Below are 46,644 nucleotides of genomic sequence, written 5' to 3'. Positions count from 1 at the left end.
GGCATGGGTGTGACGAAGGTCGTGAATTCGGGGCGACTTCTTCAAGCCGAGAGCTTGGGCCGCCTGGACTGCCGGCATCCAGTAATGGTGCCAATAGAGCTTGTGAATGATGCGTTCACCCTTGGGCGTTGTAAACAGGAGTTCCGATCCTGGCCGACTGGCCACCAAAGGAATCAGAACCTCAACCAAATGCGGGTTGAGCGAAACCGTCCTTTTCCCGGCCCCCGTTTTGGTCGCGCCGATGTAGAACTCGGAGTCGGCCCCTCGCTTCCACGCCTTATTGATCCGCATTGTTGCTGGCTTGGACATGAGATCCACATCGGCGACAGTCACGGCAGTCGCTTCACCAAAACGAGTACCGGTCATGACCAAGAATTCAGTGAACGCTTTGTATCGCTCCCCCATGCATTCCAGGATCAGTCCAAATTCGGCGTGCGTCAGGAATCGAGCCTCATCCTCAGCCTTTTCGCCGGATGGGAGCTGGACACCGCGGCAAGGATTGTCCTTGCGATAGCGCAGCATCACAGCCGTCTCCATGGCCGCAAAGATCAAGCCATGATTGTTCTTGATGGTCTTGGGCGACCTGCCCTTTTCCTGCATCGTCTTGATCCAGTAGGTCAGGTGCCGATAGTCCAATTTGTCGACCGGAATGTGGCCAATGACATCAGCTATGTGCAGCGTCAGCATCGTTTGGTAAGTGTGCACCGTTCCGGAAGAAGGACGAACCAGAAGGTCGATGTGCTCTTGGATTACGGCTGCCACAGTCGGCGCTTTGCTCTGGTTCTGCACCATCGCATGCTGAGCGATTTCGAACGACTGGTTGTTGGCGTCCAGGAGACGTTTCAGTGTCTGCGCTTCAGCCGACGTCGAGAAGGTGATCCCCTCTTGTTTTCGCGTCTCGGGGTTACGCCAGCGGACCGTAAAAGATGACGATCCGTCCGATTTTTTGCGCTCCCAAATGCTGGCCATAGCCAAAATTCTAGGCTTCGTGTGCACAGAAAACGAGTTTCTGTGCACACTCAGAAGCCTAAAACCGCCCTGACCTGCGTAAACACTGTGCCCGAGGTGGGACTCGAACCCACACACCTTTCGATACCGCATTTTGAGTGCGGCGCGTCTGCCAATTCCGCCACTCGGGCGCGGAAACACCGAAACAAGACTAACCGACGTCGGGCTCTTCACAGAACTCAACGCTCCCTGTTGCAGTGCGCGAAACTACTCTACATGCAGATAGGCTAAATTCCAGAACCGGCTCGGCCGAGCAATAAATCATACGCAGGGACCGGGTGCAACTAAGATGGTTGAGAACCCGCCGTACGTCTTGAAGGAGATCCCGTGTCAGAACAGACGGAGTCCAAGCCCGCATCCCAGCCGGCACGCCGAGTAGTTGTCGCAGAAGATGAAACCCTCATCCGCCTGGACATCATCGAGATCTTGAAGGGCGAAGGCTACGACGTTGTCGGTGAAGCCGACAACGGTGAGAAGGCCGTCCAGCTGGCCGAAGAACTGAAGCCGGATCTGGTCCTCATGGACGTCAAGATGCCTGTCATGGACGGCATTTCTGCCGCGGAGAAGATCGTCAAGGCGAGGATTGCCCCCGTCGTCCTGCTGACAGCGTTCAGCCAGAAGGAACTCGTGGAGCGCGCCCGCGACGCGGGGGCCATGGCCTACGTCGTGAAGCCTTTCACTCCGGCCGATCTGATCCCGGCCATCGAAATCGCGCTGTCCCGCCATGAGGAGATCAGGGCCCTCGAAAGCGAGGTAACCGACCTTCAGGAGCAATTCGCCACGCGCAAGCTTGTGGAGCGCGCCAAGAGCCTCCTGACCACGAAGATGGGCCTCACGGAGCCGGAAGCATTCCGGTGGATCCAGAAGACCTCCATGGACCGTCGCCTCAGCATGCGCGAGGTCGCCGAGACCATCATCAACCAGGTCAACTAGCACTCCCCGCGAAGGGCGCCGCTTCCACGGGAAGCGGCGCCCTTCGTCGTCTCCAGACGCGAACCACCCCGCCCCAAAACAAGACAAAGGAGGCCCCGCCACACGGCGGAGCCTCCTCAACAGCGCTAAAAGATCAGGCCTTGGACTTGGACTTCTTCTTTTCAGGCCACGGTCCGACCTTTTCCTTGCGGGCTGCGGCCTCTTCCACACGGGACGTGTCTGCGAGGTCGCCCACTTTGTGGACCTTGAGCGAGTTCGTGGAACCGGCCTGTCCGGGAGGGGAACCGGCCGCGATGACCACGAGGTCGCCGTTCTCCACGATCTTCATCTCGAGGAGGCTGCGGTCCACCTGGGCCGTCATGGCGTCAGTGTGGCCCACCATGGGGACGAGGACGGGCTGGATGCCCCAGGTCAGTGCCAGCTGGTTCCAGACGTGCTCCACGGGGGTGAAAGCGAACACCGGCTTGACGGGACGCAGGCGGGACAGACGGCGCGCCGAGTCGCCGGACTGGGTGAACGTACAGATGTACTTTGCGTCCAGCTGGTCGGCGATTTCGACGGCGGCACGCGTGATGGCGCCACCGCGGGTCTTGGGCTTGGTCCCCAGCGGAGGAACGCGCTCAAGGCCGTGCTCTTCGGTGGACTCAATGATGCGAGCCATCGTCTTGACCGTCTCGATCGGGTACTTGCCCACGCTGGTCTCGCCGGAAAGCATGACTGCGTCGGCGCCGTCGAGCACTGCGTTGGCGCAGTCCGAAGCCTCGGCACGGGTCGGGCGCGGGTTGTCGATCATGGATTCGAGGACCTGGGTGGCCACGATGACCGGCTTGGCCCAGCGGCGGGCCAGTTCGATGGCGCGCTTCTGGACGATCGGCACTTCCTCGAGCGGGAGTTCCACGCCGAGGTCGCCACGGGCAACCATGATGGCGTCGAACGCGTCAATGATCTCGTGGAGCTGCTCCACTGCCTGCGGCTTCTCGATCTTGGCGATCACCGGCACGCGGCGGCCTTCTTCGTCCATGATTTCGTGCACGCGCTTGATGTCGGACGCATCGCGGACGAAGGACAGTGCCACCATGTCGACACCGCGCTTCATGGCCCAGCGGAGATCGTCTTCGTCCTTTTCGCTCAGTGCGGGGACATTGACGGCAACGCCGGGCAGGTTGATGCCCTTGTTGTTGGAGACCCAGCCACCGACGGTCACCGTGGCGACCACCTTGACGTCGTCAACCTCGATGGCGCGCAGGGCAACCTTGCCGTCATCGATCAGGAGTGCATCGCCGACGTTGACGTCTTCGGTCAGGCTCTTGAGCGTGGTGGAGCAGATTTCCTTGGTACCCGGGACGTCCTCGGTGGTGATGGTGAAAGTGTCACCGACGGCGAGTTCGTGGGGGCCGTCGACAAATCGACCCAGGCGGATTTTCGGGCCCTGCAAGTCGGCCATGATGGCAACGGGCTTGTGGAGCTGGGCGGAAGCCTTGCGGACGTTCTCGTACGTGTTGTCGTGTACCGAGTAGTCTCCGTGGCTCATGTTCATGCGGGCGACGTCGACGCCGGCTTCCAGCACCGCGAGGGTGTTGTCAAAGCTGGAAATTGCCGGTCCGAACGTTGCCACGATTTTTGCGCGTCTCATATACCTACCCTAGTAGTGTGCTGCGGTTGGAGTTGGGAAAGCGTCGTGCGCCGGTCCTTAGAGGACCGCTATGGCCCGGTCGGTGGGAGCCACCGGCGCGGGGAGAATGGTGCTGCCCATGAGGTACTTGTCGACGGCGGCAGCGCAGGCGCGGCCTTCGGCGATCGCCCAGACAATCAAGGACTGCCCGCGGCCGGCATCGCCTGCCACGAAAACACCCTCGGTGTTGGTCATGTAGTACCCATCTCGGGCCACGTTGCCGCGGCCGTCGAATTCTGCGCTGACCTGTTCGGTGATACCGGCAGGTTCCGCCCCCGTGAAGCCGAGCGACAGGAAGACCAGGTCGGCCGGAATGACGCGCTCCGTGCCGGCCTTCGGGAGGCGCTTGCCGTCCACGAACTCGGTCTCGGCGACCTTGACCCCGGTGAGCTTGCCGTTTTCGCCGACGAACTCAACGGTGGAAGCGAGGTAGGTGCGTTCGCCGCCTTCTTCGTGTGCGCTGGCAACCTCGAAGAGCGTGGGGAACGTCGGCCATGGCTGGTGCGTGGCGCGCTCGAGTGGCGGCTGCTTGCCGATCGCGAGGGTCGTGACAGACGCGGCGCCGTGGCGGTGTGCCGTGCCGAGGCAGTCGGCGCCGGTGTCGCCGCCGCCGAGGATGATCACGTGCTTGCCCTTGGCGTCGATCTGGCCCTCGACGGTTTCACCGGCAACCACGCGGTTGGCGGGCACCAGGTAGTCCATGGCGAAGTGGATGCCTTCGAGTTCGCGGCCGGGGATGGGAAGGTCGCGCGGAACGGTGGCACCGGTGGCGATCACCACGGAGTCGTAACGGCGGCGCAACTGCTCCCACGTCACGTCGCTTCCGACTGCCACACCCGTTCGGAAGCGGGTGCCCTCGGCCTTCATCTGCTCGACGCGGCGGTCGACCTGTTCCTTCTCCATCTTGAAGTCGGGGATGCCATAGCGCAGCAGTCCCCCGATCTTGTCGTCGCGTTCGTAGACGGCCACGGTATGGCCGACCCGAGTCAGCTGCTGTGCGACGGCAAGCCCCGCGGGGCCGGAGCCGACGACGGCGACCGTCTTGCCGGAGAGGCGTGCCGGCGGAAGCGGCTGGACCCAGCCGTTTTCGAAGGCGTCGTCGATGATCGAAACTTCCACCTGCTTGATGGTCACGGCGGGCTGGTTGATGCCCAGGACACAGGATGCTTCGCACGGCGCGGGACACAAGCGGCCGGTGAACTCCGGGAAGTTGTTCGTCGCGTGCAGGCGCTCGATCGCTTCCTCGCCTTTGCCGCGCCAGGTCAGGTCGTTCCACTCCGGAATGAGGTTCCCGAGCGGGCAGCCCTGGTGGCAGAACGGAACGCCGCAGTCCATGCAGCGCCCTGCCTGGCTCTTGAGCACGCCCTTGTCCTGGGCTTCGTAGACTTCCTTCCAGTCCATGATGCGGACGGGAACAGGACGGCGAGGCTGCGTCTCGCGCTGCCGGACTTTCAGAAATCCGCGTGGATCAGCCACCGGTTACCTCCAGGATTCGAGACCATACTTCTTCGCCATCGGGATCAAGGCCCTCTTCAATGGCGTCGAGACGGGTTTGCAGGACTGCGGCGTAGTCGCGCGGCAGAACTTTGGTGATGCGGGCGGCTGTGTCATCGAAGTTTTCGAGCAAGCGGCCCGCGAGGACGGATTCGGTTTCTTCCAGGTGCTTGACCAGGAGGCTATGGACGATGGTGCGGTCCTCGTCGTCAAGCTCGAGCAACTGCAGCTCGCCGGAATCCAAGGCCTGCTTGTTGACCCGGGCAGGCTGGAGGTCCAGCACGTAGGCTGTACCGCCGGACATGCCGGCACCGAAGTTGCGTCCGGTGCGGCCGATGATCAGCGTCTGGCCGCCGGTCATGTACTCGCAGCCGTGGTCACCGATGCCTTCGACGACGGCGGTCGCGCCCGAGTTGCGTACCAGGAACCGTTCGCCCACCTGGCCGCGCAGGAACATCTCGCCGCTCGTGGCACCGTAGCCGATCACGTTGCCGGCGATGACGTTGCGCTCCGCCTGGAAAACGTTGGTGCGGTCCGGGCGGACAATAATGCGTCCACCCGAGAGACCCTTGCCGACGTAGTCGTTGGAGTCGCCGAACATGCGCAGGGTGATGCCCGCCGGGAGGAAGGCGCCCAGCGACTGCCCTGCCGTTCCCTTCAGCGTGATGTCGATGGTGTCCGTCGCGAGCACATCGACGCCGAACGTCTTGGTTACGACGTGGCCCAGCATGGTGCCGACCGACCGGTCCGTGTTGATGACGTCGACCGCGATCTTCACCGGGGTGCGGTCGCTCAAAGCCTCGGCGGCCATGCCGATGAGGCGCTGGTCGAAGTGCTTGTCGAGCTCGTGGTTCTGGCCGGTGAGGTTCCGCAGGGGAACGTCGTCGTCGAACTCGAGGCCGTGCAGGATCGGGTCGAGGTCCAGCCCATCGGCCTTCCAGTGGTCCACCGCCTCCCGGGTGTCGAGGACCTCGGCGTGGCCGATGGCCTCTTCGAGGCTGCGGAAACCGAGTTCGGCAAGCAGCTCCCGGACTTCCTCGGCAAGGAATTCGAAGAAGTTGACCACGAACTCGGGCTTGCCGTTGAAGCGGGCGCGGAGCTCGGGATTCTGGGTTGCCACGCCGACCGGGCAGGTGTCGAGGTGGCAGACGCGCATCATGATGCAGCCGGACACCACCAGGGGCGCGGTCGCGAAACCGTACTCCTCGGCACCCAGCAGGGCGGCGATGACGACGTCGCGTCCCGTCTTGAGCTGGCCGTCCACCTGGACCACCACGCGGTCGCGGAGCCCGTTGAGCATGAGCGTCTGCTGGGTCTCGGCCAGGCCGAGTTCCCACGGGACACCCGCGTGCTTGAGCGAGTTGAGCGGCGAGGCGCCGGTTCCGCCGTCGTGCCCTGAGACGAGCACGACGTCGGCCTTCGCCTTGGTGACGCCGGACGCCACCGTGCCGATCCCGACTTCGGACACCAGCTTCACGTGCACGCGCGCCGAGGGGTTGGCCCGCTTGGCGTCGTAGATGAGCTGTGCGAGGTCCTCGATCGAGTAGATGTCGTGGTGCGGGGGCGGGGAGATGAGCCCGACGCCGGGGGTCGAGTGGCGAGTCCGGGCTACCCAGGGGTACACCTTCTGCGCCATCAGCTGGCCGCCTTCACCGGGCTTGGCGCCCTGGGCCATCTTGATCTGGATGTCCTCGGCGTTGGTCAGGTACAGGCTGGTCACGCCGAAACGGCCGGAGGCGATCTGCTTGATCGCGGAGCGGCGCTCCGGGTCCAGCAGGCGGTCCACGTCTTCGCCGCCTTCACCGGTGTTGGACTTGGCGCCCAGCCGGTTCATGGCGATTGCGAGGGTTTCGTGGGCTTCCTTGGAGATGGAGCCGTAGCTCATCGCCCCGGTGGAGAAGCGCTTCACGATGCTGGAAACCGGCTCGACTTCCTCAAGCGGCACGGCGGGGCGCAGGGTGTCCTTGAACTTCAAGAGCCCACGCAGGGTCATGAGGTTCTCGGACTGGTCGTCGATTCCCTTGGTGTAGGACTTGAAGATGTCGTAGCGGCGTTCGCGCGTGGCGTGCTGGAGGCGGAAGACAGTCTCCGGGTTGAACAGGTGCGGTTCACCGTCGCGGCGCCACTGGTATTCACCGCCGCCGAGCAACGGACGGTGCGGCAGCTCGATGCCGCCTTCCGGGTAGGCCATCTGGTGGCGTGCCGAAACCTCGGCGGCGATGACGTCCAGGCCGACGCCACCCAACTGGGAGTGGGTGCCGGAGAAGAACTCGTCCACGAGGTCCTGGGACAGGCCCAAGGCTTCGAATGTTTGGGCACCGGTGTAGGAAGCCACCGTGGAAATGCCCATCTTGGACATGATCTTCAGGACACCCTTGCCGAGGCCCTTGATGAGGTTGTAGACGCCGTCTTCGGGAGTCACGCCAACCACTTCGCCGGTGCTGATGAGCTGCTCCACGGATTCCATGGCCAGGTAAGGGTTCACGGCGGAAGCGCCGAAGCCTACGAGCACCGCCACGTGGTGCGTTTCGCGGACGTCGCCGGCCTCGACCACCAGGGCGGTCTTGGTGCGGTTGGCGCTGCGCAGCAAGTGGTGGTGTACCGCGCTGACGAGCAGCAGGGACGGGATCGGGGCCCACTGCGCGTTGGAGTCGCGGTCGGACAGCACGATGTACTGCACGCCGCGGTTGATCGCGCCGGAAACCTGCTCGCAGATTTCCGTGAGGCGGCTCCGCAGTGCTGCTTCGCCGCCCTCCGGACGGTAGAGTCCGCGGACCTTCATGGCGACCTTGTCGCCGTCGGCGTTCTCGATGTTGGCGATCTTGGCGAGCTGGTCGTTGTTGATCACCGGGAACGGCAGGGAGATCTGCGGCTGGCGGACCTGCCCGACGTCGAGAAGGTTGCCGTTGGGACCGATGGCGCACTTCAGCGAGGTCACGAGCTCTTCGCGGATCGCGTCCAGGGGCGGGTTGGTGACCTGGGCGAAAGACTGCACGAAGTAGTCGAACAGCAAGCGCGGGCGCTTGGACAGCACGGCAACCGGAGTGTCGGAGCCCATGGCGCCGAGCGGTTCGGCACCTGTCCGGGCCATCGGCCCGAGGAGGATCTTCAACTCCTCGGTGGTGTAGCCGAACGTCCGCTGGCGGATGTTCACGGACGCAGCCGTGTGCAGCACGTGCTCGCGCTCGGGAAGCTCGTTGAGGTCGATCAGGTTGTCCTTGACCCATTCAGCCCAAGGGTTGGCCGCGGCCACCTCGGCCTTGACCTCGGCGTCGTCGATGATGCGACCGGCTTCGGTGTCCACCAGGAACATCTTCCCCGGCGAAACACGGCCCTTCTTGACCACCTTGGCCGGTTCGACCTCGATCACGCCCACTTCGGAGGCGAAGACGATCAGGCCGTCTTCGGTGATCCAGTAACGGCCGGGGCGCAGGCCATTGCGGTCAAGGGTCGCACCAACGAGGTTGCCGTCGGTGAAGGACACCGCCGCCGGACCGTCCCACGGCTCCATGAGCAGGGAGTGGTACTCGTAGAAGGCGCGGCGTGCCGGATCCATCGTGGCGTGGTTTTCCCACGCCTCCGGGATCATCATCATGATCGAATGCGTGATGGGCCGCCCGGAAAGCCAGAGCAGCTCGGCAACCTCATCGAAGGACGCGGAGTCCGAGGCACCCGGCGTGCAGATGGGGTACAACTCCTCCGGGGAGTCGCCCAGCAGCGGGTTCGCGAGTTGGGACTGGCGCGCCCGCATCCAGTTCCGGTTGCCCTTGACGGTGTTGATTTCGCCGTTGTGGGCGATGGTGCGGAAGGGCTGGGCGAGCGGCCACGACGGGAACGTGTTCGTGGAGAAGCGCGAGTGCACGATCGCAAGCTTGGTCTTGAAGCGCTTGTCCGAGAGATCCGGGTAGAACGGCTCCAGCTGGGCAGTGGTCAACATGCCCTTGTACACGATGGTGCGCGAGGACAGCGACGGGAAGTAGACGCCGAACTTGTTCTGGGCACGCTTGCGGATACGCCAGGCCCGGGAGTCGAGTTCATTCCGGTCCAGCACTTCGCCCGTCGCGGAAGCAAGGAACGGCTGCGCGAAGTAAGGCATGCAGGCACGGGCCATGGCGCCGACCAGGTCCCCGACCACCGGCACTTCACGCCAGCCAAGGACCGTCAGTCCCTCATCGACTGCAAGCGCCTCGATGCCGGCCTTTGCGGTCTCTGCTTCGCGCGTTTCGGCGGGCAGGAAGGCGGTGCCCACCACGTACTGGCCGGGTGCGGGGAGCTCGAACTCAGTGACGGCCCGGAAGAATTCGTCCGGAACCTGCATGAGGAGCCCGGCGCCGTCGCCCGTGCCTTCGTCGGCGCCCACGGCGCCGCGGTGTTCGAGGTTGCGCAGGGCAGTCAGTGCCGCTTCCACGATGTCATAGCCGGGTTCACCACGCAGGGTGGCGATAATGGCCAGGCCGCAAGCGTCCTTCTCCTGCTCAGGGTTGTAGAGTCCCTGGGCTTCCGGGAGCGCAGCGAAACGCTTGAAGGGCGAGATGGCCCCCTGCGGTTCGACTGTTTCGGACCAGCTTGGGTTATGAAGATGGGTCATTGAAGACGTCCTTCCTCGAGATCGTGCGAATGGAAGGGACAACGTTGGCCCCACCTTGCCTGCCGTGTGACGGGCATAACAAAGCGCTAGTTACTTGAAATTGTAGGTCAGCGGGCAAGTCGCAACGAACAGTTACGCATGCCCCTGACCCAAGCTTGACCGCGGAGCCTCTGTGTGCTGCCGGGCGACTGCCAAGTGTGCCACGACGCTGTGGCCGGGGGCCTCTGGGCGGTAGCCCGGTTCCCCTGTGCCGTAGCGCTGGCTACTTGGTGCTGCCAGCTTCCGGCCCGGATCCGGGGGCGCTGCTGGCGGTGGTTTCGGTGGACGCGGAGCCGGAATCCGACGTGACGCCGGCGTGTGACTCCTCGGCCGTTTCCGTAGGCTCAGCAGTATGGCCCAGATCGCTTTGGTTATTCCGGAGATTACCATGCGCACCGGTATCTGAGACAGATCCGTCCGTATCATGGGCCTTCGCATCGGTCACAATTGTGCTGTCCGTCTCAGTGGCAGCAGTCGGCTCATCGGCATTTGGGTTGGCGGCGGGCTCATCTTCGTCGCTTGTCACCGCGGAGGGCTCCCTGCCGGGAAGGTACGCTGTGTCCGGTTCCGGCCTGCCGCGCAGGCTCAGGGCGATGAAGATGATGAGCGCCGCGACGAAGACGAAGATGCTCGTCCATACGTTGAGCCGGGTGGTGATGCCGAAGAGGTTGATCTGTTCGGCATCGTCGATCCGCAACGCTTCGATCCAGACGCGGCCAAGCGTGTAGTAGATGGCGTACAGCCAGAAGAGCCTGCCGCGGCGGAAATGGAAGCGGCGGTCCAGGACGAGGAGGACCACGACGCCGACGATGTTCCAGAGGGATTCGTAAAGGAACGTCGGGTGGAAGAGCGTGTCGCTGGGCATTCCGGCCGGGAAATTGGGGCTGTTGGGATCTATTTGGAGGCCCCACGGCAAGGTGGTGGGTCCGCCGAAGAGTTCCTGGTTGAACCAGTTTCCCCAACGTCCGATCGCTTGCGCCAGCAGCAGCCCGGGGGCTGCGGCATCCAGGAAGGCCGTGAGCTTGACGCCGGACCGGCGGCAACCAAGCCACGCACCGACAACGCCGAGAACCACGGCACCCCAGATACCCAGGCCGCCTCGCCAGATCTGCGGGATCAGGGAGAGGTCGCCCGTGCCGTTGAAGCCGGGGCCGAAGTAGGCGTCCGGTGAGGAGATGACGTGGTAGAGCCGGCCGCCCACGATGCCGAAGGGGATGGCCCAGATGGCGATGTCCCACAGGCTGCCTTCCGGGGTGCCGCGGCGCTTCCAGCGCACGGCGGTGAGCCACAGGCCCAGGATGATGCCCAGAAGAATGCACAGGGCGTACGCATGGATGCGCAGAGTCCCCCACGGCAGCGGAATATCAAATCCGGACCATGAGGGGCTCGGAATGCTCATGGGAGCCATTGCCGCGACGTGGAGGAGACTCTGCATTGTCTACGCTTTTCCTTTTCTAGGCCTGCGCTGTTGCGCGGCCGAGGCCGGCGCTGAGGTTCTTGGTGAGTTGCGGGACGGCGTCAACGCCGCCGTCGCGGATTGCCGCGACCAGCGCGGTACCGACGATCACGCCGTCGGCGTAAGCGGCGATCTCGCGGACATGGTCCGCGGTGGAGACACCGAGTCCGACGCAAACCCGTTCGGCGCCGGCAGCATGCGTATCGGCCACAACCTTCTCCGCGGCGCTGCTGACTGACTGCCGGGCTCCGGTGACACCCATGATGGAGACGGCGTAGACGAAGCCACGGCTTGCCTCCACCGTCATGGCCAGGCGTTCCGGCGTGGACGACGGGGCCACGAGGAAGACCCGGTCGAGTCCGTACTTGTCCGAAGCTTCAAACCATTCGGCTGCCTCGTCCGGAATAAGGTCCGGCGTGATGAGCCCGGCTCCCCCGGCCTCGGCCAGCCTGCGCGAGAACTCGTCGACGCCCATGCGCATGACCGGGTTCCAGTAGGTCATGACCAACACGGCGGCGTCGGTGGCCGCAGTGATGCCCGCTACGACGTCGAAGACACTGGCGACGCGGAAACCATTGGCGATTGCCTCTGTGGTCGCAGCCTGGATGACGGCGCCGTCCATGACGGGGTCCGAGTACGGGATACCGATTTCAATGAGGTCCGCGCCGTTGCGGGCCATAGCAATTCCGGCGTCGATGCTTGACTGAACGTCCGGGTAGCCTGCCGGCAGGTATCCGATCAACGCCGCCCGGCCTTGAGCCTTGGCGCGGTCGATCGCGGCCGCGGACTTGCTGCTCATCTGCTCAGTCATCAGTTCTGGCCCCCGTTTGCTTCGTCAATGCTGATCTCAAGGTTGCTGCGTTCGGACGGGCCCTTGGGCTTGCGCGTGGACAGGGTGGTGCCCTTGACGTTGCCGTTTTCATCCAACATGTGGAACCATTCGGCGGCCGTTTCCACGTCCTTGTCACCGCGTCCGGACAGGTTCACGATGATGATCGTATCTGCCGGGTTGTCCTTGCCTTCGGTGAGCTGCTTGCCCACCTTGATGGCACCGGCCAGGGCGTGCGAGGACTCGATGGCGGGGATGATGCCTTCAGTCCGGCAGAGCAAGCGGAACGCGTCCATGGCCTCGGTGTCCGTGATGGGCTCGTACGTCACGCGGCCGATGTCCGCGAGGTACGAGTGCTCAGGACCCACGCTCGGGTAGTCCAGGCCTGCGGAAATCGAGTGGGACTCGATGGTCTGGCCGTCTTCGTCCTGCATGAGGTAGGACCGGGCACCGTGCAGCACGCCCGGGCGTCCGAGGGTGATGGCGGCAGCGTGGCGGCCGGTTTCGACGCCGTCGCCGCCGGCTTCAAAGCCATAGATCTTCACCGAGGCGTCATCCAGGAAGCTGTGGAAGATGCCGATGGCATTGGAACCGCCACCGATGCAGGCACAGACGGCGTCCGGAAGTTTGCCGGTCTGCTCCAGGATCTGGGCACGGGCTTCCTCGCCGATGACCTCGTGGAAGAAACGCACCATCGCAGGGAAGGGGTGCGCACCGGCAGCGGTGCCCAGCAAGTAGTGGGTGTTGTCCACGTTGGAAACCCAGTCGCGGAGCGCGTCGTTGATGGCGTCCTTGAGCGTCTGTGATCCGTTCGTCACGGGAACCACGGTAGCGCCGAGGAGCTGCATGCGGGCCACGTTGAGTGCCTGGCGGCGGCAGTCCTCCGCGCCCATGTAGACGACGCATTCCAGGCCGAGGAGGGCCGCGGCGGTGGCGCTGGCAACTCCGTGCTGGCCGGCGCCGGTCTCAGCGATGACGCGGGTCTTGCCCATGCGCTTCGCGAGCAAAGCCTGGCCGAGGACGTTGTTGATCTTGTGGGATCCGGTGTGGTTCAGGTCTTCGCGCTTGAGGAAGATGCGGGCCCCGCCGGCGTGCTGGGAGAAACGCTTGGCTTCCGTGAGCAGCGACGGACGGCCCGAGTAGTTCTTGTTGAGGTCCTTCAGCTGGGCAAGGAACTCCGGATCGGCTTTGGCCTTCTCGAACGTGTCCTCGACCTCGTCCAGGGCGGCGATGAGGGACTCGGGCATCCAGCGTCCACCGTACGAGCCGAAGTACGGCCCGGCGGCGTTGCGGAGCGAGGCTCCACCTTGTAGGAATGCGTCTGCCACGTTCTCTTGCGAGTTGGCTGTTGATGCGTCCACCATCAGTCTCACCGTCCTGTTCAGTTGGTAGTTGGGTATTTCCAGGAGCCACAGGACAGCTACCAGCCGCGTCTGCTGCTGTCCGGGTCCACGCCGTGAATCAGCCCTGTCTCAGGTCCTGACGGCGATGGCGGCAGCTCCGGCCGCCTTGAATTCGCTGATCCGCTGGCGCGGGGTGGAGTCGCTGACAAGGGCTTCGCCCACAAGGATTGCGTCGGCACCGTTCCCCGCATAATGCGCGACGTCGTCGGCGTTTCGCACGCCGGACTCGGCCACGACCACCGCTCCCGCCGGAATGCTTCCGGCGAGCGAGGCAAACAGGGAGCGGTCGACGTCGAGCGTCTTGAGGTTGCGGACGTTCACGCCGATGATCCGGGCCTGGGCCGCGGCCGCACGCTCGATTTCCTCGGGCGTGTGGGTTTCCACCAGGACGTTCATGCCGAGCTCGTGGCTCAACGCGCTGAATTCCCGCAGCTGTGCGTCCGATAGCGCCGCGACGATCAGCAGGATGAGGTCCGCGCCATGGGCGCGGGCTTCCCAGATCTGGTACTCGTCAACCGTGAAGTCCTTGCGCAGCAACGGAATGTCGACGGCGGCACGCACCGCGTCGAGGTCCGCCAGGGACCCGTTGAAGCGCCTCTGCTCGGTGAGGACGCTGATCACGGAGGCACCGCCGTCGGCGTACTGCACCGCAAGGGCCGCGGGGTCGACGATGCTCGCCAGATCGCCCTTGGAGGGGCTGCGGCGCTTGATTTCCGCGATGACCTTCAGTTCGTCGCGGCTGGCCGCCGGACCGCCCAAGGCAGCCCACGCGTCCAGCGCAGGCGCGGTGGCCGCGGCGCGCTCTTTCAGCTCGTCGAGGGAAACAAGACGGCGGCGGGCCTCCATGTCCTCCCTGACACCGACGATGATGTCATCAAGAACGGTCACAGTCAGTGGCCGGCGTTCTTCAGCTTGCTGCCGTCGACGCCGTAGCCGGCCTTGCGCATGGCCCAGCCGGCAATCAGGCCGGCCACCATCACGACGATGCCGGCGATGAAGATGGGGGTGCTGGCGATGACAAAGGCGATGGAGGACACCAAGGCCCCTACCAGCATGACAATCACGCAGGTCCACGCGGCCGGGCTGTTGCCGTGGCCGATGGCGTCGCTGTGGCTCGCAGCGGTCACAGGGGCCTTGCTCGCGGACACTGTGGTTTTGCTCATGTGAAAATCTCCTCAGGATGAATACTGCTTACATTCTGCCATTTATTGACCGCACCCGGGACATCGTCCGACGTCCGGACAGTCGGGTCTTACGTAGGGTCTTCTCCGCGCGAGAGGCTGTCCCAGCTATCGATCTCGTCGACCGGCCCGGAACCCGCGAGGGCCGCCCTGCTGGCGACGTCGTACTTGGTGCGCGCCTTCCAGTGCCGGCCCGCGAGCGGCAGCAGGCCGCCGCACAAAGCGAGCAGGCCCGCAGCCACGACCGCGAGCACGGGGAACACAGTGGACGACGCAGCTGCCTGCCCACCCGAAATCCCGGTGGTCGCCGCAATGGTTCCCTGCGCCGCGCCGAGGGGATCCGCCAGGACGGTCACCGCGGCAATGAGGATCCCTGCCGAGGCAAGCACGATGATCGTTGCAATGATCCAGCGTGAAACCTTGCCCGCGATGGACGATGCCAGTCCCCCGGCAAGTGCCACGAGCGCGAGTGCGGTCACCGCAGTTGCCGCTTTGCTCCCCTGGACGTGGAGATCGGCATTCGCCGCGGCAGCGGGATCGAGCCGGACGTTGATCCAGGTCTGTGTGGTGGTCCCGAAAACGGCAAGGGCAAGAATTGCCATGCCGAGCACGACATTGCCTTTCCGTGCCCACACGGGAGGCTTGGTGGTTGCCGGCTGAGGGCGGGCAGCGCTCACAGGCCGGGGTTCCCGTCGACGACCGTCTCCGCGGAAACTGCGTCCGGGGAAATGTTGTGGAGCGATCCCGCGGTGTGCACGGCACGCAAGGGGGCCGCCGCCTTGTTGACAGTCTCGAGCGCTTCGGAAGGCTTGTGGGAATCGGCCACGATCCCGCCGCCCGCCTGGACGTAGGCCCGGCCCTCACGCAACAATGCCGAACGGATGGCGATCGCCATGTCCATATCGCCTGCGAAGTCCAGGTAACCCACCACGCCGCCGTAGATGCCGCGCCGGTGAGGTTCGAGTTCGTCCAGGAGACGCAAGGCGCGCGGCTTGGGGGCACCGGAGAGCGTACCGGCCGGGAAGGTAGCCTTCAGCACGTCGTATGCCTTCGCCCCGGGCGCCAACTCTCCGACCACCGTGGACACGAGGTGCATGATGTGGCTGAAGCGTTCCACCTCCATGAACTGCGTAACGTCCACGGTTCCTGCAACGCAGACCTTGGACAGGTCGTTCCGGGACAAGTCCACGAGCATGAGGTGTTCGGCGCGCTCCTTCTGGTCCGCGAGCAACTCGGTGGCCAGCGCCTTGTCGGCCTCGACGGTCTTGCCTCGGGGCCGCGAACCGGCAATGGGGTGGGTGATGACCTCATTGCCCGTGACGGTCACCAAGGCCTCGGGAGAGGAACCGACAATCGTGTACTCGCGGCCGTCCGGATCTTCGAGGCTGAAGAGGTACATGTACGGGCTCGGGTTGGTGTTGCGCAGCACGCGGTAGACATCCAGCGGATCCGCGGCACACTCCATTTCAAAGCGTCGCGAAATGACCACTTGGAAGACCTCGCCGTCTACGATGGCTTCCTTGCCGCGGTCGATCGCGTTGAGGTATTCCTGCTCGTTCCAACGTTCCTGGACGCTCGACGCGAAGTCGAGGGCTTCGGACTGCAACACCGATACGGGCTGCTTCACGGGGGTGCTGATCTGGTCCAGCAGTCGCTTCACCCGGGCGACGGCGTCGTGCCAGGCTTCGTCGACGCGTTCGGAACTGTTGTCGAAATTGATCGCGTTGGCAATCAGCAGGACGGTGCCGTCCATGTTGTCGTGGACAGCCATGTCGGTGACAAGGTTCAGGGCCAGTTCCGGCAGGTGGAGGTCATCTTCCGGGGGGCTGGTCAGCTTTTCCCAATGCCGGACGGTTTCCCACCCGAGGAAGCCGACCAGGCCGGAGGTGAAGGGCGGAAGGTCCGGGAAACGGTCCGTCTGCAGGGCTGCAATGGTGTCACGGACGGCGTCGACCGGGCTGCCGTCGACCGGCACGCCGACGGGAGGCTCGCCGATCCAGTGGGCCTGGCCGTCCTTGCTGGTCAGCGTTGCACGCGAACGGGAGCCAATGAAGGAATAGCGTGACCATGCTCCACCGACGGCTGCCGACTCCAGGAGGAAGGTGCCGGGCTGGCCCTGGGCCAGCTTGCGGTAGAGCCCGATGGGAGTCTCGGCGTCGGCCAATACCCTGAGCCGGACCGGGATGACCCGGCTGTGTGCGGCGAGTTCGCGGAACTCCTCCAGGCCCGGGCTGATGATTCCAAGGTCCTGCATGGTTTGTGTTCTCCGCCTTCTTGTGTGCTTGCCTCAGTGGATGGTGTGTGGTGGGCTAGTCCCGCTCGCCTGTCACGGCTGCGAGGCTGCGGTCATCGAAGCAGGTGCGTGTACCGGTGTGGCAGGCCGCACCCACTTGGTCGACGCGGACCAGGAGGGCATCGCCGTCGCAGTCCAGGGCCACCGATTTCACGAACTGGACGTGCCCGGAGGTGTCTCCCTTGCGCCAGTATTCCTGGCGGGAGCGGGAGTAGAACGTCACGCGTCCCGTGGTCAGCGTCCGGTGCAAAGCTTCGTCGTCCATCCAGCCCAGCATGAGCACTTCGTCGGTGTCGAACTGCTGGATGATCGCTGCCACAAGACCGGCGGAATCGCGCTTCAGCGCGGTGGCCAGCTCGTGCGGGAGCGGGCTGACGGGCGCGACGGCGGGCTCCGCGGCGAAAGCGGCGGCGGGCGTGGCTGGGGGTGTTGACTGCTCAGACATCAGATCAAGTCTAGTGCCTCAAGTGGAGCCGAAATTCAGCGGCGGTTCCACTGCGCAACAGAGCGCGTCTCGTGCTAGTTTCACAAGTGATGCATTTCGTCGATCCCTCCCGCGAAGTACTGGCCGAAACACTCCTGGCGGCCGGACCTGACTCCCCCACGCTCTGCGAAGGGTGGCTGACGAAGGACCTCGCGGCGCACTTGTACTTGCGGGAGCGCAAAGCGGCCGTCGGTATCGGCTTGCTCATCAAGAGCCTCGCCAGGGCCTCCGATAAAGCCACTGCCAAACTGGCCTCGAAGCTCAAAACGCCGGAAGATTACGCCGAGCTGGTGAATACCTTCCGCTCGGGGCCACCCGCGTTGTCTCCCCTGAAGATCAAGGCCCTCGACGAGTCCTCGAACCTGATTGAGTATTTCGTGCACACGGAAGACATCCGCCGGGCCGGAGACCGCTGGGCTCCGCGGGCCTTGGACGAGGAATACTCGGACGCCCTGTGGGATGAACTGATCAAGCGTGCCGCCATTCTCTACCGCGGCGTGGACCTCGGAATCGTGTTGGTCCGCCCTACCGGTCCGCGCCATGTTGCCAAGCGGGCACCCGTATCCGTCGCCATCGTGGGCGAGCCCGGTGAGCTCCTGATGCACGCCCACGGCCGCACGCATCACGCGCTGGTCACCTTCGAAGGCCAGCCCGACGCCGTTGCCCTCCTCCAGTCAGCCGAAGTCGGCCTCTAACCCGCTCGTTAAACCCAACTAGCTCGCAGTTGTTGTCGTTATGAGGGCTCAAAACGACAACAACTGCGAGCTAGTTGGGCGGGACCCGCTAGCGGACCAGGAAGCCTGCTTCGCGGATCGCTGCCTTGACCTGGGCGATCATGTCGTCCGGACCAAAGTGGAACACCGAAGCCGCCAACACGGCATCGGCACCTGCCTCCACCGCGGGCGGGAAATGCGCCGGCTTTCCAGCGCCGCCGGAAGCGATGATCGGGATGTGGACAGCCGCACGGACCAGGCGGATGAGTTCGAGGTCGAAACCGTCCTTGGTGCCGTCGGCGTCGATGGAATTCAGGAGGATCTCCCCCACACCGCGGTCCGCGGCTTCCTTGGCCCACGCAATGGCGTCGATTCCGGTGCCCTGGCGTCCGCCGTGGGTGGTCACCTCAAAGCCGGAGGCCGTGGGCTCGGAGCCGGGCCTCGTGCGCCGCGCGTCCACTGACAGGACCAGCACCTGTGAGCCGAAGTGGCGTGTGATCTCGTCGATGACATCAGGGCGTGCGACGGCGGCCGTGTTGATGGAGGCCTTGTCCGCGCCGAAACGCAGGAGCCTGTCCACTTCGGCCACGCCACGGACACCACCGCCGACCGTCAGCGGGATGAAGACTTCCTCGGCAGTGCGGCGAACGACGTCGAACGTGGTTTCCCGGTTGCCGGAAGACGCCGTGACATCAAGGAAAGTGAGCTCGTCCGCCCCGGCGTTGTCATAGCGGTGCGCCAGCTCGACGGGATCTCCGGCGTCGCGAAGACCCTCGAAGTTGATGCCCTTCACCACCCGGCCGGCGTCGACATCTAGGCACGGGATGACCCGTACTGCTACAGCCATTGCTACTCCTGGATTGTCTCGTGTCAGATGCGGCAGGCGTGGATGCTGCTGACCAGGATCGCGCGGGCGCCAAGGTCGTACAGCTCGTCCATGATCCGGTTGGTTTCCTTCTTGGGAACCATGGAGCGGACGGCAACCCAGTCCGAGTCGCGCAGCGGCGACACCGTGGGCGATTCGAGGCCCGGGGTGAGGGTTGCGGCTTCTTCCACGAGGTCCTTGCGGATGTCGTAGTCCATGAGGACGTACTGGCGGGCCACGAGCACGCCCTGCAGGCGCCGGATCAGGACCTCGATTTCCTTCACGGTGCCGTTTGCGGCACCACCTTCGCCGGTGCGACGGATCAGGACGGCTTCGGACTTGAGGATGGGCTCGCCGAAGATCTCCATTCCGGCTGCTTTGAGCGTGTTTCCGGTCTCGACGACGTCGGCGATCGCGTCTGCGACGCCGAGGCGCACGGAAGACTCCACGGCGCCGTCGAGGCGGACCACCTTGGCTTTGACGCCCCGCTCGGCGAGGTAATCGCGCAGGAGGCCGTCGTAGCTCGTGGCGAGGCGCTTGCCTTCAAGCTGCTCGACGGCGGAGAAGTCGCCGACGGGGCCGGCGAAGCGGAAGGTGGACGCGGCAAAGCCAAGGGGAAGCAGCTCTTCCGCTTCGACCTGCGCGTCCAGCAGGAGGTCTCGACCGGTGATGCCCACGTCGAGCGTTCCTTGGCCGACATACACGGCGATGTCGCGGGGGCGGAGGAAGAAGAACTCAATGTCGTTGTCGGGATCGACCATGACCAGTTCGCGGGTATCGCGGCGCTGGCGGTATCCCGCCTCGGACAGCATCGCGGAGGCGGCTTCGGACAGGGATCCCTTGTTGGGGACGGCTACTCGCAGCATGTTGGGACTTTCTTGGGGGTGGAAGGTAAGTGTTTCAGGCATGGTGCCCACAGCACTGTTCTCAGATGAGACTTTTCTCAGAGGGAACATGCAGTGAGCGCGGGGGCCACGCTGGGGCTCCGGTGGGACCTTGCCAGGTCCTGACGAAGCGGACGTGGCTAGAGATGCTTGTAAACGTCTTCCAGGCTCAGTCCCTTGGCGAGCATCAGGACCTGCAGGTGGTAGAGCAACTGGGAGATTTCCTCGGCCGTGGCTTCATCGGACTCATACTCCGCAGCCATCCAGACTTCGGCGGCTTCCTCCACGACCTTCTTGCCGATGCCGTGGATTCCGGAGTCCAATTCGGCGACGGTGCGGGAGCCTGCCGGACGGGTCGCTGCCTTTTCGCTCAGTTCTGCGAACAGCGTCTCGAAATTCTTCACGCCCTACAGCCTACTTGCTCGGGGGCGGTGCCCGCCTGTCGGGTCATTGCATGACGGAAGGGATGTGAGCGAACGCACAACGTGCGCGGTTGTGCCCACATCCCTTTCGTCGATTTGCTAGGTGTACTGCTTGAGGGTCAGTGCCGTGGAGAGCGCAGCGGTCACGGCCTCGTGCCCCTTGTCCTCGGACGAGCCTTCCAGTCCGGCCCGGTCCAGGCCCTGCTGTTCGGTGTCGCACGTGAGCACGCCGAAGCCGACCGGCACCCCGGTGCGGACGCTGACTTCAGTGAGTCCCGCCGTCGCCGCCTGGCACACGTACTCAAAGTGCGGCGTCCCGCCGCGGATGACGACGCCGAGGGCGACGACCGCGTCGAAATGCGGCGCGAGCCGTGCAGCCGCGACGGGAAGCTCAAAGGATCCCGGGACGCGCAGCACAGTGGGCTCGGCAATGCCGGCTTCCTTTGCGGCCCTGAGCGCCCCGTCGAGGAGCCCGTCCATGATCTGGGTATGCCAACTGGCCGCCACGATGGCGAGCTTCAGCTGGTGGGTTTCCGCCGGGTTGAGGGTGGTGAGGTCGATGGTGGGGGCGCCGTGTCCGCTCATGGGTGTGTGTTAGTCCGTTCAGTCAGGCTTGTAGGTGAAGTTCAGTCTTGTTCGAGGTCAAATGTGCCGGCGGAAGCGTGGGTGCCGGCTGGTTCGGTGTCACCGAGGGTCAGGCGGTGGTCCATCCGGTCCTTCTTGGTCTGAAGGTACCGAAGGTTTTCTTCACGGGACGGAACCTCGGTGGGCACCATCTCGACAACCTTCACGCCGGCCGCAGCAAGCCGGTTCTGCTTGTCCGGGTTGTTGCTCAGGAGGCGGATTTCGTGGAGGCCCATTTCGGCAAGGATCTGGGCAGCTGCTTTGTAGCAGCGTGCATCCACCGGCAGCCCGAGCTGCTCGTTGGCCTCGACCGTGTCGAATCCGGCTTCTTGCAGTGCGTAGGCCTTGATCTTGTTTGCGAGACCGATGCCGCGGCCTTCCTGTCCTCGCAGGTAGAGCAAGGTGCCGCCCTCTTCCCGGATCAGCTCGAGGGCATAGGCCAACTGTTCGCCGCAATCGCAGCGGTACGAACCGAAAACGTCGCCCGTGAGGCACTCCGAGTGCAGGCGCACCAGCGGGGCCTTGCCTTCGAGCGGCGCCTTCGGGGAACTCACGGCCAGGTGCTCCGCACCGGTAGCAAGGTCGGTCCACGCCTGTGCCACGAACTCACCGAAGGCGGTGGGTAGCTGGACAATCGGGCCGCCGCTCACCGGATGCGTTGCGCGCGCCGGAGTGCCGCCGTCGTGCGTTGTCGCTGTAGTCATCGCTGCTCCTCGTTTCCTGCCGGAATTGCAACCTGGTTCCCAGCCTCCGACGCTACAACATAAGCCACGAGATCCTCGATCGAAATCAGAGGACATCCATGCTCCGCAGCGAACTCCCGGAGGCTGTCCAGGCGCATCATTTCACCATCGTCATGTACCAACTCGGCGATCACGCCCACCGGGGCGAGCCCCGCAAGCCGGCAGAGATCAACCGCCGCTTCCGTGTGCCCCGGACGTTCACGCACTCCCCCATTAACGGCCCGGAGCGGAAAAATATGCCCGGGCCGTGTGATCGAGGACGGCGTGCTGCTGGAATCAGCCAGAATCCGGGCTGTCAGGGCCCGGTCCGTGGCGGAAATCCCGGTGCTTACGCCCACAGCGGCATCACAGGACACCGTGTAGGCCGTGCCCTTGGCATCTTCATTGACCAGGACCATGGGCGGCAGCGCCAGGGCATCGGCCCGTGCCCCTTCGAGGGGGACGCAAATGACGCCCGAGCTGTAGCGGATGGTCCAGCCCATGAGGGCAGGCGTCGCGTGTTCGGCAGCGAAGATGATGTCGCCTTCGTTTTCGCGGTCTTCATTGTCCACGACAATGACGGGACGGCCGGCCGCCATCGCCTGCACGGCCTTTTCAACGGGGTCGAGCCCCTGGCGTACCACCGTGGTGCTGCCGTTGTGTGCGGCGCTCACTGGGCAGCACCGCCTGCAGTTGCCGGCGCACGGAAGGACAGCAGCCGCTCGGTGTATTTCGCGAGAACGTCCACCTCAAGGTTGACGCGTCCGCCCGTGGCCTTGGCCCCGAGTCCGGTTTCGTCCAGCGTGGTGGGAATGAGCCCCACTTCAAACCAGGGGTTCCCTGCTTCGGCCGGGCTGACGGCAGTGACGGTGAGTGAAACGCCGTCGACGGCGATGGACCCCTTTTCGGCGATGTACCGTGCCAGCGGGGCCGGCACGCCGAAGCGGAGCCGGTCCCAATTGCCGAGCGACTCGCGCTCCAGAAGCTGCCCGACGCCGTCGACGTGGCCCTGCACGACGTGGCCGTCCAGGCGGCCGCCCGCCTGGACACACCGTTCGAGGTTCACGGTGTCACCCGCGGCCAGTTCGCCGATGGTGGTGCGGACGAGGGTTTCGCCCATGACGTCAACGCTGAACTCCCGGCCGTCGATGTCCGTGGCGGTAAGGCACACGCCGTTGACCGCGATGGAGCCGCCCAAGCCAAGCCCTTCGGTGGTGCTGGGGGCCATGAGGCGCAGCGTAGCGCTGGCCTCGCCGTCGTGCTCGACGGACAGGACCGTGCCTTGTTCAGCAACGATTCCGGTAAACATCAGTGTCCTCCTGTGGTGGTGTCCGAGGCGTCCTTGCCCGGAAATGGTTCATGGTGTTCGGTGTGCGACTTCGTCCACGCCGGTTTGTTTCCATCCGACGGGCCGGACCTCAGATGCAGCCGGAGGTCGCGGCCCAGTGCATGGACCGCACCGCCACCGGCGTCGTCCCAGTTCCAGTGCTGGGCGTCTGCGAGGGTGGAGATGCCCAGATCCGTCAGGGCCGGCGTACCGGAGCCCAACAAGGTCGGCGCAAGATAGACGATCAATTCATCCACAAGGCCAGCGGCAAGGAAGGCGCTCAGGATGCGGGAGCCGCCTTCCACCATGACGTGCCGGACGCCTTCGGCGAAGAGCAACTCCAAAGCTTCGGAAGGGTCGCGTGTCGGTAAATGGACGAACTTCCCGTCAGTCCCCCGCACGGCGGCGTCCGCCGGGACCTCCCGTAGACCCATGACGGCCCGGAGCGGCTGGCTTGGCGATTCATCGCCGTTCTCTTCCCGTGCCGTCAGCCGCGGGTTGTCCACCAGGACGGTTTCGGTACCCACCAGAATGGCGTCGATCAAGCGGCGCAGTCCGTGGTTGTCGGCCAACGATTCCGGACTGGAGATCCATTGGCTGGTCCCGTCCGCGGCCGCGATCCTGCTGTCCAGGGTCTGGGCAATGTGAAGAGTGACGAACGGGCGCCTCGCCTCCACCGCATTGAACCACTCCCGGTTCAGCTTCAAGGCCTCGGCGGCGGCCAGCCCGGACCGCACGTCCACACCGGCAGCGCGCAGCCTCGCGGCCCCTCCCGCTGCCGGATCATGGGGGTCGTCCACGGCGTAAACCACTCGCGATACGCCGGCGTCGATGATCGCCTGGGTGCACGGTCCCGTGCGGCCCACGTGGTTGCAGGGCTCCAAGGTGACCACCATGGTGGTTCCGGCGAGGTCGAGGCCTCTTGCCTGCGCTTTGGCGATCGCGTCCGCCTCGGCGTGGGGGGTGCCGGCGCCCCGGTGGTAGCCCGTGATGAGTTGCTCTCCCTTGGGCCCGAGCACTACTGCTCCCACCAAGGGATTGGCGCCACGGTGTCCCCGGAGGGCCACGTGGAGTGCGGTCTCCATGGCCGCCGACTCAGCTTCCGAAAATTTCGGGTTAATGGCTTCGCTCATGAGAGGGCTCCTGCGGTTTCCGGCTCGGCTGTTGTCTTGAGCGGCTGCCTTTCCCGTCGGTCCGCACGCCACCAGACGAAGAATCCGGCGAGTGTGAAGAACCCGTAAAAGAGATACATAAACGCACTGGCAAAGTAGCCCGCGCTGAAAAGCAGCGGAACTCCGACAATGTCCACGGCAACCCAGATCAACCAGAATTCGGTCCAGCCGCGCGCCATCCCATACGTTGCCAAGAGTGAACCCATAAAGGTCCAGGCATCAGCCCACACGGGCGGGTAGGAGCCCATGGAATCAAAGACGGGGGTGAGTGCGGCTGTTCCGGCAATCATGGCGGCCAGCATTCCGATCCGCACTTTGGGGCTTGCCCAGCCGGGCACAATGGCGTGGCCGTGGGTGCCTGCTTGGAGGCCTTGGCGCCAGCGGTACCAGCCGTAGGCGGCGACGCTGATGAACATGATCTGGCGTCCGGCCTGGCCCCAGAGGGTTGCCGGTGAGGCGGCACCGAAGACGTTGCCAAGAAAGACGGTCAGCAGGAGCACGTTGCCTGCGATCCCGATGGGCCATGCCCAGACTTTGCGGCGCATGCCGCCCAAGGCGCTGGCGAGCCCGAAAATATTGCCTAGCACTTCGCGAAGAACAAGCACAGATCCGCCTACGGGAATCTGTGCTTCGAAGAGCCATCGCAGAAAGTCCATGTCGTTCCTTCCCTCGAATGCCGCGATGGCTCCGGGGGTGTACGACAGCGCGATGCCGGGCGCACGGAGCGCCCAAAGCATGACTGTACGTGCTTCTCCCATCCAGACTTTAACTGTCGGTACCGGAATTCCACCAGTTCAACCGTCCGCCGCCGTGATTCCCGTGAAGGAAACGCGATGGCTCGCGGGTCGCGGACTATAACCGCCGGTTCGGAATTACACCGACCCCGGAGCACGTATGTGTATTGCTATTCTGACACAACTGGAGGAATGGCTGATGTATTCCCCGACCAATATGCAGGCAATTGCGTCATTGTTGTCACATTGCCGCGGTGCCGGTCACATTGCCGCGAGGCCGGCGGCGCGCAGCCGCTCAATCGCGGCAGCCGGATCCTCGTGGCCATAGACGGCGGATCCGGCAACGAACACATTCGCGCCGGCTTCGGCCGCCCGGACGATGGTCTCCTCCGTGACGCCGCCGTCCACCTGGATTGCCACGCCGATACCCGAGCCGTCGATCGCGGCACGCGCCCGACGGATCTTGGGCAGCGTCACGTCAAGGAAGGACTGCCCGCCGAAGCCCGGTTCCACGGTCATGATGAGGAGCATGTCCAGTTCGCTGAGCATGTCCAGGTACGGTTCCACCGGCGTGGCCGGACGAAGGGCCATGCCCGCCTTCGAACCGCGGGCACGGAGCTCACGGGCGAGCTTGATGGGGGCCATCGCCGCTTCCGCATGGAAGGTCACGGAAGCCACGCCTGCGTCGGCGTAGGCCGGTGCCCAGCGGTCGGCGTCGGCGATCATCAGGTGGGCGTCGAGCGGGACCGGGCTGACGGCCTGGATCCGCTCCACGACCGGCAGGCCGAGCGTCAGGTTCGGGACAAAGTGGTTGTCCATCACATCGACGTGGACGGCGTCGGCGTTGCTGATTCTCTTCAGCTCGGCTTCCAGGTTCACGAAATCCGCGGACAGGATGCTCGGGTTGATACAGCACTCAGTCAAGGCAGTTCCCTCAGTGTTGGTGGCGGTCTGGGTCGTTTGGCAATTCTCCAGCTTAGGCACGCGGGACTTTCAGCCGGGGAAAGACGCCGAAGGTTACGGCTTCTTCCGGATAAGGGCCAGGAACATCGCATCGGTTTGGTGCACGTGCGGCCACAGTTGGGCGGTCAACCCGTGCCCGGCGCCCAGGTTGCCGCTCAGGCTGACGGCATCCAGGGCCGCGCCGGAGTCCATCTGCTCCAGGTCGTCCCGCTTGCGCAGGACATCGCTGACGACGGCGGTGGTTTCGGCCGGGTGCGGGGAGCACGTCACGTACGCCACTACTCCGCCCGGCTTGACGGCGTCGATGGCCGAGTTAAGCAGTTCACGCTGCAACGGACCGAGATCGGCAAGGTCCTTGGGCGTCCGGCGCCACCGTGATTCGGGGCGGCGGCGCAGCGCGCCAAGGCCGCTGCAGGGAACGTCGACCAGCACGCGGTCGAAAGTCTCCGGTTGTTCCTTGCCGACGTCGCGCCCGTCGCCTACCCGTACGGTCCAGGCGTCCGCCGGGACCGCCGAGAGGGCTTGGCTGACCAGCTTTGCCCGGTGTTCCGCGGGCTCGTTCGCGAGGAGGGTCGCACCTTCCTGGTGGGCGAGGGCCGCCAGCAGCGCTGCCTTGCCACCGGGACCGGCGCACAGGTCCAGCCACTTCTCGCCGTCCTTGGCGGACTGTCCGAGGTCCACACCAGCGACGGCGCGGGCTACCAGTTGGGATCCGACGTCCTGGACGCGCGTGGTGCCTTCGCGGATGGAGGACATGCGCCCGAGGTCGCCGCCGCTGGACAGCGCCGAATCGATGACGAGTTCGCCGGGGGTGGCCCCGCTCTCCACGGCTTCATCAAGATTGCCGATGCCGGGCAGCGCCACGAGGTTCACCACCGGCGCCGCATTGTCGGCTTCGAGAAGTTCGGTGATTTCGCTCGCGGGACGTCCATGCATGACGAGGGACTGGCGCAGCGCCCTGACAATCCATTCCGGGTGCGCATGGCGTACGGAGGCGATCCTGGTTTCGTCGGTCTCGTTCTCCAGCAGGTGGTCGAGCCACTCTGGCAGCGTCTTGGCGGTGACTTTCCGAAGCACGGCGTTGATGAGCGACGACGGGCCGGCCCCGATGACCGCGCGGGCCAACCCGACCGTCTGGTCGAGTGCGGCGTGGGCAGGAACGCGCATGGCGAGCAATTGGTGGGCGCCAAGCCGCAACGCGTCAAGGACTGCCGGATCGAGTTGGGCGAGCGGCCGGTCGACACACTCGGCCAGGACGGCGTCGTACATCCCCTGGCCGCGCAGTGCCCCGTAGCTCAGCTCGGTGGCGAATCCGGCGTCGCGCTTGTCGAGGTGGTGGTGGCGGATCCGTGAGGGCAGCACGAGGTTCGCATACGCGTCTTCCGAAGCGACTGCGCGCAAGACTTCGAACGCCACCAATCGTGCCGGATCCGCGCGCCGGGTCCGCTGCGACGGTGCGTTGGTCGAGAAACCGCGCTGCGGGCCCCTATTGCGTTCGCGGCCTTGGGCGTTGCGGATGCTCTCGCCCCGGGGACCGCGGTTGCCGTGGCCCCCGCCGTCCCGATTCCCGCTGTTGTTAGGGCCGCGCCGGCCGGACTCATTCATTCGAATTCCACGCTTTCTGGTGTTGCCAAACCACGGGCCCAATCGGCCGACGGCATCATCTTCTTGCCCGCAGGCTGGATCCGCCCGAGCTGCACTGCATGGGATCCGGTCCCGACCAGGACGTTCTTACCGTCAACCCGGACCTGGCCGGGCGCAAGGTCGCGGATGTCCGGGCGCAATCCGACGGGCTCCAGCTTGACGCGCTGTCCGTCGAGCGTGGTCCAGGCTCCAGGTTCGGGCGTGACGCCGCGGGACCGGCGGTTGATGGCGAGGGCCGGTTGCGTCCAGTCGAGGCGGCCGTCGTCGAGCGTCAGTTTTGGCGCCAGAGAGACATCGCCTTGCTGGGGCTGGGGCGCCGCTTTGCCGGACTCGACGGCGGACAGCGTCTGGCTGAGCAGGACCGCCCCGCTGCGCGAGAGCCGCTCCAGCAAGTCGCCGGCCGTGTCTTCGGGGCGCAAGGTTTCAGTCAACGTCCCGAAGACCGGTCCGGTGTCGAGTCCTTCTTCCAGGAGGAACGTGGCGGCTCCGGTGATGTCGTCACCGGCGATGACTGAGCGTTGGACCGGCGCCGCGCCGCGCCAGGCAGGGAGGAGGGAGAAGTGGAGGTTGATCCAGCCGTGGCGTGGTACTCCGAGCGCGGCTTGGGGGACGAGGCCCCCGTAGGCGACGATCGCGGCGACGTCCGGCTCATACGAAGCGATCCGCTCGGTGGTCCCGGCGTCCACTTTCGAGGCGTGGATGATGTCGATGCCGAGTTCAGCCGCACGTGCCGCCACGGGAGACGGCGTCAGGATCCGCTTGCGGCCGGTCGGGGCATCCGGCCTAGTCAGCACGGCGACGATCTCGAATCCGGCCTCGATCAGCGCGTCAAGGGAAGGGACGGCGACAGCCGGGGTGCCGGCGAAGAGCACCCTCATTCGGCGGCCCCGAAGCTGCCGAAGCTCGAGCCCACGGTGTTGGCCCTCTTGGCCGTGGTCCGTTCAGTCACAGAGTGGTAGTTCGCCGCGCGGATGGCGCGGAGAGCGGTTTTCCGGTCCTCACCCTCCAGGCGGTCCGTGAACAGGATCCCGTCCAGGTGGTCGGTCTCGTGCTGGAAGCAGCGCGCGAGCATGCCCTCCGCCTCCACGGACACGGTGTTGCCGTTGATGTCCACACCGGTTGCACGGGTGGTCCTGCGGCGACGAACCGGGAACGCGAGTCCGGGAATGGAGAGGCAGCCCTCTACCTCGTCGGGCTGGAAGTCATCGCTGTTCTCAAGCACGGGGTTGATGATGTGGCCTTCCACCCCGCCGATCCGGTAGGTGAAGACCCTCTGGCTGACACCGATCTGCGGTGCGGCGAGCCCTGCACCGTCCACGTCCTCCATAGTCTCGGTCATGTCCGCCACCAGTTTGGCGAGCTCAGGCCCGAATTCCGTGACTGGATCAGCAACCGTGCGGAGCACGGGGTCGCCGATGATACGGATACTCAAAATGGCCATGTGCTGTCTTTCCTCACGATCGGCGAAGCTTCGGTCCCGGCAAAAGGGGCCTAGGCCAGTTTAGTTGAGCCTGCGGGCGCCGCAGCGGCAGGGTACGACGGCGGAGCTACCGGGAGCAGCGCCGTTCCCGCTGCGGCCACATCGGCAGACATCTCCCACACCCGCTTCAAGGCGCAGAACTTCCACCAGTGGTGCTTGAGTACGTCCGGATTGGCCCGCTGGGGACGCACTTCGGTCTCGCCGATAGCCACCGCAAGCAGGACCGGGTTCTCACCGTATTTCCACGGCTCCCACTCCCCTGCCACTGGATCCACGAGGCTTTCTTCGGCCTTCATGCCCGCAACCAGTTGCATCACTACCTTGTCGTCGAGCGGTTTCACTGTTCCGTCACGGGTTGTGCCTTTGGTCTTGTAGTCGATCAGGCAGACCCTGCCGTTGATTTTGGCGACGAGGTCCAAGGTTCCGGCGTAACCAACGCTTGAGTTCCAGACAGTAATCTCGGGAGCGATGGGCTCCACCCGGTACAGCTCCCACCATTCATCGAAGCGGGCCGCGAAGGCATCCTCGCCGTTCGAAGCGAGCTCTTCACGCGTTTCCTTGACGCGGTGCGCGCGTCCGAGGGTGCGGAGGGCCACTTGCTCGCAGTAGTTGTGCACGCGGTCGCCGCGGCGCGCGGCGTCGTCCCGGTACACCTCCGCGGCCTTGGCTGCCTTGTTGACGGCCTGCCGCATCTTGGCAGGACTGGAAAGATGTTGCGGGAGTTCCGGGTCCTTCGCCAAGCTGCTGGCGCCCATGTAGCCGAACCAGCCGTCCAGGGAATGGGCCTGCTGGCCGATCACCGTGGTGATGGAAGGGACCGAGAAGGTCTCGGACGTGGACCGGGCATACATCCGGCCGTATTCGGTGGCATGGGCAAGCAGTGGATCTGTCATAAGAAAACTCTTTCATACACCGCCGACAAGAAAACGCGGAGCCTTGGTGGCCGTCGACGGGACTTCCCTTATCCCGTAATTCACAAGGCCCCACGCATGGCGCGCAAGGTTCCTTGACTCACGGTGCCATAATTGGTCACGTCCTCGGCTACTGGAGCGCATCTTGGTCCTCGATATAACAACACTGCGAGTCGCCCTAGGCGTGGTCGCCCTGACCCTGCTCCTCTTGTTCTACGCATCCTTCAGGCGCACGCGGTCGTCCTACAACGGGTGGTGGTGCATCGCACTCCTCTTCTTCCTCGCAGGCAACCTTGCGTTCCTTCTCAACGGGACGCCGTATCAAGTCTGGGCGAATCCCTCGGGAAACGTCCTCCTGGTGGGCGGAGCGTTCAGTGTGTGGACCGGCGCCCGGTCCCTCAGGATGTTAGCGCCGCCTCGGTGGCAATTTGCCGCGGCCTGTGGCGTCACGGCCATCGCCTCCGTTTTGGAAAGCCCCGGTCACAACACGTGGTCCGGGGGCCTGGTCTATCTGGGATTCATGACTGTGGGAATCGCGTTGGCGTCCCGCGATCTGTGGCTACTTGATTCCAGCTACTCCCATGTGCACAAGTCGATGGCCTTGGCCGCGGGATTCCTGGCGGCCTACTATTTCTGCCGCCTGTCCGTGTATCTCGTCGAAGGTCCAAGCGGACCGAACTTCCGCCTGTATTTTGGCCCCTCCATGGCCAGCCTGGTCACGCTGATACTCCTGGTTGCCGTCTCGTTCAGCATGACCGCCCTCAGCAACGATCAGTTGATCAACCGGCTCAGCGAACGCGCTGCCCGCGACAACCTGACCGGGCTCCTCAACCGTGGCACGTTCATGGAGTTGGCCACCAAGGAGCTCGAGCGCCTGCACACCACAAACTCGGTCGCCTCATTGATCCTGGCCGATCTGGACCACTTCAAGGCGATCAATGACGAGTACGGTCATGCCGCCGGGGACACCGCACTGCAGGCGTTCGCGGCTGCGTGCACCGAGTCGGTACGATCCACGGACCTGGTCGGACGCTACGGGGGCGAAGAGTTCATCCTGCTTTTGCCGGGAGCCAGCCAGGAAAGGGCTGAAAGCATCGCGGCCGACATCAATCGCTCTTTGGCGGCAGCCAAGAGCCTCGACGACATCCACGTCCCAACGGTGAGTTATGGGGTCACGTCAACTGAGTTCGACGCCGTCGACCTCACCGCGATGATTGCGGCCGCCGATGCGGCCCTCTACGAAGCAAAGTCACTCGGAAGGAACCGGGTGGTCCGGGCGTCACCCCTTGCGTGATTGGGCGATGGATCCACGAGCAACGACAAGGGGTCCTGTGCGAAACATGAACAATGTTTCGCACAGGACCTCTTCTTGGTGGGCGATACTGGGTTCGAACCAGTGACCTCTTCGGTGTGAACGAAGCGCGCTACCACTGCGCCAATCGCCCGTGCACAAGAAGACTAACCGACCCCGGCCGGAATTCAAAAATCCGGAAAGTATCGGGCCGGCCGGCTAGGCAACAACCAGGAAAATGCCCACGAATCACAAGCGTGTAACTCGCAAATTCCGCGCCAATTCAAGGAACTTACGCCCATTGCTCACGATTCCGGCAGATCGATTTGGAGTTTCCCGGAACCTCCTATAGAGTTTTTACTCGTCGGAAAGCGACGGAATGCCCCCTGCGGGCAGGCCGCCGAAGAAGACTATGCGGACGTAGCTCAGCTGGTAGAGCACCACCTTGCCAAGGTGGATGTCGCGAGTTCGAATCTCGTCGTCCGCTCGCAGGACACTGTCACGGCATTGACTTCTTGGAGCCCCAGGAATCGTGCTTACACGGTGGGTTGGCCGAGAGGCGAGGCAGCGGCCTGCAAAGCCGTATACACGGGTTCGAATCCCGTACCCACCTCGGTGAAAACCTTGGTTTCCGGTCCAGGCCGGATTGCATTTGGGCGATTGGCGCAGCGGTAGCGCGCTTCCCTGACACGGAAGAGGTCACTGGTTCGATCCCAGTATCGCCCACCAAGGCAAGGCAACTTGCTTGTTGATGAACGTCCGGCCCCGGCCGGATGACCATCATGTGCGGACGTAGCTCAGCTGGTAGAGCACCACCTTGCCAAGGTGGATGTCGCGAGTTCGAATCTCGTCGTCCGCTCCATTTCCTCCATCGCAATTGCACTTGGTCAAATGCAGTGACACCGTTCAAGCAGCTCCGCCGGAGCTGCTTTTTTTGTGCCCGCAGCCACCCACTACGCCCCGCCTACCTGTGTCGCCCACCCGAAAGATCAGCAGAACTGATCAATACCACTCAGCAAAAATCACTTTATCCAATGTGATTCAGCTCGCATACTTTTCTTCAGGCCTAATTCGTCCACGCCCACACGCAGGAGCACATGGTGAATCAACAAACTCTCGTCCGCTCGATCATGAGGAAGAAACCCATTGACGACATCGAGGAGGAAAGCAAGCACAGCGGGCTCTTCAAAAGCCTGGGCCTCTGGCAACTGACGGCCATCGGCGTCGGCGGCATCATCGGCGTCGGGATCTTCTCCTTGGCCGGGCTCGTGGCGCACGGAAGCGCGGATACCCCGGGTGTCGGCCCGGCCGTGCTGATCTCGTTCCTGGTTGCGGGCCTTGCCTCTGCGGCCGCGGCACTCTCCTACGCCGAATTCGCGGGCATGATCCCCCGCGCCGGATCCGCCTACACCTATGGCTACGTCGCCCTTGGCGAGGTCATCGGATGGTTCATCGGCTGGGACCTGCTGCTGGAGTACATCGCAATCGTTGCCGTCGTCGCGATCGGCATCTCGGGCTACTTTGACGCATTCCTCGCCGGAATAGGCATCCACATGCCCACCTGGATGACCTCCACCGTGGACGAGGGGAAGGGCGGGGTCATCAATCTTCCGGCCATCCTGGTCTGCCTGCTGGTCACCTGGATCCTGAGCCGCGGAACCAAGGCGTTTGGCCGCTTCGAACTCGTGGCGGTGGCCATCAAAGTGGTGCTCATTCTGTTCATCATCGGTCTGGGCATCTTCTACATCAACACCAACAACTACAACCCGTTCATGCCCAGCGGCTTCGGGCCGGTCCTGGCCGGCTCCGCAACGGTCTTCTTCGCAGTGTTCGGCTATGACGCCATGAGTACAGCCGCGGAGGAAGCCAAGGACGGCAAGAAGCACATGCCCAAGGCAATCGTCCTCTCGCTTGTCATCGCCATGCTCCTCTACGTAGCGGCCACCCTGGTACTTACCGGCATGCAGAACTACAAGGACATCAACCCCACCGCCGGTTTCGCCTCCGCCTTCACCGGAGTCGGATTGCCCGTCATCGCCACCATCATCTCCGTATTCGCGGTCCTGTCCATCCTGACCGTGATGCTGACCTTCCTGCTCGGCGTCACCCGTGTCTGGTTCTCCATGAGCCGTGACGGCCTGCTCCCGGGCTGGTTTGCGGGGACCGACAAGCACGGCACCCCGCAGCGCGTCACGTGGATCGCAGGCATCGCCTCGGCGCTGCTCGCCGGCGTCTTCCCCATCAAGGCCGTCGCCGACCTGACCAATATCGGCATCCTCGCGGCGTTTGTGGTGGTGTGCTTGTCAGTCATCATCTTCCGCTACAAGAAGCCCAATGCGCCCCGTACCTTCCGGCTGCCGTTCATGCCGGTGGTTCCGGCCTTCGGAATGCTCGCATCCGGCTTCCTCATGCTCCAGCTCCATTGGGAAACCTGGCTGCGTTTTGTGGTGTGGCTGGTCATCGGACTGGTCATCTACTTCAGCTACGGTCGCAAGCACTCCTTGATGAATCCGGACAGCCCCCGCCACCAGGAGCTTTCTCCCGAGAAGCAGCTGTGACCTTTTCCAAGGATCGTTTGACATTCCAGTCAAATTTTCCCTTGGCACCTCCAAGGTCTCGGGTTAGGATCGAGAACGGAGGAGCGAACTGGCTCCGTGATTGAAGGGAGGTGCCCGTGGGATTACTTGACGATCTGAAGGGCAAAGTTCAGGACCTCGTTGGTGGCAGTGAAGAAGCCATCAAGGACGGGATCGAATAGACCGCCGATTTTATCGACGACTAGATGCGGTTCAGAGAGCCGCTTCCGAGTTCGTGGACAACCTCGACGGTGACGCTGAAAGGGCTACGGCCTGGACAGCTCCCTCCGCCAATGAGGCTCCGTAGCCGGTTCTGCCGGCCAGAGCTCCCGATTACAGTTACGTCAACGGGGCACCGGTCCCGCCGCGAGGCGCCGCCGGTGCCCTTGGCGTTTAACTGTTGCCGCCTCGGCACGCGCACCAAGGCTCCGGTAACGTGATGGTCTATGCCAGCGTCATCACTCCACACCGGACAGCCACGTCCAGCTTCCGCCTCCCGGCAGCTCTCCCGCCCGCTTGTTGCTGGAATCGTGACCGCGCTGGTCGGTTTTACTTCTTCCTTCGCAGTAGTGCTCGCAGGCCTCCGGGCGATGGGGGCCACCCAGGAACAAGCCGCCAGCGGGCTCCTGGCCCTCACCCTCGCCTTCGGGCTCGGCGTGCTCTGGCTTTCCTTGCGCTCCCGCTTGCCTGTCACCCTTGCGTGGTCGACGCCAGGGGCCGCTTTGCTGGCGGGAACCGGAGTGCCCGACGGCGGGTGGCCGGCCGCCGTCGGCGCCTTCCTCATCGCTGGTGTACTGATCGCCTTGACCGGGCTCATTCCGGCGCTTGGCAAGCTAATGGCGAAGATTCCCACGGCCCTCGCCCAGGCGATGCTGGCCGGAGTGCTTTTGTCCCTCTGCCTTGCCCCGTTCAAAGCCTTGGGCACCGCTCCCCTCTTGGTGGCTCCGGTGATCCTCTGCTGGCTGGTCATGATGAAGCTGGCACCCCGCTGGTCGGTCCCTGCCGCATTGCTGGTGGCACTCGCAGTCATCGGAATCTACATCGTGGTCAACGGCGTGGATATTCCTGTGAACCGACTGTTGCCTGAGTTGCAGTGGACCACCCCTGCTTTCACTCCCACCACAGTGGCCGGCATCGCCCTGCCGTTGTTCATTGTCACCATGGCTTCCCAAAACATTCCGGGGGTGGCCGTGCTGAAGTCCTTCGGGTACACCGTCCCGTGGCGCCAGTCGATGCTGGTGACCGGCGCAGGGACCGCGCTGGGGGCTCCCTTTGGCGGGCATGCGATCAACTTGGCGGCGTTGAGCGCTGCGCTGGCGGCAGGGGAAGAGGCAGGTGAGGACCGAGGCCGGCGCTGGATCGCGGCCTTCACGTCAGGCCTGGCCTACCTCATGCTGGCAGCCTTCTCCGCCGCGTTGGTGACCGTTGTGGCGGCGGCACCGCCAGGGCTCCTGGAAGCCGTCGCGGGCTTGGCCCTGCTGGGCACCCTGGCATCCGCCATCGCCTCTGCCCTGGCTATTGCCGAAGAACGCATGGGGGCCTCCGTGACGTTCCTGATCGCGGCCTCGGGCCTCAGCTTCGCCGGGATTGGCGCCGCGTTCTGGGCGCTTGCCGCCGGAATCCTGGTGCGTTGGGTCCTGAAAAACAGGGAACCCCAAAAGTAGAGTGGGGCAGCCTGCCCCAATCTCTACGACGGCTCGTGGTTTTGGCCCTCGCGCGCCAGGGCGGTCAGACGGGACACGGCGCGGAAGTACTTCTTCATGTACCCGCCAGTCATCATTTCCTCAGTGAAGAGCTTGTCGAAGGGCACACCGCTGGCAAGGATCGGGACGTCCTTGTCGTACAGGCGGTCGGCCAGTACCACGAAGCGTAGGGCGACGGCCTGCTCGGTAATGGTTTCGACGTCGCGCCAGACAACAGCATCGATGCCTGCGATCAGCTTGCGATAGCGGCTGGGGTGGACACCGGCGAGGTGGTCGATCAGGCCGCGGAAGTCGTCCACGGCCACGGTCTGGCCGTCGAACTCGGCGTGCATCTGCCGTTTGAGGTCTTCGGTCTTCAAGGGTGCCGGAGCCGCGGGCAAGCCGCGGTGCCTGAAGTCTTCCCCGTCGATCCTGACAACATCGAACTGGTCCGCAAGGACCTGGATCTCCCGCTGGAAGTCGACGGCGGCAAAGCGGCCGTCTCCCAGTGAACCAGGCAGAGTGTTGGATGTGGCAGCGAGCTTCACACCGGCGTCGGACAATTCACGCATGAGGCGGGACATCAGCACCGTGTCGCCCGGATCATCGAGCTCGAATTCGTCAATGCAGACAAGCTTGTAGCTGCTCAGAGCCTCCACGGTTTTCCGGAAGGAGAGGGCGCCCACGAGGTTGGTGTACTCCACGAATGTCCCGAAGGCTTTCGGACCCGGAGCCGAGTGCCACAGGGAGGCCAGCAAGTGGGTCTTTCCGACGCCGAATCCGCCGTCGAGGTAGATGCCGGCCCTGGTGCTGGCCTTCTTGCTGAAAAGCCGCTTGAACAGGCCGTCTCCGTCGCCGGCTCCGACCGTCGCCCCAAACGCTTCCAGGGACTTGACCGCTGCCGCCTGGCTGGGCTGGTTCGGATCAGGCCGGTAGCTCTTGAAGGACACCTCGCCGAACCGTGGAGAAGGGTAGAAACCCTTGAGAATCTCATCCGCTGAGACCGCCGGCGTGCGCGCGGCGAGCTGTTCGATCTGTACCAATGCGGTCCGTTCTTCGTGTCGTAAGTCCCCAGCAAGAATACCGGCAATGCCATGCCCCGGGCGGACACGTGATGAAGGCCATATTTCACCATATGAACGGGGAGGAGCTTTAGTCCCCGGCCCTCGATACTGTGGGACTAAAGCCCGGGCATGTCCTAACGCCCGGTGCCGCCCGGTGTCAGTGAAAGTGTCAGTGAAAGGCCATACCAATGTCCTACCCCGTTGAACAGAACGAAAAGTTCGCCGCGTACGCCCACCCCGAACGTCTGGTGTCCACCGAGTGGCTTGCCGCAGCCCTTGAAGGCGGCGCGCTTGGCGACGGCAAGCTGGTTGTTGTCGAATCCGACGAAGACGTCCTCCTGTACGAGACCGGCCACATTCCGGGCGCGGTCAAGATCGACTGGCATACGGACCTGAACGATGAAGTCACCCGGGATTACGTCGATGGTGAAGCCTTCGCGGCCCTGGCGGCCGCCAAGGGCATCTCCCGGGACACCACTGTGGTGATCTACGGCGACAAGTCCAACTGGTGGGCCGCTTACGCCCTCTGGGTTTTCACACTTTTCGGCCACGAGGACGTCCGGCTCCTGGACGGCGGCCGCGACAAGTGGATCGCCGAGGGCCGCGACATCACCACCGACATCCCCCAGCCCGCCCCGGGCGAGTACCCCGTGATCGACCGGAACGACGCCCCGATCCGTGCCTTCAAGGATGACGTGCTGGCCCACTTCGGCAAGCCGCTGATCGACGTCCGCTCCCCTGAGGAATACACCGGCCAGCGCACCCACATGCCTGCCTACCCCGAAGAGGGCGCCCTGCGCGGGGGGCACATCCCCACCGCGGCGTCCATCCCGTGGGCACGCGCCGCTGCCGAAGACGGCACGTACCGTAACCGGACCGAACTTGAGGACCTCTATCTCGGGGAAGCGGGCCTCACGGAAGGCGACGACGTCGTGGCCTACTGCCGTATCGGCGAGCGTTCCAGCCACACCTGGTTCGCCCTGAAGTACCTGCTTGGTTTCGAAACGGTCCGCAACTACGACGGTTCCTGGACGGAGTGGGGCAACGCGGTGCGCGTCCCGATCGCCAAGGGCGCTGACCGGGGCTCCGTCCCCGCACTCGCCGGAAAGTAGTCCGGAATCTCCGGGCCCTGCCCGATGGGCCTGCCACATTGGCTAAGCCATATTCAAGCAACAGGAGCCAGACCGGCCCGGACTTGCGTAAGCTGGAAGTGATGAGTACTTATACTTTGCCCGCCGCATTGGCGGAAATTGTCGATGACTTCCAGGCACTGACCGAGCCCGATCGCCTTCAGCTGTTGCTTGAGTTCTCGCGTGGGCTCCCGGCTTTGCCGGAACGGCTGCTGGACCACCCTGAGCTGCTGGAACAAGTGGTGGAGTGCCAGTCGCCGCTGTTCCTGACCATTGAACAGGAAAAGAACCCCGACGGCGTCGCTTACCGTTTGTTCTTCAAGGCACCGCCGGAGGCACCTACCACGCGCGGCTTCGCGGGGGTTCTGCACGAAGGACTGGATGGGCTGACTGCCGCGGAGATCCTGGCTGTACCGGATGACATGCCGGAACTGCTGGGCCTCACCCGGGCAATCACTCCCCTGCGCATGCGTGGCATGACGGCCATGCTGGGGCGGATCAAGCGCAAGGTCGCCGCGGCGGACCGCTTGTTGTCCTGATCCGGGATACCGGGAATGGCCAAGAAACAGGCTTCACAGGGAACGCCGGCCACAGCCGTACTGGCTGCGGCCGGCGTTCCTTTCACGCTGCACCCCTATGCGCACGATCCTTCGGCGCCCAGCTACGGGCTTGAAGCGGCCGAGGTCCTCGGTATCGATCCCGAGCGGGTCTTCAAGACTTTGATGGTGGACATTGACGGCAAGCTGGCGGTAGGCATAGTTCCGGTCAGCGGCACGCTGGATCTCAAGGCAATCGCGGCAGCTCTCGGATCGAAGAAGGCCACCATGGCCGACCCCAAGATGGCCGAGCGGCGCACCGGCTATGTCCTGGGCGGGATTTCCCCGCTGGGCCAGCGCCAGCCGTCGCCAACTGTACTCGACGAATCGGCGTTGGCCTTCGGCACGGTCCTCGTGTCCGGTGGACGCCGGGGCCTGGACATCGAGCTGGATCCCGCAGACCTTATCCGGCTGACCGGCGCTCGGACTGCCTCTATCGGCAGCCCCTAGCAAACGCCGGCAGTAGCACCGGCATGCTCACGCCGACACAGGCCCGCCGCGGGGCGTGAGGTGCGGGGCGAGCCATGAGCGGACCAGGCGCTCCCACTTCTGCGGATCCACATTCCACTCCTTCGTGTGGCGCGCGCCTTCGAAAGGTTCGAAGGTGACCATGTCGGGATTCTTTTCAGCGAGGCTGGCCGAGGGTTCGTAGGGAACATACTCATCGTCCACGCTGTGGATGACCAGGGTTGGAGTCCGCAATTCGACGGCGCGGGCATCCCAGTCCATCGCCTTCAAGTCGACGGGCGCGGCCAGGCCGGTCAGGCGCCTGCCCAACGGGTGCCCCAACATCAGCTGCCCGTAACGGCCCACGGCGTAGGGGATCCTGTTGATCTGCGCGTGGTGCGCCAGGACGTTGACCCAGTTGATCACGGGTGCGTCCAGGACCATGGCCCTGATCACATGGCGGTGATGCGAGAGATCGGCCGTCTGCAGGCAGATCGCCCCGCCCATCGACCACCCGAACAGGACCACTTCGTGGGCGCCGTGCGCGAGTGCGTACTCAATGGCGGCGTCGACGTCGTGCCATTCCGTCGACCCCAGGCCGTACCGCCCGTCCGGGGCAGACGGCGCCAGGCCGTCGTTCCGGTAGGAAATGAGCAGGCTGTTGAGCCCAAGGTCGTGCGCTACGCGCGCGGCTCGCAAGCCTTCGAGCCGCGTGGCCCCACGGCCATGGACCATGATCGCCCAGGTTTTCGCCGGTTTCCCGGCGCTTGACGGAACCAGCCACGCAGGCGCCTGCCCACCCTCGACGTCGATCTGTATGTCTTCGGAGTCCAGGCCAAGCGCCGCCGGGGAGTCGTACACAGCACCGCTCCACCACCCGCGCCGGGCCGTCGACAGATCCCCGCTATAGACTTCCTCGACTTCGCGCTGCACCGTCCGTTCGGCGGGCGAATAGGATATGATCCGCCCGATCCGCGCGAACCCTGTCCCGCCCGCGAAGAAGAGGCTGAACACGCCGTCGACGGTGGTGTCCGGGGTGGCCGCGAGAATGACCTGGAGCCCCTTATCACCGCGTACCACCGCCAACACCTCCTGGTCGGCCTCGCGCGTTGAGGGGGTAATGACACGCCGGGCAAAATAGGCTGCGAGCGCAGAAGACCCTGCGCCCAGCAAGCCGGCGATGCTGCTTCCAGCAACGATCCCCGCAACGGCCCATTTGGCGCGGACGGACATTTTCGCACCGGTCTCAACGTTTGGCGCAGCTCGGGTCATGGATGCCATGTGACCATTCTCCCGGTTGCGGGGCAGTGTTCCGAACAGCGCCCTCTGTGGCGTTTCCTCGCGGGAGGCAACACCGCGGCGAGAACAGAATTGCCGCGCGAAACCATGCCTCCCGGCACGGCTCAGGTCTACGCTGTAGCCATGAGTGAACCAATCGTCATCCTTACCGAAGAGCCTCTCGGCCCGGACGACCGCGTCAATATTGCCAAACTGATCGACGGCGGAGACTCGCCCCTGGTGGTGCTGGTGCCCGCAAACACCGAACGGCATTTGTTGGTGGACTTCCTCGAGAACCTCTCGTTGCTTGAAGTAGCCAAAGCATTCCGGGATCTGCTCGCGGAGGCGCCGGATCCGCAGTCGGAGCGGGCCCAGGCTGCCGAGGCCTTGTCGGCGTCGCTCGCGGCCCTGGATGGGCTGGGTGGCGGGGTGACTGGTGAAATCGTCGACGGCGGCGCGGTGGCCGGCTTGGTGTCCAAGGTCAAGGCTCTCAATGCCGCGCAGGCCGTCGTCGTGACCCGCCCGCACGCGATCGCCGATACCTTCCATACAGATTGGGCGAACAAAGCCCAGGATCAGTTGGGGCTGCCCGTCCTGCATCTCTATGCCGGCTCGGGATTTATCGGCGACTCGTGAGCGTTGAGTGAGCATGAGCACTGCAGATAACAGGAAGTACTTCCAAGCCGCGGACCCCTTGGCCAGGGTTCCCCTCCAGGATGTCCCGAAGGACGGGCAATGCGTGGAGAAAACGGACGCCGAGTGGCGCGAGGAACTTACCCCGGAGGAGTTCAGGGTTCTTCGCCAAGCCGGAACGGAACGCCCGTACACGGGTGAGTACTGGGACACCCATACGGCAGGCGTCTACCAGTGCCGCGCGTGCGGCGCAGAGCTTTTCACCAGCAACGAGAAATTCGATTCCCATTGCGGCTGGCCGTCCTTCTGGGCACCACTCGCGGAAGGCACAGTCCGTTACATCCACGACCGTACTTTGGGAATGGAACGGGTGGAGGTCCGCTGCGCCAATTGCGATTCCCACTTGGGGCACGTTTTCGAGGGTGAGGGCTACGGCACACCTACTGACCAGCGGTATTGCATAAATTCCGTTTCGCTCAGGCTTGTCGAGTCCCGGGCCGGGCAGTAGCGCCAAGCTACCGGCAGTCCCCAAGGCCAGCCCTCCCCGGGCTGGATCTTCCGGGGCTGCCGGAGCCACTTGCGAAAGAGTTTCTTATGCTCGAGCCACTTTTGAATTAGCGACTCTGGCCGCTTGCTACGCTCGCCTCAGAACAATGATTCTTGAGGAAAGGCACCGTTGACGATGACCATCACCGTTACCACCACCCGTCCGCGCATCACCTCTGACAACCGGGACTGGATTTCCCTGAAGGCCGCGGCCACTGCCCTCCAGGCGTTCCAAAGCCAGGACGGTTCCATCCAGGACTCCCTCCACCACGAGGCTGCCCGGGCATACACCGCCACCATCACGGAAGCCATCAAGAGCATGGCCCCTGCGTTCCCGCATGACGCCGCCTATCTCGAACTCCTGGTCGCGGACTTCGGCCGCTGGGCCGACGCCGGCTTCGGAGTTCCGGACTTCCTCGACTCACTGCTGGCCTTCCAGCCGCAGGAACACCGCGAAGACGGGCTCCAGCACCTCGTAGTGTTCCCCATGTACACCCAGAACGGCAGCACGAGCCGTCTCGTGGAAGCGGTCCTGATCGAGGTGATCTGGCCCGAGTTCATCGGCGCCTTGGAGGCCGGCGACTACTCCAACAAGCTGTTCGTACCCATCCGTTTCGTGGATTTCACTCCCGGGTACGACACGAATTCGGCCGTCCTCTTCCCCGAGACCGTTGCAGTGCGGGAAACGCCTGCCTTCACGTGGGGCGCCATCTTCGCAGACCGCGAGGCCGCCCGCTTCCGCCGCGTGCTCAAAGCAGCCGCCGCAACGACGTCCCTGCAGCTTCCCCCAGATGCCGCCGAGCTGCTGGATGACCAGGAACTCACGCAGCGCACGTTCGTCATGTGGGACCTGATCCACGACCGCACCCACATGCGCGGCGACCTTCCCTTCGATCCGTTCATGATCAAGCAACGGATGCCGTTCTTCCTCTACTCGCTCGAGGAGCTCCGCTGCGACCTGACGGCTTTCCGCGAATCCGTCCGGATCGAAAAGGACGAGGATGCCTCCCCGGACGCCCGGCGCCACGCGAAGCTCGTGCAGTACGCCGTCATCTTCGACCGCATCTTCCGCTTCGCGATCACCGGCAACCGGGTCCGCAACTACGACGGACTGGGCGGCCAGCTCCTCTTCGCCTGGATGCACCAGCACCACGTCCTGCACTGGACCGACAGCAAGCTCAGCATCGACTGGGACGAGGCAGCCGACGTCGTGATCGAGCTCGGTGCCCGGATCGAAGAACTGTACTGGCGCTCGATCGACCGCCCCAAGGCCGCCCACTGGCTTGCAGCGTATAAGCTCATTTCCGGTACGGTCACTCCGCACCCCGCTTCGGTCTGGGCGAAGGGCCCGGAGGCACTGCCGCTCGACGGGCCGCCCCGCGGCCTCACAGACCAGGTCCTCGACGACGAATTCCCCCTGTCCATGTTCTACGAAGCACTGGAGAAGAAAATGCGTCCGATCATCGAATCAACCACCGGTATCACCGGGCAGACCGCAGCCTCATGACCGGCGGACCGCTGACTGTCGTCGTCACAGGTGGCAGCAACTCTTCCGGCATCGCCGTGGCCCGCGCCTTCGCGCTGGCCGGGCACCGGGTCTTCACCATCGGCTCAAACGAGGCCCGAATCGAGGCTGCAGCGGCCGAAGCGGGCGACGACGTCACTCCCCTCGTATGCGATCTTTCCCGGCTTGAGTCCGTGCGCGAACTCGCCTCGGAGATCCACGGGAGCACGGAAAGGGTCGACGGCGTCATCCATCTGGTGGGAGGGTGGCGCGGAGCCAAGGGAATCGAAGACCAGCCGGACGAAGACTGGGCCGCCCTTGAGCAAAGCGCCATCACCACCCTGAGGAACGTCTCCAGGGTCTTCTACAAGGATCTCGCCTCTTCCCCCACGGGCCGTTTCGCCATGGTGAGTTCGACGGCGGTCGCCGCACCTACCGCCGGGGCCGCCACCTACGCGGCGGCCAAGGCTGCCGCGGAGACCTGGACCCTGGCCGTGGCTGACGGTTTCCGCCGCGATCAATCAGGAAACAAGAACGAACCAACGGAGCAGCACAGCGCCGCCGTCGTCTTCGTGGTGAAGTCGCTCCTGGACGCGGCGATGCGGCGGGAGCACCCGGAGCGGAAATTCCCCGGGTACACGGACGTCGAGGACTTGGCGGCGGCCGCCGTCGGGCTCTTCGACAAGCCTGCAGCGGAACTGAACGGACAGCGCCTCCTCCTGGCCAAATAGACTGAAAGCGTGAATGAACAAGTGACGAGCACTACAGAAGAATTCCCGGCTGCCCTCGACACGGAAGCCGTTGGGCGCCTCCACGATCCCTCCGTCCGCGGTTTCGCCTCGGACAACTACTCAGGCGTCCACCCTGAAATCCTGGCGGCCCTGGCCGCAGCCAATGGCGGCCACCAGGTCTCTTACGGGGAGGACCAGTACACGGAGCGGCTCCAGGAAGTCATGGAGGAGCACTTCGGCGCAGGCATCGAATGCTTCCCCGTCTTCAACGGGACTGGCGCGAACGTGTTGTCCCTGCAGTCGCTGCTGCCGCGCTGGGGTGCGGTCATCTGCGCATCGACCGCCCACATCAACATGGACGAGAACGGCGCACCGGAGCGGATCGGCGGCATCAAGCTTCTCCAGGTCCCGACGTCGGACGGCAAGCTGACCCCGGAATTGATCGACCGCGAAGCGTGGGGCTGGGGCGACGAACACCGCGCGCAGCCCCTGGCCGTCTCCATCACGCAGACCACGGAGCTCGGCACGTGCTACACGCCGGAAGAAATCCGGGCGATCGCCGACCACATCCATGCCAAGGGCATGAAACTGCACATGGACGGCGCCCGGCTCGCCAATGCTGCCGCCCACCTTGGCGTGCCCTTGCGGACGTTCACCCGCGACGCCGGCGTCGACATCTTGTCCTTCGGCGGCACCAAGAACGGGCTGCTGTTCGGCGAAGTAGTGGTCGCCCTGAATCCCGAGGCCGCCCACGGGCTGAAGTTCCTGCGCAAGATGAACATGCAACTGGCCTCCAAGATGCGCTTCATCTCGGTCCAGTTCGTCGCGCTTCTGGAGTCCGGGCTGTGGCTTCGCTCAGCGGAACACGCGAATGCCATGGCCTCACGGCTGCGTGCGGCGGTCGACTCCATCGAGGGCGTGGAGCCTACGCAGGCCACGGAGTCCAACGGCGTCTTCGCGGTACTGCCCGCCGGCGTCGCGGATCGCCTTCGCTCCTCCTTCAAGTTCTACGACTGGAACGAAGCGAACCGGGAGGTGCGCTGGATGTGTTCCTTCGACACCACCGAAGAAGACATCGATTCCTTCGTTGCCGCAATCAAGCGCGAACTGGCCGCGGCATAGGCCGCAGGACGGGGCGGCGTGGCTTCAAGGTTTCGCCGCCCCGGACACATAATCTGCGAAGGTGAACGCACTCGCACAGGTTCCCGCGGATTTCTTGCATGCGTTGGGAACGCTACGAAAAGCAAAGTGCCGGAGCGAGCTGCGGCTCGCGGAAATCCCGGCGCCCTCCCGCTTGGCCCCCTACGCCGTTGCCCTGGGGGCAGAGGTATTCAGCCGGTCGACGCGTCCCGGCCGGACCCCGGTCCATGGCCCCGCCGCCATGGCATTTTCCAGCGAAAACACACCGGGTTCCCCCGGCGCGGCCGACGACGAAGACGACGAGCTTGCAACAGGCCGGTTCATCTTGCTCCATGATCCCGACGGCTCGGCTGTATGGGACGGCGAATTCCGGATCGTCACCTATATCCGCGCCCAGCTGGAAGCCGACATGGGCAATGACGCCATGCTCGGTTCCGTTGCGTGGACATGGCTCGTGGACTCCCTGGAGAACCATTCAGCCCAGTACCGGGCGGCTGGCGGAACGGCCACGCGCATCCTGTCCGAGAGCTTCGGCACGTTGGCCGAAAGACCTGAAACCATCGACATCGAACTCCGCGCCTCATGGACACCAGCGTCTTCCGATGTCCAGGCCCATCTGGAGGCATGGTGCGATATGGTCTGCACGTTCGCGGGGCTCCCTCCCCTGCCTCCCGGTGTCACGCCCCTGCCAAATCGGCGGCTCACATGAAGCCTGTGAAGGTGTGCTGGAGCCCTTGGCCGGACCGGCCGGGCACAGAGTCGGTAAACTGAAGGCACCATGACCCCTGAAAATCTGGAACCCACCACAGCCGGCGCTCCGGCTGCTGATCCCACACCACACATCACGGTAGACGGCTTCGAAGGCCGAATACCCGAGATCATCGATCTGGATGCCCCGCGCGAGGGGGTGCCGCTTGTCATCGACACCCTGTCCGGCCTGGAGCGGTGCGCCGCTGCCATCGCCGCGGGATCCGGCCCCGCCGGGGTCGACGCCGAAAGAGCCTCCGGCTTCCGCTACGGGCAGCGCGCCTTCCTCGTGCAGATCAGGCGCGACGGCGCAGGCACCTGGCTGATCGATCCCGAACCCTTCGATGACCTGAAAATCGTCAACGAGGCGCTGCGCGGCGTCGAGTGGATCCTGCACGCCGCGACGCAGGATCTTCCGTGCCTGGCCGAGCTTGGCATGTGGCCCGACAAGCTCTTCGACACGGAGCTCGCCGCACGCCTTGCCGGGCTGCCCCGCGTAGGCCTGGCGGCCGTCATAGAGCAGCTCCTGGGCTTCGGCCTCGCCAAGGAACACTCGGCCGCCGACTGGTCCACCCGCCCCCTCCCGGAACCCTGGCTGCGGTACGCGGCCCTCGACGTCGAGGTGCTCGCCGAACTGCGCGAAGAACTGATCGAACTCCTGGAAGCGGATGGCAAGCTGGATTTCGCCGAACAGGAATTCGCCGGAATCCTCGGAGCAGGCCTTCCCGCCCCGCGGGTGGACCCGTGGCGCAAGACCTCCGGACTGCACCAGATCCGTGACCGCCGCCAATTGGCTGCCGTGCGCGAACTTTGGTACGAACGGGATCAGCTCGCTCGGAAACGGGATGTTGCTCCCAGCCGCCTCATTCCCGACTCCGCCTTGGTCGCCGCCGCCAAGGCCATGCCCACAACCGTTCCGCAGCTCCTGGCCACCAAAGGTTTCCACGGACGGGCGGCACAGCGCGAAGCACCACGCTGGCTGCGCTGCATTGCCGGCGCGAGGACCACCGACGACCTTCCGCCGCTCCATCTTCCAACCAATGCTCCCCCGCCGCCTCGTGTCTGGACAGACCGCGATCCCGAAGCCGCGGCCCGGCTCGGGACTGCCCGGCCCCGGCTACAAGAGGCCGCCGATGGGCTCAAGCTTCCCGTGGAGAACCTGCTCACCCCGGATTACATGAGGCGCGTGCTGTGGCGGCCGCCGTCGGACATCACCGTGGAGTCCGTGTCGGAAGAATTGCGCGCCCTTGGCGCCCGCGAGTGGCAAATCGCCATCACGGCGCCGATCCTCACCGAGGCGTCACTGAATCCGCAGCCGTTGCCCCCCAAGGAGCCCAAAGAGCCGCGGACCCCGGCGTCCAAGGAACGGACCCCGGCGCCCTGAACCGAGGTTTCCGCCTCCCCTGGGACCCTGGCTCACAAACAAGCCCTCCCGGCC

At 64.5% G+C, this 46,644-nt stretch carries 43 protein-coding genes, 6 tRNA genes and 1 riboswitch; of the genes, 19 read left to right on the top strand and 30 right to left on the bottom strand.

The features are described 5' to 3' along the window. Both AC3WJU_RS16485 and AC3WJU_RS16480 read right to left on the bottom strand, forming a co-directional pair. A partial coding sequence (locus AC3WJU_RS16485) for a tyrosine-type recombinase/integrase (protein ID WP_492260364.1) occupies positions 1 to 969 on the bottom strand: 969 nt, incomplete at its 3' end. Between the two features lie 88 nt (positions 970 to 1,057). Beyond that, positions 1,058 to 1,139, bottom strand: a tRNA-Leu gene (locus AC3WJU_RS16480). A gap of 196 nt (positions 1,140 to 1,335) precedes the next feature. Here AC3WJU_RS16480 and AC3WJU_RS16475 point away from each other — a divergent pair. Continuing rightward, positions 1,336 to 1,941, top strand: a complete 606-nt coding sequence (locus AC3WJU_RS16475) for an ANTAR domain-containing response regulator (RefSeq protein ID WP_059389079.1) — start codon at positions 1,336 to 1,338, stop codon at positions 1,939 to 1,941. A 133-nt stretch (positions 1,942 to 2,074) separates the two neighbouring features. Here the strand turns inward: AC3WJU_RS16475 and pyk are convergent, their stop codons facing one another. The 11 genes from pyk to hisI form a co-directional block, all read right to left on the bottom strand. Continuing rightward, complete coding sequence (gene pyk / locus AC3WJU_RS16470; protein WP_284990671.1) at positions 2,075 to 3,574, bottom strand: pyruvate kinase; 1,500 nt, start codon at positions 3,572 to 3,574, stop codon at positions 2,075 to 2,077. A 57-nt stretch (positions 3,575 to 3,631) separates the two neighbouring features. Further along, the gene (locus AC3WJU_RS16465) at positions 3,632 to 5,089 is read right to left on the bottom strand and encodes a glutamate synthase subunit beta (RefSeq protein ID WP_284990672.1); all 1,458 of its coding nucleotides are present in this window, start codon (positions 5,087 to 5,089) and stop codon (positions 3,632 to 3,634) included. Further along, positions 5,082 to 9,695 carry a glutamate synthase large subunit gene (gene gltB, locus AC3WJU_RS16460; RefSeq protein ID WP_307054268.1) on the bottom strand — a complete coding sequence of 1,538 codons (4,614 nt, stop codon included), beginning with the start codon at positions 9,693 to 9,695 and terminating at the stop codon, positions 5,082 to 5,084. Before gltB ends, AC3WJU_RS16465 begins: the two co-directional genes overlap by 8 nt. Positions 9,696 to 9,957: 262 nt before the next feature. After that, positions 9,958 to 11,169 (bottom strand): prolipoprotein diacylglyceryl transferase, encoded by a 1,212-nt coding sequence (gene lgt, locus AC3WJU_RS16455; protein WP_492260363.1) that lies wholly within the window; start codon positions 11,167 to 11,169, stop codon positions 9,958 to 9,960. Positions 11,170 to 11,188: 19 nt separating this feature from the next. Further along, the gene (gene trpA, locus AC3WJU_RS16450) at positions 11,189 to 12,001 is read right to left on the bottom strand and encodes a tryptophan synthase subunit alpha (RefSeq protein WP_492260362.1); all 813 of its coding nucleotides are present in this window, start codon (positions 11,999 to 12,001) and stop codon (positions 11,189 to 11,191) included. After that, the gene (gene trpB, locus AC3WJU_RS16445) at positions 12,001 to 13,383 is read right to left on the bottom strand and encodes a tryptophan synthase subunit beta (protein ID WP_284990676.1); all 1,383 of its coding nucleotides are present in this window, start codon (positions 13,381 to 13,383) and stop codon (positions 12,001 to 12,003) included. Before trpB ends, trpA begins: the two co-directional genes overlap by 1 nt. Positions 13,384 to 13,491: 108 nt before the next feature. Then, the gene (gene trpC, locus AC3WJU_RS16440; RefSeq protein ID WP_441437376.1) at positions 13,492 to 14,310 is read right to left on the bottom strand and encodes an indole-3-glycerol phosphate synthase TrpC; all 819 of its coding nucleotides are present in this window, start codon (positions 14,308 to 14,310) and stop codon (positions 13,492 to 13,494) included. A 2-nt stretch (positions 14,311 to 14,312) separates the two neighbouring features. After that, the gene (locus AC3WJU_RS16435) at positions 14,313 to 14,585 is read right to left on the bottom strand and encodes an HGxxPAAW family protein (RefSeq protein WP_236817197.1); all 273 of its coding nucleotides are present in this window, start codon (positions 14,583 to 14,585) and stop codon (positions 14,313 to 14,315) included. Between the two features lie 89 nt (positions 14,586 to 14,674). Next, on the bottom strand, positions 14,675 to 15,280 hold the full coding sequence (locus AC3WJU_RS16430) for a Trp biosynthesis-associated membrane protein (RefSeq protein WP_284990679.1): 606 nt from the start codon (positions 15,278 to 15,280) through the stop codon (positions 14,675 to 14,677). Further along, positions 15,277 to 16,857, bottom strand: a complete 1,581-nt coding sequence (locus AC3WJU_RS16425; protein WP_284990681.1) for an anthranilate synthase component I — start codon at positions 16,855 to 16,857, stop codon at positions 15,277 to 15,279. The genes AC3WJU_RS16430 and AC3WJU_RS16425 overlap by 4 nt, the downstream gene beginning before the upstream one ends. Before the next feature lie 55 nt (positions 16,858 to 16,912). Continuing rightward, on the bottom strand, positions 16,913 to 17,341 hold the full coding sequence (gene hisI / locus AC3WJU_RS16420; RefSeq protein ID WP_284990682.1) for a phosphoribosyl-AMP cyclohydrolase: 429 nt from the start codon (positions 17,339 to 17,341) through the stop codon (positions 16,913 to 16,915). Positions 17,342 to 17,430: 89 nt separating this feature from the next. Between hisI and AC3WJU_RS16415 the strand changes: the two genes are divergently transcribed. Then, positions 17,431 to 18,075, top strand: a complete 645-nt coding sequence (locus AC3WJU_RS16415) for a TIGR03085 family metal-binding protein (protein WP_284990683.1) — start codon at positions 17,431 to 17,433, stop codon at positions 18,073 to 18,075. A gap of 88 nt (positions 18,076 to 18,163) precedes the next feature. Here AC3WJU_RS16415 and hisF read toward each other — a convergent pair whose 3' ends face one another. The 14 genes from hisF to AC3WJU_RS16345 form a co-directional block, all read right to left on the bottom strand. Next, positions 18,164 to 18,940 carry an imidazole glycerol phosphate synthase subunit HisF gene (gene hisF / locus AC3WJU_RS16410; RefSeq protein WP_306962450.1) on the bottom strand — a complete coding sequence of 259 codons (777 nt, stop codon included), beginning with the start codon at positions 18,938 to 18,940 and terminating at the stop codon, positions 18,164 to 18,166. Positions 18,941 to 18,963: 23 nt separating this feature from the next. Next, a complete protein-coding gene (gene hisG / locus AC3WJU_RS16405; protein WP_284990752.1) occupies positions 18,964 to 19,824 on the bottom strand; it encodes an ATP phosphoribosyltransferase in 861 nt (286 codons plus the stop codon). A gap of 158 nt (positions 19,825 to 19,982) precedes the next feature. Further along, positions 19,983 to 20,246, bottom strand: a complete 264-nt coding sequence (locus tag AC3WJU_RS16400) for a phosphoribosyl-ATP diphosphatase (RefSeq protein ID WP_306962453.1) — start codon at positions 20,244 to 20,246, stop codon at positions 19,983 to 19,985. A gap of 117 nt (positions 20,247 to 20,363) precedes the next feature. Further along, the gene (gene ribH / locus AC3WJU_RS16395) at positions 20,364 to 20,849 is read right to left on the bottom strand and encodes a 6,7-dimethyl-8-ribityllumazine synthase (RefSeq protein ID WP_284990685.1); all 486 of its coding nucleotides are present in this window, start codon (positions 20,847 to 20,849) and stop codon (positions 20,364 to 20,366) included. Between the two features lie 41 nt (positions 20,850 to 20,890). Further along, complete coding sequence (gene ribA, locus AC3WJU_RS16390) at positions 20,891 to 21,592, bottom strand: GTP cyclohydrolase II (protein ID WP_059389084.1); 702 nt, start codon at positions 21,590 to 21,592, stop codon at positions 20,891 to 20,893. Further along, on the bottom strand, positions 21,589 to 22,209 hold the full coding sequence (gene ribB, locus AC3WJU_RS16385; protein WP_370872257.1) for a 3,4-dihydroxy-2-butanone-4-phosphate synthase: 621 nt from the start codon (positions 22,207 to 22,209) through the stop codon (positions 21,589 to 21,591). Before ribB ends, ribA begins: the two co-directional genes overlap by 4 nt. Before the next feature lie 71 nt (positions 22,210 to 22,280). Then, positions 22,281 to 22,919 carry a riboflavin synthase gene (locus tag AC3WJU_RS16380; RefSeq protein ID WP_306962456.1) on the bottom strand — a complete coding sequence of 213 codons (639 nt, stop codon included), beginning with the start codon at positions 22,917 to 22,919 and terminating at the stop codon, positions 22,281 to 22,283. Then, on the bottom strand, positions 22,919 to 24,070 hold the full coding sequence (ribD, locus tag AC3WJU_RS16375) for a bifunctional diaminohydroxyphosphoribosylaminopyrimidine deaminase/5-amino-6-(5-phosphoribosylamino)uracil reductase RibD (protein ID WP_332603102.1): 1,152 nt from the start codon (positions 24,068 to 24,070) through the stop codon (positions 22,919 to 22,921). Before ribD ends, AC3WJU_RS16380 begins: the two co-directional genes overlap by 1 nt. Next, entirely contained in the window at positions 24,067 to 24,765 is a 699-nt protein-coding gene (gene pnuC / locus AC3WJU_RS16370; RefSeq protein ID WP_492260365.1) for a nicotinamide riboside transporter PnuC, read from the bottom strand. The genes ribD and pnuC overlap by 4 nt, the downstream gene beginning before the upstream one ends. An 85-nt stretch (positions 24,766 to 24,850) precedes the next feature. Further along, a riboswitch (FMN riboswitch) is annotated at positions 24,851 to 25,005 on the bottom strand. 99 nt (positions 25,006 to 25,104) lie between these two features. Next, complete coding sequence (gene rpe, locus AC3WJU_RS16365) at positions 25,105 to 25,767, bottom strand: ribulose-phosphate 3-epimerase (protein WP_284752056.1); 663 nt, start codon at positions 25,765 to 25,767, stop codon at positions 25,105 to 25,107. 93 nt (positions 25,768 to 25,860) lie between these two features. Next, positions 25,861 to 27,411, bottom strand: a complete 1,551-nt coding sequence (locus AC3WJU_RS16360; protein WP_492260361.1) for an RsmB/NOP family class I SAM-dependent RNA methyltransferase — start codon at positions 27,409 to 27,411, stop codon at positions 25,861 to 25,863. Beyond that, complete coding sequence (gene fmt / locus AC3WJU_RS16355) at positions 27,408 to 28,328, bottom strand: methionyl-tRNA formyltransferase (protein WP_492260360.1); 921 nt, start codon at positions 28,326 to 28,328, stop codon at positions 27,408 to 27,410. The genes AC3WJU_RS16360 and fmt overlap by 4 nt, the downstream gene beginning before the upstream one ends. Further along, positions 28,325 to 28,891 (bottom strand): peptide deformylase, encoded by a 567-nt coding sequence (gene def / locus AC3WJU_RS16350; protein ID WP_059389087.1) that lies wholly within the window; start codon positions 28,889 to 28,891, stop codon positions 28,325 to 28,327. Before def ends, fmt begins: the two co-directional genes overlap by 4 nt. Positions 28,892 to 28,941: 50 nt before the next feature. Further along, positions 28,942 to 29,823, bottom strand: a complete 882-nt coding sequence (locus AC3WJU_RS16345) for a cytochrome (protein WP_059389088.1) — start codon at positions 29,821 to 29,823, stop codon at positions 28,942 to 28,944. A 163-nt stretch (positions 29,824 to 29,986) separates the two neighbouring features. Here AC3WJU_RS16345 and AC3WJU_RS16340 point away from each other — a divergent pair, with 163 nt between their 5' ends. Then, positions 29,987 to 31,135: a GGDEF domain-containing protein gene (locus AC3WJU_RS16340; protein WP_492260359.1), complete on the top strand. Its 1,149-nt coding sequence runs from the start codon at positions 29,987 to 29,989 to the stop codon at positions 31,133 to 31,135. Positions 31,136 to 31,211: 76 nt separating this feature from the next. On the opposite strand, the gene AC3WJU_RS16335 is transcribed toward AC3WJU_RS16340, so the two are convergent. Continuing rightward, a tRNA-Val gene (locus AC3WJU_RS16335) sits at positions 31,212 to 31,286 on the bottom strand. Positions 31,287 to 31,546: 260 nt separating this feature from the next. Here AC3WJU_RS16335 and AC3WJU_RS16330 point away from each other — a divergent pair. The 6 genes from AC3WJU_RS16330 to AC3WJU_RS16305 all read left to right on the top strand — a co-directional run bounded on the left by AC3WJU_RS16330 (position 31,547) and on the right by AC3WJU_RS16305 (position 35,372). Continuing rightward, positions 31,547 to 31,619: transfer RNA gene (locus AC3WJU_RS16330), tRNA-Gly, on the top strand. 55 nt (positions 31,620 to 31,674) lie between these two features. After that, positions 31,675 to 31,745: transfer RNA gene (locus AC3WJU_RS16325), tRNA-Cys, on the top strand. 41 nt (positions 31,746 to 31,786) lie between these two features. Beyond that, positions 31,787 to 31,861: transfer RNA gene (locus tag AC3WJU_RS16320), tRNA-Val, on the top strand. A gap of 57 nt (positions 31,862 to 31,918) precedes the next feature. After that, positions 31,919 to 31,994: transfer RNA gene (locus AC3WJU_RS16315), tRNA-Gly, on the top strand. A gap of 268 nt (positions 31,995 to 32,262) precedes the next feature. Then, positions 32,263 to 33,690 (top strand): amino acid permease, encoded by a 1,428-nt coding sequence (locus AC3WJU_RS16310; protein ID WP_441437381.1) that lies wholly within the window; start codon positions 32,263 to 32,265, stop codon positions 33,688 to 33,690. Positions 33,691 to 34,154: 464 nt separating this feature from the next. Next, positions 34,155 to 35,372 (top strand): benzoate/H(+) symporter BenE family transporter, encoded by a 1,218-nt coding sequence (locus AC3WJU_RS16305; protein ID WP_332603105.1) that lies wholly within the window; start codon positions 34,155 to 34,157, stop codon positions 35,370 to 35,372. A gap of 23 nt (positions 35,373 to 35,395) precedes the next feature. Here AC3WJU_RS16305 and zapE read toward each other — a convergent pair whose 3' ends face one another. After that, entirely contained in the window at positions 35,396 to 36,433 is a 1,038-nt protein-coding gene (zapE, locus tag AC3WJU_RS16300) for a cell division protein ZapE (protein WP_284990696.1), read from the bottom strand. A gap of 209 nt (positions 36,434 to 36,642) precedes the next feature. Here zapE and AC3WJU_RS16295 point away from each other — a divergent pair, with 209 nt between their 5' ends. The 3 genes from AC3WJU_RS16295 (at position 36,643) to ybaK (ending at position 38,630) form a co-directional block, all read left to right on the top strand. After that, positions 36,643 to 37,566: a sulfurtransferase gene (locus AC3WJU_RS16295; protein ID WP_492260358.1), complete on the top strand. Its 924-nt coding sequence runs from the start codon at positions 36,643 to 36,645 to the stop codon at positions 37,564 to 37,566. Positions 37,567 to 37,667: 101 nt separating this feature from the next. Further along, positions 37,668 to 38,123 (top strand): SufE family protein, encoded by a 456-nt coding sequence (locus AC3WJU_RS16290; protein WP_284990698.1) that lies wholly within the window; start codon positions 37,668 to 37,670, stop codon positions 38,121 to 38,123. 15 nt (positions 38,124 to 38,138) lie between these two features. After that, a complete protein-coding gene (ybaK, locus tag AC3WJU_RS16285) occupies positions 38,139 to 38,630 on the top strand; it encodes a Cys-tRNA(Pro) deacylase (RefSeq protein ID WP_492260357.1) in 492 nt (163 codons plus the stop codon). A 27-nt stretch (positions 38,631 to 38,657) separates the two neighbouring features. Here the strand turns inward: ybaK and AC3WJU_RS16280 are convergent, their stop codons facing one another. After that, positions 38,658 to 39,908, bottom strand: coding sequence for an alpha/beta hydrolase family protein (locus tag AC3WJU_RS16280; RefSeq protein WP_284990700.1), 1,251 nt, complete (start codon positions 39,906 to 39,908; stop codon positions 38,658 to 38,660). A gap of 141 nt (positions 39,909 to 40,049) precedes the next feature. Here AC3WJU_RS16280 and AC3WJU_RS16275 point away from each other — a divergent pair, with 141 nt between their 5' ends. From AC3WJU_RS16275 to AC3WJU_RS16245, 7 genes are all read left to right on the top strand, one after another. Continuing rightward, positions 40,050 to 40,541 (top strand): hypothetical protein, encoded by a 492-nt coding sequence (locus AC3WJU_RS16275; protein ID WP_059389095.1) that lies wholly within the window; start codon positions 40,050 to 40,052, stop codon positions 40,539 to 40,541. Positions 40,542 to 40,554: 13 nt separating this feature from the next. Beyond that, positions 40,555 to 41,046 carry a peptide-methionine (R)-S-oxide reductase MsrB gene (msrB, locus tag AC3WJU_RS16270; RefSeq protein ID WP_492260356.1) on the top strand — a complete coding sequence of 164 codons (492 nt, stop codon included), beginning with the start codon at positions 40,555 to 40,557 and terminating at the stop codon, positions 41,044 to 41,046. A 174-nt stretch (positions 41,047 to 41,220) separates the two neighbouring features. After that, a complete protein-coding gene (locus tag AC3WJU_RS16265; RefSeq protein ID WP_284990702.1) occupies positions 41,221 to 42,591 on the top strand; it encodes a DUF6421 family protein in 1,371 nt (456 codons plus the stop codon). After that, entirely contained in the window at positions 42,588 to 43,319 is a 732-nt protein-coding gene (locus AC3WJU_RS16260) for an SDR family oxidoreductase (RefSeq protein ID WP_492260355.1), read from the top strand. Before AC3WJU_RS16265 ends, AC3WJU_RS16260 begins: the two co-directional genes overlap by 4 nt. A gap of 21 nt (positions 43,320 to 43,340) precedes the next feature. After that, the gene (locus AC3WJU_RS16255) at positions 43,341 to 44,441 is read left to right on the top strand and encodes a threonine aldolase family protein (RefSeq protein WP_284990756.1); all 1,101 of its coding nucleotides are present in this window, start codon (positions 43,341 to 43,343) and stop codon (positions 44,439 to 44,441) included. A 61-nt stretch (positions 44,442 to 44,502) separates the two neighbouring features. Further along, positions 44,503 to 45,168: a DUF3000 domain-containing protein gene (locus AC3WJU_RS16250; protein WP_059389098.1), complete on the top strand. Its 666-nt coding sequence runs from the start codon at positions 44,503 to 44,505 to the stop codon at positions 45,166 to 45,168. 69 nt (positions 45,169 to 45,237) lie between these two features. Next, a complete protein-coding gene (locus tag AC3WJU_RS16245) occupies positions 45,238 to 46,590 on the top strand; it encodes an HRDC domain-containing protein (RefSeq protein WP_284990704.1) in 1,353 nt (450 codons plus the stop codon). Positions 46,591 to 46,644: the final 54 nt, after the last annotated feature.

It is taken from the genome of Arthrobacter sp. FW306-1B-F12A, from assembly GCF_058781865.1.
The sequence above is the reverse complement of the archived record's forward strand: the minus strand, read 5'-3'. Positions and strand labels throughout refer to the sequence as shown.

Coding starts and splice junctions, on each gene's coding strand:
- pyk (WP_284990671.1), bottom strand. CDS start 3,574: ATGAGACGCGCAAAAATCGTGGCAACGTTCGGACCGGCAATTTCCAGC.
- gltB (WP_307054268.1), bottom strand. CDS start 9,695: ATGACCCATCTTCATAACCCAAGCTGGTCCGAAACAGTCGAACCGCAG.
- lgt (WP_492260363.1), bottom strand. CDS start 11,169: ATGCAGAGTCTCCTCCACGTCGCGGCAATGGCTCCCATGAGCATTCCG.
- trpA (WP_492260362.1), bottom strand. CDS start 12,001: ATGACTGAGCAGATGAGCAGCAAGTCCGCGGCCGCGATCGACCGCGCC.
- trpB (WP_284990676.1), bottom strand. CDS start 13,383: ATGGTGGACGCATCAACAGCCAACTCGCAAGAGAACGTGGCAGACGCA.
- AC3WJU_RS16435 (WP_236817197.1), bottom strand. CDS start 14,585: ATGAGCAAAACCACAGTGTCCGCGAGCAAGGCCCCTGTGACCGCTGCG.
- AC3WJU_RS16425 (WP_284990681.1), bottom strand. CDS start 16,857: ATGCAGGACCTTGGAATCATCAGCCCGGGCCTGGAGGAGTTCCGCGAA.
- hisI (WP_284990682.1), bottom strand. CDS start 17,341: ATGTCTGAGCAGTCAACACCCCCAGCCACGCCCGCCGCCGCTTTCGCC.
- AC3WJU_RS16415 (WP_284990683.1), top strand. CDS start 17,431: ATGCATTTCGTCGATCCCTCCCGCGAAGTACTGGCCGAAACACTCCTG.
- hisF (WP_306962450.1), bottom strand. CDS start 18,940: ATGGCTGTAGCAGTACGGGTCATCCCGTGCCTAGATGTCGACGCCGGC.
- hisG (WP_284990752.1), bottom strand. CDS start 19,824: ATGCTGCGAGTAGCCGTCCCCAACAAGGGATCCCTGTCCGAAGCCGCC.
- ribH (WP_284990685.1), bottom strand. CDS start 20,849: ATGAGCGGACACGGCGCCCCCACCATCGACCTCACCACCCTCAACCCG.
- ribA (WP_059389084.1), bottom strand. CDS start 21,592: ATGACTACAGCGACAACGCACGACGGCGGCACTCCGGCGCGCGCAACG.
- ribB (WP_370872257.1), bottom strand. CDS start 22,209: ATGGCGGCCGGCCGTCCCGTCATTGTCGTGGACAATGAAGACCGCGAA.
- AC3WJU_RS16380 (WP_306962456.1), bottom strand. CDS start 22,919: ATGTTTACCGGAATCGTTGCTGAACAAGGCACGGTCCTGTCCGTCGAG.
- ribD (WP_332603102.1), bottom strand. CDS start 24,070: ATGAGCGAAGCCATTAACCCGAAATTTTCGGAAGCTGAGTCGGCGGCC.
- pnuC (WP_492260365.1), bottom strand. CDS start 24,765: ATGGACTTTCTGCGATGGCTCTTCGAAGCACAGATTCCCGTAGGCGGA.
- AC3WJU_RS16360 (WP_492260361.1), bottom strand. CDS start 27,411: ATGAATGAGTCCGGCCGGCGCGGCCCTAACAACAGCGGGAATCGGGAC.
- fmt (WP_492260360.1), bottom strand. CDS start 28,328: ATGAGGGTGCTCTTCGCCGGCACCCCGGCTGTCGCCGTCCCTTCCCTT.
- def (WP_059389087.1), bottom strand. CDS start 28,891: ATGGCCATTTTGAGTATCCGTATCATCGGCGACCCCGTGCTCCGCACG.
- AC3WJU_RS16345 (WP_059389088.1), bottom strand. CDS start 29,823: ATGACAGATCCACTGCTTGCCCATGCCACCGAATACGGCCGGATGTAT.
- AC3WJU_RS16310 (WP_441437381.1), top strand. CDS start 32,263: ATGAGGAAGAAACCCATTGACGACATCGAGGAGGAAAGCAAGCACAGC.
- AC3WJU_RS16305 (WP_332603105.1), top strand. CDS start 34,155: ATGCCAGCGTCATCACTCCACACCGGACAGCCACGTCCAGCTTCCGCC.
- AC3WJU_RS16295 (WP_492260358.1), top strand. CDS start 36,643: ATGTCCTACCCCGTTGAACAGAACGAAAAGTTCGCCGCGTACGCCCAC.
- AC3WJU_RS16290 (WP_284990698.1), top strand. CDS start 37,668: ATGAGTACTTATACTTTGCCCGCCGCATTGGCGGAAATTGTCGATGAC.
- ybaK (WP_492260357.1), top strand. CDS start 38,139: ATGGCCAAGAAACAGGCTTCACAGGGAACGCCGGCCACAGCCGTACTG.
- AC3WJU_RS16280 (WP_284990700.1), bottom strand. CDS start 39,908: ATGGCATCCATGACCCGAGCTGCGCCAAACGTTGAGACCGGTGCGAAA.
- AC3WJU_RS16275 (WP_059389095.1), top strand. CDS start 40,050: ATGAGTGAACCAATCGTCATCCTTACCGAAGAGCCTCTCGGCCCGGAC.
- msrB (WP_492260356.1), top strand. CDS start 40,555: ATGAGCACTGCAGATAACAGGAAGTACTTCCAAGCCGCGGACCCCTTG.
- AC3WJU_RS16265 (WP_284990702.1), top strand. CDS start 41,221: ATGACCATCACCGTTACCACCACCCGTCCGCGCATCACCTCTGACAAC.
- AC3WJU_RS16260 (WP_492260355.1), top strand. CDS start 42,588: ATGACCGGCGGACCGCTGACTGTCGTCGTCACAGGTGGCAGCAACTCT.
- AC3WJU_RS16245 (WP_284990704.1), top strand. CDS start 45,238: ATGACCCCTGAAAATCTGGAACCCACCACAGCCGGCGCTCCGGCTGCT.